This window comes from Bacillus sp. OV166, assembly GCF_900177675.1.
Taxonomy (GTDB): Bacteria; Bacillota; Bacilli; order Bacillales; family Cytobacillaceae; genus Neobacillus.
In genome coordinates this window covers 3,846,380-3,904,050 of the sequence record NZ_FXWM01000001.1, presented here as the reverse complement: position 1 = coordinate 3,904,050, position 57,671 = coordinate 3,846,380, and the positions used below count along the sequence as shown (strand labels likewise).

60 protein-coding genes, 1 tRNA gene and 1 pseudogene (2 of these 62 running past the window's edge) are annotated in these 57,671 nt (G+C 36.1%); 51 read left to right on the top strand and 11 right to left on the bottom strand.

The features are described from left to right. From CCK98_RS18970 to CCK98_RS18935, 9 genes are all read left to right on the top strand, one after another. On the top strand, positions 1-249 hold the 3' portion of the coding sequence (locus CCK98_RS18970) for a DUF4375 domain-containing protein (protein ID WP_179195861.1). The gene continues 183 nt to the left of window position 1, outside the view; only the last 249 of its 432 coding nucleotides appear in the window; the start codon falls outside the window, past its left edge; its stop codon occupies positions 247-249. A gap of 158 nt (positions 250-407) precedes the next feature. Continuing rightward, entirely contained in the window at positions 408-824 is a 417-nt protein-coding gene (locus CCK98_RS18965; protein WP_088088000.1) for a DUF4275 family protein, read from the top strand. A 154-nt stretch (positions 825-978) separates the two neighbouring features. Beyond that, positions 979-1,263 carry a hypothetical protein gene (locus CCK98_RS18960; protein WP_088087999.1) on the top strand — a complete coding sequence of 95 codons (285 nt, stop codon included), beginning with the start codon at positions 979-981 and terminating at the stop codon, positions 1,261-1,263. 163 nt (positions 1,264-1,426) lie between these two features. Further along, complete coding sequence (locus tag CCK98_RS35510) at positions 1,427-1,591, top strand: hypothetical protein (protein ID WP_179195860.1); 165 nt, start codon at positions 1,427-1,429, stop codon at positions 1,589-1,591. 140 nt (positions 1,592-1,731) lie between these two features. Continuing rightward, the gene (locus tag CCK98_RS18955; protein WP_088087998.1) at positions 1,732-2,028 is read left to right on the top strand and encodes a hypothetical protein; all 297 of its coding nucleotides are present in this window, start codon (positions 1,732-1,734) and stop codon (positions 2,026-2,028) included. A 170-nt stretch (positions 2,029-2,198) separates the two neighbouring features. Beyond that, positions 2,199-2,957 (top strand): hypothetical protein, encoded by a 759-nt coding sequence (locus tag CCK98_RS18950; protein ID WP_088087997.1) that lies wholly within the window; start codon positions 2,199-2,201, stop codon positions 2,955-2,957. An 84-nt stretch (positions 2,958-3,041) separates the two neighbouring features. Then, entirely contained in the window at positions 3,042-3,395 is a 354-nt protein-coding gene (locus CCK98_RS18945) for a hypothetical protein (RefSeq protein WP_088087996.1), read from the top strand. 254 nt (positions 3,396-3,649) lie between these two features. Continuing rightward, positions 3,650-4,009, top strand: a complete 360-nt coding sequence (locus tag CCK98_RS18940) for a hypothetical protein (RefSeq protein ID WP_088087995.1) — start codon at positions 3,650-3,652, stop codon at positions 4,007-4,009. Between the two features lie 179 nt (positions 4,010-4,188). Further along, a complete protein-coding gene (locus CCK98_RS18935) occupies positions 4,189-4,662 on the top strand; it encodes an SMI1/KNR4 family protein (protein WP_179195859.1) in 474 nt (157 codons plus the stop codon). Positions 4,663-4,781: 119 nt separating this feature from the next. Here CCK98_RS18935 and CCK98_RS18930 read toward each other — a convergent pair whose 3' ends face one another. Then, positions 4,782-5,198 carry a DUF3888 domain-containing protein gene (locus CCK98_RS18930; protein ID WP_088087993.1) on the bottom strand — a complete coding sequence of 139 codons (417 nt, stop codon included), beginning with the start codon at positions 5,196-5,198 and terminating at the stop codon, positions 4,782-4,784. A gap of 236 nt (positions 5,199-5,434) precedes the next feature. On the opposite strand from CCK98_RS18930, the gene CCK98_RS35505 reads away from it, so the two are divergent. The 7 genes from CCK98_RS35505 to CCK98_RS18895 all read left to right on the top strand — a co-directional run bounded on the left by CCK98_RS35505 (position 5,435) and on the right by CCK98_RS18895 (position 9,443). Beyond that, a complete protein-coding gene (locus CCK98_RS35505) occupies positions 5,435-5,578 on the top strand; it encodes a hypothetical protein (protein ID WP_166263055.1) in 144 nt (47 codons plus the stop codon). Between the two features lie 442 nt (positions 5,579-6,020). Then, the gene (locus tag CCK98_RS18925; RefSeq protein ID WP_088087992.1) at positions 6,021-6,203 is read left to right on the top strand and encodes a hypothetical protein; all 183 of its coding nucleotides are present in this window, start codon (positions 6,021-6,023) and stop codon (positions 6,201-6,203) included. A 37-nt stretch (positions 6,204-6,240) separates the two neighbouring features. After that, positions 6,241-6,447 (top strand): hypothetical protein, encoded by a 207-nt coding sequence (locus CCK98_RS18920; RefSeq protein WP_088087991.1) that lies wholly within the window; start codon positions 6,241-6,243, stop codon positions 6,445-6,447. Positions 6,448-7,011: 564 nt separating this feature from the next. Then, positions 7,012-7,287: a hypothetical protein gene (locus CCK98_RS18910; RefSeq protein ID WP_088087989.1), complete on the top strand. Its 276-nt coding sequence runs from the start codon at positions 7,012-7,014 to the stop codon at positions 7,285-7,287. A gap of 161 nt (positions 7,288-7,448) precedes the next feature. Continuing rightward, positions 7,449-7,688, top strand: coding sequence for a hypothetical protein (locus CCK98_RS18905; RefSeq protein ID WP_088087988.1), 240 nt, complete (start codon positions 7,449-7,451; stop codon positions 7,686-7,688). Positions 7,689-7,940: 252 nt separating this feature from the next. Then, positions 7,941-8,585, top strand: coding sequence for an alpha/beta hydrolase (locus CCK98_RS18900; RefSeq protein WP_088087987.1), 645 nt, complete (start codon positions 7,941-7,943; stop codon positions 8,583-8,585). A 324-nt stretch (positions 8,586-8,909) separates the two neighbouring features. Further along, a complete protein-coding gene (locus tag CCK98_RS18895) occupies positions 8,910-9,443 on the top strand; it encodes a hypothetical protein (RefSeq protein ID WP_088087986.1) in 534 nt (177 codons plus the stop codon). Between the two features lie 425 nt (positions 9,444-9,868). Here CCK98_RS18895 and CCK98_RS18890 read toward each other — a convergent pair whose 3' ends face one another. Beyond that, positions 9,869-10,372 (bottom strand): hypothetical protein, encoded by a 504-nt coding sequence (locus CCK98_RS18890; protein WP_088087985.1) that lies wholly within the window; start codon positions 10,370-10,372, stop codon positions 9,869-9,871. 1,260 nt (positions 10,373-11,632) lie between these two features. Between CCK98_RS18890 and CCK98_RS18885 the strand changes: the two genes are divergently transcribed. Beyond that, positions 11,633-12,688 (top strand): TniQ family protein, encoded by a 1,056-nt coding sequence (locus CCK98_RS18885; RefSeq protein ID WP_179195858.1) that lies wholly within the window; start codon positions 11,633-11,635, stop codon positions 12,686-12,688. Positions 12,689-12,779: 91 nt separating this feature from the next. Here the strand turns inward: CCK98_RS18885 and CCK98_RS18880 are convergent, their stop codons facing one another. Further along, positions 12,780-13,250, bottom strand: coding sequence for a helix-turn-helix domain-containing protein (locus CCK98_RS18880; protein ID WP_088087983.1), 471 nt, complete (start codon positions 13,248-13,250; stop codon positions 12,780-12,782). A gap of 420 nt (positions 13,251-13,670) precedes the next feature. Here CCK98_RS18880 and CCK98_RS37085 point away from each other — a divergent pair, with 420 nt between their 5' ends. From CCK98_RS37085 to CCK98_RS18855, 5 genes are all read left to right on the top strand, one after another. Beyond that, a complete protein-coding gene (locus CCK98_RS37085) occupies positions 13,671-13,856 on the top strand; it encodes a Mu transposase C-terminal domain-containing protein (RefSeq protein WP_373408540.1) in 186 nt (61 codons plus the stop codon). 229 nt (positions 13,857-14,085) lie between these two features. Then, on the top strand, positions 14,086-16,800 hold the full coding sequence (locus CCK98_RS18870) for a TnsA endonuclease N-terminal domain-containing protein (RefSeq protein ID WP_088087981.1): 2,715 nt from the start codon (positions 14,086-14,088) through the stop codon (positions 16,798-16,800). Beyond that, entirely contained in the window at positions 16,793-18,088 is a 1,296-nt protein-coding gene (locus tag CCK98_RS18865; RefSeq protein WP_179195857.1) for an ATP-binding protein, read from the top strand. Before CCK98_RS18870 ends, CCK98_RS18865 begins: the two co-directional genes overlap by 8 nt. A 91-nt stretch (positions 18,089-18,179) precedes the next feature. After that, complete coding sequence (locus CCK98_RS18860; RefSeq protein WP_088087979.1) at positions 18,180-19,544, top strand: TniQ family protein; 1,365 nt, start codon at positions 18,180-18,182, stop codon at positions 19,542-19,544. Positions 19,545-19,854: 310 nt separating this feature from the next. After that, the gene (locus CCK98_RS18855) at positions 19,855-20,304 is read left to right on the top strand and encodes a PfkB family carbohydrate kinase (RefSeq protein WP_088087978.1); all 450 of its coding nucleotides are present in this window, start codon (positions 19,855-19,857) and stop codon (positions 20,302-20,304) included. Positions 20,305-20,655: 351 nt separating this feature from the next. Here CCK98_RS18855 and CCK98_RS35500 read toward each other — a convergent pair. After that, positions 20,656-20,742, bottom strand: a tRNA-OTHER gene (locus CCK98_RS35500). Between the two features lie 162 nt (positions 20,743-20,904). On the opposite strand from CCK98_RS35500, the gene purU reads away from it, so the two are divergent. The 5 genes from purU to CCK98_RS18830 all read left to right on the top strand — a co-directional run bounded on the left by purU (position 20,905) and on the right by CCK98_RS18830 (position 24,904). Then, complete coding sequence (purU, locus tag CCK98_RS18850) at positions 20,905-21,804, top strand: formyltetrahydrofolate deformylase (protein WP_088087977.1); 900 nt, start codon at positions 20,905-20,907, stop codon at positions 21,802-21,804. Positions 21,805-21,964: 160 nt separating this feature from the next. After that, positions 21,965-22,165, top strand: a complete 201-nt coding sequence (locus CCK98_RS18845) for a CDGSH iron-sulfur domain-containing protein (protein WP_088087976.1) — start codon at positions 21,965-21,967, stop codon at positions 22,163-22,165. A gap of 260 nt (positions 22,166-22,425) precedes the next feature. Then, positions 22,426-22,848 carry an SRPBCC family protein gene (locus tag CCK98_RS18840; protein WP_088087975.1) on the top strand — a complete coding sequence of 141 codons (423 nt, stop codon included), beginning with the start codon at positions 22,426-22,428 and terminating at the stop codon, positions 22,846-22,848. 161 nt (positions 22,849-23,009) lie between these two features. Then, on the top strand, positions 23,010-23,192 hold the full coding sequence (locus tag CCK98_RS18835; RefSeq protein ID WP_088087974.1) for a hypothetical protein: 183 nt from the start codon (positions 23,010-23,012) through the stop codon (positions 23,190-23,192). A gap of 143 nt (positions 23,193-23,335) precedes the next feature. Continuing rightward, entirely contained in the window at positions 23,336-24,904 is a 1,569-nt protein-coding gene (locus tag CCK98_RS18830; RefSeq protein WP_088087973.1) for a catalase, read from the top strand. Between the two features lie 104 nt (positions 24,905-25,008). Here the strand turns inward: CCK98_RS18830 and CCK98_RS18825 are convergent, their stop codons facing one another. Further along, positions 25,009-25,683, bottom strand: coding sequence for a diphthine--ammonia ligase (locus CCK98_RS18825; protein ID WP_088087972.1), 675 nt, complete (start codon positions 25,681-25,683; stop codon positions 25,009-25,011). Positions 25,684-25,954: 271 nt separating this feature from the next. On the opposite strand from CCK98_RS18825, the gene CCK98_RS18820 reads away from it, so the two are divergent. The 9 genes from CCK98_RS18820 (at position 25,955) to CCK98_RS18780 (ending at position 34,961) form a co-directional block, all read left to right on the top strand. Next, the gene (locus CCK98_RS18820) at positions 25,955-27,334 is read left to right on the top strand and encodes a sigma-54-dependent Fis family transcriptional regulator (protein ID WP_256942402.1); all 1,380 of its coding nucleotides are present in this window, start codon (positions 25,955-25,957) and stop codon (positions 27,332-27,334) included. Positions 27,335-27,641: 307 nt separating this feature from the next. After that, positions 27,642-28,751 carry an iron-containing alcohol dehydrogenase family protein gene (locus CCK98_RS18815; protein WP_088087970.1) on the top strand — a complete coding sequence of 370 codons (1,110 nt, stop codon included), beginning with the start codon at positions 27,642-27,644 and terminating at the stop codon, positions 28,749-28,751. A gap of 118 nt (positions 28,752-28,869) precedes the next feature. Next, positions 28,870-29,862 carry an ABC transporter substrate-binding protein gene (locus tag CCK98_RS18810; protein WP_088087969.1) on the top strand — a complete coding sequence of 331 codons (993 nt, stop codon included), beginning with the start codon at positions 28,870-28,872 and terminating at the stop codon, positions 29,860-29,862. A gap of 125 nt (positions 29,863-29,987) precedes the next feature. Beyond that, the gene (locus tag CCK98_RS18805; RefSeq protein ID WP_088087968.1) at positions 29,988-30,785 is read left to right on the top strand and encodes an ABC transporter permease; all 798 of its coding nucleotides are present in this window, start codon (positions 29,988-29,990) and stop codon (positions 30,783-30,785) included. Next, positions 30,786-31,643 carry an ABC transporter ATP-binding protein gene (locus CCK98_RS18800; protein WP_088087967.1) on the top strand — a complete coding sequence of 286 codons (858 nt, stop codon included), beginning with the start codon at positions 30,786-30,788 and terminating at the stop codon, positions 31,641-31,643. It abuts the gene before it with no gap. Positions 31,644-31,721: 78 nt separating this feature from the next. Further along, positions 31,722-33,044: an aspartate aminotransferase family protein gene (locus CCK98_RS18795; protein WP_088087966.1), complete on the top strand. Its 1,323-nt coding sequence runs from the start codon at positions 31,722-31,724 to the stop codon at positions 33,042-33,044. A gap of 234 nt (positions 33,045-33,278) precedes the next feature. Further along, a complete protein-coding gene (locus tag CCK98_RS18790) occupies positions 33,279-33,884 on the top strand; it encodes a class I SAM-dependent methyltransferase (protein ID WP_179195856.1) in 606 nt (201 codons plus the stop codon). Then, positions 33,881-34,039, top strand: coding sequence for a hypothetical protein (locus CCK98_RS35495; protein WP_179195855.1), 159 nt, complete (start codon positions 33,881-33,883; stop codon positions 34,037-34,039). The genes CCK98_RS18790 and CCK98_RS35495 overlap by 4 nt, the downstream gene beginning before the upstream one ends. Before the next feature lie 418 nt (positions 34,040-34,457). Beyond that, complete coding sequence (locus CCK98_RS18780) at positions 34,458-34,961, top strand: hypothetical protein (protein WP_088087964.1); 504 nt, start codon at positions 34,458-34,460, stop codon at positions 34,959-34,961. A 73-nt stretch (positions 34,962-35,034) separates the two neighbouring features. Here the strand turns inward: CCK98_RS18780 and CCK98_RS18775 are convergent, their stop codons facing one another. After that, positions 35,035-35,547: a CBO0543 family protein gene (locus CCK98_RS18775; RefSeq protein ID WP_088087963.1), complete on the bottom strand. Its 513-nt coding sequence runs from the start codon at positions 35,545-35,547 to the stop codon at positions 35,035-35,037. Positions 35,548-35,762: 215 nt separating this feature from the next. Here CCK98_RS18775 and CCK98_RS18770 point away from each other — a divergent pair, with 215 nt between their 5' ends. The 6 genes from CCK98_RS18770 to CCK98_RS18745 all read left to right on the top strand — a co-directional run bounded on the left by CCK98_RS18770 (position 35,763) and on the right by CCK98_RS18745 (position 43,282). Then, a complete protein-coding gene (locus CCK98_RS18770; RefSeq protein WP_088087962.1) occupies positions 35,763-36,485 on the top strand; it encodes a DUF2161 domain-containing phosphodiesterase in 723 nt (240 codons plus the stop codon). 139 nt (positions 36,486-36,624) lie between these two features. Next, positions 36,625-36,804 carry a hypothetical protein gene (locus tag CCK98_RS18765; protein WP_088087961.1) on the top strand — a complete coding sequence of 60 codons (180 nt, stop codon included), beginning with the start codon at positions 36,625-36,627 and terminating at the stop codon, positions 36,802-36,804. Positions 36,805-37,080: 276 nt separating this feature from the next. Then, positions 37,081-39,264, top strand: a complete 2,184-nt coding sequence (locus CCK98_RS18760; RefSeq protein ID WP_088090463.1) for a malate synthase G — start codon at positions 37,081-37,083, stop codon at positions 39,262-39,264. A gap of 174 nt (positions 39,265-39,438) precedes the next feature. Then, the gene (locus CCK98_RS18755; protein WP_088087960.1) at positions 39,439-41,379 is read left to right on the top strand and encodes an FUSC family protein; all 1,941 of its coding nucleotides are present in this window, start codon (positions 39,439-39,441) and stop codon (positions 41,377-41,379) included. Between the two features lie 180 nt (positions 41,380-41,559). Beyond that, positions 41,560-42,618, top strand: a complete 1,059-nt coding sequence (locus CCK98_RS18750; protein WP_088087959.1) for a tartrate dehydrogenase — start codon at positions 41,560-41,562, stop codon at positions 42,616-42,618. Positions 42,619-42,721: 103 nt separating this feature from the next. Then, entirely contained in the window at positions 42,722-43,282 is a 561-nt protein-coding gene (locus CCK98_RS18745; protein ID WP_088087958.1) for a hypothetical protein, read from the top strand. Between the two features lie 141 nt (positions 43,283-43,423). Here the strand turns inward: CCK98_RS18745 and CCK98_RS18740 are convergent, their stop codons facing one another. Continuing rightward, positions 43,424-45,019: an acetolactate synthase large subunit gene (locus CCK98_RS18740; protein WP_088087957.1), complete on the bottom strand. Its 1,596-nt coding sequence runs from the start codon at positions 45,017-45,019 to the stop codon at positions 43,424-43,426. A gap of 182 nt (positions 45,020-45,201) precedes the next feature. Between CCK98_RS18740 and CCK98_RS18735 the strand changes: the two genes are divergently transcribed. Both CCK98_RS18735 and CCK98_RS18730 read left to right on the top strand, forming a co-directional pair. Further along, positions 45,202-45,840, top strand: a complete 639-nt coding sequence (locus CCK98_RS18735; RefSeq protein ID WP_088087956.1) for a hypothetical protein — start codon at positions 45,202-45,204, stop codon at positions 45,838-45,840. 248 nt (positions 45,841-46,088) lie between these two features. Beyond that, positions 46,089-46,661: a DUF2062 domain-containing protein gene (locus CCK98_RS18730; RefSeq protein WP_088087955.1), complete on the top strand. Its 573-nt coding sequence runs from the start codon at positions 46,089-46,091 to the stop codon at positions 46,659-46,661. On the opposite strand, the gene CCK98_RS18725 is transcribed toward CCK98_RS18730, so the two are convergent. After that, the gene (locus CCK98_RS18725; RefSeq protein WP_088087954.1) at positions 46,658-47,494 is read right to left on the bottom strand and encodes an SDR family oxidoreductase; all 837 of its coding nucleotides are present in this window, start codon (positions 47,492-47,494) and stop codon (positions 46,658-46,660) included. The two genes, CCK98_RS18730 and CCK98_RS18725, sit on opposite strands and share 4 nt — an antisense overlap. 119 nt (positions 47,495-47,613) lie before the next feature. Next, positions 47,614-47,808 carry an alpha/beta-type small acid-soluble spore protein gene (locus CCK98_RS18720; protein WP_088087953.1) on the bottom strand — a complete coding sequence of 65 codons (195 nt, stop codon included), beginning with the start codon at positions 47,806-47,808 and terminating at the stop codon, positions 47,614-47,616. A 390-nt stretch (positions 47,809-48,198) separates the two neighbouring features. Between CCK98_RS18720 and CCK98_RS18715 the strand changes: the two genes are divergently transcribed. Then, a complete protein-coding gene (locus CCK98_RS18715; protein WP_088087952.1) occupies positions 48,199-49,317 on the top strand; it encodes an FAD-binding oxidoreductase in 1,119 nt (372 codons plus the stop codon). 89 nt (positions 49,318-49,406) lie between these two features. Here CCK98_RS18715 and CCK98_RS18710 read toward each other — a convergent pair whose 3' ends face one another. Beyond that, a complete protein-coding gene (locus CCK98_RS18710; protein WP_088087951.1) occupies positions 49,407-50,099 on the bottom strand; it encodes a LuxR family transcriptional regulator in 693 nt (230 codons plus the stop codon). A 145-nt stretch (positions 50,100-50,244) separates the two neighbouring features. On the opposite strand from CCK98_RS18710, the gene CCK98_RS18705 reads away from it, so the two are divergent. From CCK98_RS18705 to CCK98_RS18680, 6 genes and pseudogenes are all read left to right on the top strand, one after another. Continuing rightward, positions 50,245-51,192: an alpha/beta hydrolase gene (locus CCK98_RS18705; protein WP_256942401.1), complete on the top strand. Its 948-nt coding sequence runs from the start codon at positions 50,245-50,247 to the stop codon at positions 51,190-51,192. A gap of 30 nt (positions 51,193-51,222) precedes the next feature. Then, positions 51,223-52,866 carry an NAD(P)/FAD-dependent oxidoreductase gene (locus CCK98_RS18700; RefSeq protein ID WP_256942400.1) on the top strand — a complete coding sequence of 548 codons (1,644 nt, stop codon included), beginning with the start codon at positions 51,223-51,225 and terminating at the stop codon, positions 52,864-52,866. 262 nt (positions 52,867-53,128) lie between these two features. After that, positions 53,129-54,211 (top strand): inorganic phosphate transporter, encoded by a 1,083-nt coding sequence (locus tag CCK98_RS18695; RefSeq protein ID WP_088087949.1) that lies wholly within the window; start codon positions 53,129-53,131, stop codon positions 54,209-54,211. A gap of 182 nt (positions 54,212-54,393) precedes the next feature. Beyond that, positions 54,394-55,310 (top strand): annotated as a pseudogene (locus CCK98_RS18690) (ketopantoate reductase family protein). A 183-nt stretch (positions 55,311-55,493) separates the two neighbouring features. Then, positions 55,494-56,120, top strand: coding sequence for a spore protease YyaC (gene yyaC / locus CCK98_RS18685; RefSeq protein ID WP_256942399.1), 627 nt, complete (start codon positions 55,494-55,496; stop codon positions 56,118-56,120). A gap of 112 nt (positions 56,121-56,232) precedes the next feature. Then, a complete protein-coding gene (locus tag CCK98_RS18680; RefSeq protein ID WP_088087947.1) occupies positions 56,233-56,910 on the top strand; it encodes a GntR family transcriptional regulator in 678 nt (225 codons plus the stop codon). 52 nt (positions 56,911-56,962) lie between these two features. Here the strand turns inward: CCK98_RS18680 and CCK98_RS18675 are convergent, their stop codons facing one another. Further along, positions 56,963-57,671 carry the 3' portion of an aspartate dehydrogenase gene (locus tag CCK98_RS18675; protein WP_088087946.1) on the bottom strand. It continues 98 nt past the right edge of the window, so the window shows 709 of its 807 coding nt (coding positions 99-807); the start codon falls outside the window, past its right edge — the gene reads right to left on this strand; the stop codon is at positions 56,963-56,965.

The following is a 57,671-nucleotide window of genomic DNA, read 5'->3' as shown; positions in this document are numbered from 1 at the left end:
CTTGATGATACATTGGAAGATTTGAAAAAAATAGATGCAATTGAAGTTGTTCATTTGTTACAAAAATTGAATGAGTTATTTCCAAATGGAAATCCACCAAAAGATATAGATGAACGTAATGAATTAATCGATTCCTGGGATGGACAGTACAATGACTTATTTGAGGAATTAGACAAGAAATTTTATAACGAACAACAAGAGACTCTTGAAATCAAGTTGGATAAGGTAGTAAAAAGATTACTTAATTGAAGTTAACGGGTACAAGCGTTAAAGATTTGGGCTGTTTTGGCAGTCCCTCTTCTTATTGCACTAAAGGACAGGATAGTTTAAGAACGGTATCAAAGGAAATTAAGTGTGCAAAGTGGAATATTATTTATACTTAATATTGTATAGAAAGGTTAATTGGGATGAAAAATAAAGAATTAAAGATAGTGGAAATACCAAAGTGGGGACACTATTTGCGTCAAAAATGGCGTGAAAGTTTTGCAAGCCATCTTTCAAAAGAAGAACAAAAATCGATTTATATGGACGAATTTTTGTGGTATCTATGTAGTGACGAAAAGGTAAAACGCCTTGAAAAGGAAAAGGCAATTGAAGCCTTTGAAAACCAATTAAAGAAAAAATGTACTATTTTTTATCAATTTACTGATGAAGCCTTCTTAGTTCAAAATGCCAAAACCCTCACAGTTAAAGATTTACCATATGAAGAAGACCGTTTTCATTATAGCGACATTTATATTATGGATTGGGATAATAAATGGACCTTTATTATAACTCACGAAACTGACTTAGGACTCGGACCGTATTTTATTCAGAAATCCTAAAAACAATCCTTTTTTTGAGATACTTCACTTAAAGTAACGGGTGCTTTACTTGAATAAAGAGTAAAGCCCTTTTTTATTAAAGTAACGAAGTAGAATAATTGAAGAACATTTTTGTTAGTCTAAAGAAAAAAGAAGATAAATTGAGGTAATAAAAATGTATGAATTTAAAGATGAGTTTGAAAGAAAAGAAAAAAAATATAAGATATACCTATATTTATTTATTATCTCTGTTTTAATAAATACATTCATTGACATTTTTGACTTGGGAATTGAAAAAGTTTCTGGAGTTCGCATAGTTATTAGCCTTTTATTTTATGGTGTTATCCTTTATTTTGGTTTGCGTAGAAAGTTTTGGGCTGAGGTTATGATTAAATTTTTTGTCTGGCTAAATATTATTTTATTGTTCCTCATTATTACTGTTAAAATTTTAGGGTTGTAGTTCAAATTAATTTTTAATGTTCTTTAACTAACGGGTGCATTACTTCAAGAAGGGGTAATGCACTTTCTTTTTGAGCTAACGTGGCAGAATAGTTCGATAAATAGTTATAATTTAAATTGAAAGTTTTTATTTTCTTTGGATATTAAATAGGAGGTTTTCTTCTTTGAAGAAAACAAGCATTTCTTTGGTTACATTTGCCGTAATTATTACAGTATTAAACCAGTTTATTTTTCCAAATTTCTTCGATGTGGAACCTAATAGTTCAGGCACTGGGTTATCAATACTTTTTTTGGCTGCTGCACTATTACATCATCTGAGGGAAAAATAATAATATAGGCTTATTTTCTTGTTTAACTAACGGAGCAGTTTAGTTTAATAAGAATTCAAATAAAAACAGTATTTTATAGTAAAATGAATCTAAGGTTTATGTTCATTTATAGTTTAATAAAATACTAAGAGGCGATGGTGATGTATTTGTTATACACTTATTGGTATGTATTTATTTTAATTGCAGTGGTAATAAGTGGTGTATTTTTAATTATAAAGGGAGACTCAAAGAAGTCATTTTTTTTAATTTGTTCAGGTGTGAATCTAATTATCACTCCATTTTCCTTTTTTATAGGTGCTTTTGCAACAGATGCTCCTGATAGTGATATGTATGACTTTTTGAAAGGTTTTTTATTTGTTCAGGCGATACCACTTGTGCTGCTTATTTTTAGTATTCTGAGAATATTATTGATTTCGAGAAAATCCAATGAACAGTAGTATTAACTTATCGGTTTTCTTATTAAACGGGGGCAAGAGTTTAGGATCGTATCTGTCATTTATGGCAGCTTTTCTTGTTCCACTAACGTGGCAGGTTAGTTCAAGAAGAAATTTTTCATCTAACCGTTGAAATATTACAGAAAGTTATACTTAAATTAAGGAGTGTTAGTATGGGTGCCTGGGGAGTAGCTATATTATCCGATGATATAGCCGAAGATGTAAGCTTTAGATATAAGGATTTATTAGGTGATAATTATTCAAATGAAGAAGCGAGTAGAATTGTAATTGAAGAATATCTGAATGAGTTAGATGATGAAGAAATTACAGCTTTTTGGTTATCATTCGCATTAATACAATGGAAATTAGGAAGACTTCAAGAGGAAGTTAAAAATAAAGCACTTCAAATTATAGATAGTGGTTCTGACCGTGAACGTTGGGAAGAAGACCTTAAATTAAAAAAGAAGCGTGAAACTGTTCTTCTTAAACTAAAAGAGCAATTAAATTCTCCACAACCGCAGGCTAAAAAAGTACAAAAGAGATTTGTATCGGATACTACTTTAAAAGCAGGCGATGCCATTAGTTATCAGTTACTGTCAGGTGACTATATTATCCTTAAGGTGATTGGCATTATCGAAGAATGGACTGGAGATAAATATCCTCTTTTTGAAGTATGTGATTGGAAAGGTAAAGAAATTCCTTCAAAAGAAGAAATTAATGACTTAGAGTTAAAAAAAGAAACTTATACAAACGGAACTCAAAAGTTGAATAAAATTGCAATATTTTCTTCAGGAAAAAGGGATGACCCAACCAAAAGAATCAAATTAATTGCAGATGGCGTAAGGATAATATTGGATATGGAAACGCCATATACTTTAACAGCTTGGAAAAGGTTTGATGAACATATAAAAACCTACTACAACTTTGAATAGTGAAAAGACCTGAAAACTCAAATTCGTTTTTGCCTTAATTGTTCAGTTTGGTGTTTTACTATTACAACTCAAAATGGAGGAAAAGTGTTAGAGTTTAGGGAACCACAATATCCAATGAACTTTTATGACGTTGAAGTTAAGCTTTTTAATAAGCATTTTCATATATTACTTAATGAACACTATCCCTATCTGGCTTGTGCTACAGTTGTAGAATTTGGAAAGATAAAATTTATTGATGTGCCCGAACTCTTTCAACAGTTTATCTCATTTTATAAAGTATTGGATGTCAAGGAACTAAATGAACCTTTAGTTTTAAAACTGGGGTCTAAAAAGGGAATCCTACAAAATGATAATTATTTAAATAGTGCTGAGTTGGAACAATTAGCTTATTGGAAGCCAGAAAGAATTGGTGAAGCCATCTTTAATTATTGGGATTAGTGTCGGGTAAACCAATTTTTCTTGTTTAACTAACGGGTGCGATTGTTCAATAAGGGCAGTCGCTTTCCTTGTTCCACTAACGATGCAGGATAGTTGAAGAATGGTATTTGAGTTATAATTGTATTGGTAGTGGATGGAGGTATCGAAATGAAACTTATTTTATTAGAACCTGAAGTGGCAGGCGAAATTGGAGAGAAAACTATTTTTTCAACTAATACATATACAAATGGAATGAAGGAAATATCTTATCAATTATGAGTTCCAAAGTTGGCTTGGTGATGAATTACTCGAATCAACCCCCTGTTTCATTGTTACAGAAAACCTTGCAAACCTCGATTCAAAGCAGTGAATTGAATGGATACTTGTTTAATAAAGTTGAGGTAACTGTTTCTGATTTGTTTAAAGAACTTTATCCTAACGAAATCCTCCCTAATTTTAAACGGTTAATACCGATAGGCAAAGTTTTTGTTGAGAACCATAAATATTCTGGCTGGTCCCAAGAAGACTTCTGTTTGTCACAAAATTTAGAATTAGTAGTATCTACGAATGCGTTTGAAGTTATAAACAATCACAAGTTAAATTATTGTGATGTATTTGAACTCAACAAAGATTAAGCATTTCCTTATTAAGCTAACTGGGTGCTTTTGTTCAGGATGATGTGATCGCTGCGGCGGTCATTTTTTTCTTGTTGAACTAACGGGGCAGTTTAGTTCAACAAGAATTATTTGATAAGAAGGATTTTATTGGACTCAATCGAACTCTAAATAGATAAATTGAAATGGGAGTATGGAAAATGACAAATAATGAAATAATTACCGAAGCTAAGAGGCTTGTAGAAAGAATTAAGTTAAAATATCCCGATTTTGTTGGCAAAACGGCAACCGAAAGTGATTTAGCAAAATTAGAAAAAGAACTTAAAATAAAATTGCCAGAATGGTATATCGAATTATATACAACCGTCCCTTTAATAGATGCAGAGTTCGGAATCCAAGAAGATGAACCTGATGAGGATTATGATGGGGTTTCATATATTATATGGGGAGGTGTGGATGACATAATTGATGAAAGCACTAAATATGAACCTGGAATATCGGTATTAGAAGATGGATATGTTTTTTCAGCAAGTTGTTCCCACGGAAGCGGTGACCCTATATATATCAAACTAAGTTCAAAGCAGCTAAGCGTATTTCGAATATACCACGATGATTATTCTAAAAATCAATTAGCAGATGACCTTACTTCTTTGTTTAAGAATGCAATAATCTAACCAGTTCGGTACTACCCATCTTCTTCAACTAACGGGTGCGATTCTTCCATAATGAGGATCGCTTTTTCTTTATTCAAATAACGAAGCAGAATAGTTCTAAAGGAGATATAAGTATGCAATTATTCTGGTGGATATTTATATGTAGCTAAGAGAGTATGATTTATCAATTTCACCTCTTGACCATAAGAAATTCTATAAGTCATTCGGTCCTTCCCTATTGAAACCCAGTGTCCACCATCGGTAGGCTCAATTTCAAAGGTAATGTCCAATATAAAGCCACGGAAACCATTTACTCTTTTTGTTTCAATAACTTCAATTTTCCAGGGAGCAATAGAAGGAGAGAAATCACTAAAAATCTTTGGATAATAATAGTTGTGTAAATCTTTTTCAATATAAGAGGAAAGTAGGTTCATAAGCATATCCTGTAACCTAAGCTCTTTAGAGTCTTGCGTTGGTTTATATGATAAGGCAATTGTTGTTTGAAAACAAAAGATAAGAAAAAGAGATATGATAAAAGCGATTGGTATCTTCTTCATTTTAAATACACCTCTGTACGTTTTAATCTAATTAATTGTATTGTTACCTTTTCCTAATAAGGTATGTGCTTATTGAACTAACGGGTGCAAGAGTTAAATATGGGACCGCTTCGGCGATCCTTTTTTTCTTGTTCCGCTAACGGGCAGGTTAGTTTAATTAAGACCAATTAAGTATTACAAAAATATCCAAATTGGATTATTATTAATTTAATATATTAAATGAAGAAGGTGTGGGAATGGATTTACTAGTTGGTTTTTTAATATTTGCTGGTATTTTTGCGTTATATGATGCCTTAAGAAAAGTGAATAATAATATCTTGAACCAAACAGAAGAAATAAAAAAATTACGTGAAGAATTAGCAAATAATAATAAAAATTAATATTTCCTTCTTCAACTAAGGGGGCAATAGTTCCTTAAAGAGCTGGTATTAGTAAACATTATTCCTGGACTGGGCTAATAAGTAAATCAATAGAATAGGTTGAAATATGGTGTTGCACAATATATCTTAAGGGATGAATCTTTAATTGGGATTTATCCCTATTTTTTTTATGGAAAAGACTAAGACACTTTACCACAACAATCCAAAGGGTTTACTGCGACATATTATTTTTGCTGTAAATTACATTAGTCACAGTTAAAAAAACACTGTTGATTTTCTTTGAAAGTTTTTTTATATGGACAAGTTTATGGTTTACTTGGAATATTTTAGGGTATTATAATATTAGAACAAGTGTTCGTTTTGTTATACTTTGAATAAATTCCGATTAACTTGGAGCGAGAAGATATAACATTTTTAAATTTTTTCTTGGGAGGTGTTAAAGGTGGATTCAAAGAAAAAAGATTCAAATACTTACCAGGAGGGCTATCGTATTGGTTTTCAGGAAGGACAGCAGCTGTTTAAAAGCCAACTTATTAACCGAATGATGGAGAAGGATTTGATACTGAGAGAAATAACCTCTATTTATATCAAAGTATCAGAAAAGACCGGTAACGTGAAAACATAGGAAAAGGTGATATTTAATATCCAGAAAGGAAAAAGAGATGAAAAAAGAAGATGATTTAAACATTAATGATTTCGATTTTGATAAGCTCTTCAATAACGCCGAAATGTTTTTTTATAAAGGTAAAGACAGAGATATTATATATCCTCCAAAAACTGGTCCGGAAATCGCTTTTATTAGGGAGTTGAGTGAGAAATGTATGAGTGGAAAGAAAGAAATAAAAAAGGGTTCAAGAGGTTGTAAATAGGCCTGTACAGGCTTTCTAATCAAAGAAATGGCATTGATTAGATTAAATCAAGAGTTGCAGGAAGGAAAAGAATTAGAGGTAACCGTAGATCGCTATGGGTATACTTTTTATCGTGAAAGGAAAAGACGGAGCAAAAAACTAATGAAGAATAAAATAAGGAAGTTGAAGATGAATGTGCCAATACAGATACACTACATATCATATGATAATAAAATCTCAAGAGCTGGAACATTTCCATTAGAAGACATAATCCTGAAAAAGTGGATTATGATTTTTGGTAGTGGATTAAGAAAGAGCATCCATTTGAGGTTGTTTTAGAAAAGGTCATTATTAGCGGAGATCAGGATATCACAGAAATGGTAAAGGAAGTCGAAAAACAAGATTGGAGAAATATTGAGGATAATAGGAATTTGTCATTTTAATCCCTCTTTATTAGAGGGATTATTTTTATTAGTTTATATTATCTTGTTCAACTAACTATGCAGTTTAGTTGAAGAAGAATTGAAACATTATTGGATTGGAAAACGTATAGAAAAGTGAAATTATAAGAAGGAATTGAGGAAAATGGATGCTTTGGTTATTGGATTGTTGTTTCTAATTCCAGGAATAATCTTTTTCATATGGGTCTTGTTAAAATATACGGAAGAGGAGCATTGGAAGGAAGTTAAGAAGTGGAAATGGATAAGAAATGATACCTATGCTTCTTGGGCAGAACAGGATATGATTCTTTTTCACAAAATTGCGAGTAAATCGTACATTATTACAAAAATAATTCTTATATTGTTATCACTTATTCCTGTAATAATCGGTGTATTCGCTTTATGGGTCTATTTTTCGTAGATCTACTTCTTGCTTCTTTTAATTAACGGGCACGATGCTTTAGGCATCAGTTTTTTTGTTCAGCTAACGCGTCAGTTTAGTATAAGAAGATAAAATGTTATAAAAGATGAGAATACTTATATATATTGAGAGTAATAAAATGATTGTGAGGTCTTGCTTAAATGGAAAAAGACTTTATTGAGATAGGTTCAAAAAGAATCCCATTATCTGATATTAAAAGTTATGAAATCACAACTGAACAGCTAAAAAGAACATATACAGAGAAAAAGAAACGCAATTGGTTTGTCCGCATAATTTTACTTTTTACAAACCCTGGATTTGTTAATGAACCAAAGGAAGTTGTAGTAAGCCGTCTAATTCCTTTTGATATACTTATTATTAAAACTGTTCAGGGAGATTAATACGGGTTCTCTAAAAATGAATATGTATTTGATATTCAAGAAAAAGTAAGGGAACTAGACAATTATTTATAATAAAGGGTTAAAGTCTTATTAGGCTAACGGGGGCAAGAGTTGAAGAACGGGGCTGCCGTTGCCGCAGCTTTTTCTTATTGTGCTAACGTGGCAGGTTAGTTGAACAAGAACTTCATTTTGATTTCTCATATTCAGCAATTTAGTATTAGAATAAAAGTAGTATGCTTAGGGGGAATTAGTATGAAGGTAAATCAAAGAACAGCAGTTATTAATGCAAAAGAAGTTCCATACACACATATCGAAAATGAAAACAAAATTGTTTGCTTTATGTTTTCTGGGATGGGTTACACATATGAGAAACCTATACTTTATTATTCAACAATGACAATGCTTCAGAATAACTATGATGTTGTTCACATTCATTACTCTTACGGACAGAATATATTTAAGCTGCCCCTTGAAGAAATAACAACGATTATATCTAATGAGGTAAACCCCATCGTTACCGAGATACTTGCAAATAATCAATATGAAGAAAAGTTATTTTTAGGTAAATCACTTGGTACAATCCCTATTATCAATGAATTTATGAAAAATAATATGTTTATGAATTCCAAAATGATTCTGCTTACACCCTTATTAAAATTTGATTCAATTTTTGAGACGTTATTAACCAGTAATCATTCAGCATTTATTACTATCGGAGAAAAAGACCCTCACTACATCCCTGATAAAATCCAATCAATTGAAAATAAAACAAACATAAAAATCCAAAAAGTGTCTAACGCTAATCACTCATTAGATATGGAACCATTTGATACCTTAATGTCCATCAAAGCTTTGGAAGAGGTAATGAGAAGTTTAGGTGAATTCTTAAAAGAATAACTCTTGTTGAACTAACGGGTACGATTGTTCAATAAGAACAGTCGCTTTTTCACTGATTAGGCAGGACAATGAGGCAAAGGAAATTCTCTTTTCAACAAGGTTATTTAGCAGCATCGTGTCGGTGTTCAAATATCCAAAATAATCTTTGTATAAGTTAGTTTAATTAATAAATTTTCAAGCTATAATTTAAAAAATAGGCGGCACCTCATAAAGGTATCTTTTTTTTATTTGTTAAAACAAATTTAGAGGGTTTTTTATTTTATTAGGAGATATAATCTTAAAGGATAAAAACCTGGAAAATTTAAATAAAAAGGTGATATTAAAATGACACATACGATATTGTTAAAAAACATAGTTTATATGCCAGATCCTGTATGTTATATCCTTAAATCGGATATTTTTCCCATTAAAGTAAGCGATCTTCATTTAGGAGATAGTTTTGAAACTTATGATGATATAACAGATGATGGTTATCCTGTAATTGATTCATCATTAATAGTTGATACCTATATTCATTATCAAAAAGTCAATAAGGGTATCCGAATCGAATTTGGGCGAAGGTTATCATCCTCCTTGATAGAAATAGAGGGAGATGAGGAGTTTGGTTTGTATATTAGAGAATATATGGATTTAGAGGCAAAAATCATTTCTAAAAAGGATGATTTAAAATTAGAGGAATACGAAAATAGTGAATCCACTCTTAGTATTCTATTTTCCTTCGAAATAAGAGAGACTAATAACATTTTAATTAAAGACGTAATCGAACAAGCGGAATCATTAGTATTATCAATAGAGAAGGAAGTATTAGAAGAGTATAATAAATGGTTTGAAAAATCCTTTTCTTCAAATCTACACTAAATGGGAGAAGGTAAGTGGCAAAAAAACTATAATATTTAATTTTTGTTCTTTCACTAACGGGTGCTTTACTTGAATAAGAAAGAGGTGCTAGGACCTATAATGGTCCTTTTTTATTTTCGTTCATACAGAACTTATGTTCGTATATGATGATTATGAGGTGATGACCGAAATTGTAATACGCGACCGCGGTAAAATTAAATGGCAGCCGCTTCATTTATGCAGGGAGCATTTGCAATGACACGCGAGATGTTTAAGGATCAGCAACGGCAAAAAAAAACGTAAATCGACGAGTATGAAATGAAGAAGTTTGACCAAAGCATCGCCTACTTAATTGGGTACAAGATGGTACTTATGTAGAAATGAATAGTTCAAGGGTACCTAAAGAAAAAATGTTAGAAATTGCAAGGTCAATGAATTAACGTTCTTCAACGAACAGGTCCAAGAGTAAAAGACGGGGATCGCTGCGGCGAGTCCTTTTTTGTCGTTTTGCTAACGGCAATCATTAGTTCAATAAGAAAAATTTCATTAATTTTGCATTTGAACAAAAATTTGCAACAAAAAAGAAGGGAAAAATCCCTTCTAGAAACGGATTTATTGTTGAAAAACAAATTGTTCCCTGTACTTTCGTGAATTGTCATTTTTTCGCTTTTCTTTGTCCAAGTGACAATTACCTTTAACTCAGTTGCCTTAGTATATAAAGGAAAGTTTTGATGCTGAAATGATGGATTCAAATTATCGTGTTCATAATCAACAGTGAATAATTCGAATTGTGTTGTTGAATTAGGTTCATCCCTATATGCTTCAACTCTAACCATTTTATTATCTTTGTCACCAATATTTTTTATGTCAAGACTGTAAACATTATATAATTCTGGCTTTGTTGATTTGTTAAGGTTTGGGTCATTGCTGGCAGCTTTACCAACAACCACTTCCTTGAAATAATGTATAGAGAAGAATACACTCAAGAAGAATTGGAAAATTTGAAAATTGACCGTATTAAAAGAAAATCAACGACCGTTTTACGATCATACTCCCGAAAGGATCTCGAACTAAATGAGACAAATCAAACATTGTTTCAATCTATTCAGAAATTAATATAGAAATTATCGGGATGTGATTGTTCTACGTGGAATAAAATGAATTGTCAATCAAGGAAATTATAAACTGAAAAAAAAGAAGGTCAGGCTCTCTCCTACCACTGGGGAATAAGGGCTTTACATACGCTGCCGACGAATTAGCAAACATTCGATACAGTTTAGAACTTGTATATAAAGAAACAGGAAGTGAAGGAGTGAGGGCTCAATTAATTGATTCAGCTTATAGTTATCAGTTTGTTAGTATGAATTCTTGGCAAACAGCAATGTATTACGTTTTTGGCAGAAAGTGAATGGTTTTGCCAAAACATATTAGAAATTTAACAATCAGAATTTAAGACTACAATTAAAGTTTTGTTAACCTATGAAGTAAAACAATGGTTCCAGCTTGATCACATTGTTTATACGATTACAATAAATCTTTTGTTATTTTTATGAATTTTATAGGACAAATAAAAAGTATGGACCAATTTTGGCTCAGTTTAACACGCTTGGGGACCAAGCGAGTTAATTAAATTGTTATTTTTACTTGTTTTTTCTTTCCAATTCAAACTGATTTTTTATTTTATTTTCTACACATTAGGAACTACTTAAATGTGTGCAATTTATGCTTTATTAATTTTACCTTCACTATACTTCAAAATTATTGGGTTGGTGTGCAGAGGCAAACTCGAAAAATTGAAAAAAATCCTCAAAAGCTACAGTACTATCAGAAACAGTTAATCAGACTTTTAATTTCAATTTTTCTGTTGGGAAGAAAAGTGGTTATCAAATTATGTATAGTTTCTGAAAATTCCGTAAACAATATATGTAAATAAAAGTTTCTGACCACTAGCTTGAAAGAGGTATAAAGAAATTAATGACTATAAAAAATAGAAGTGAATTATATAACCCTGCCCCTCTAGGTAAAGGAACACCTTATATTGAATCATTGAGTAGTTATGTTGCAAGACTTTCGAATTATCATTGCATTTATCCAAAAATACTATTAAAAAAAAAATCAGTCCTTTAATAATAAATGATTATCCTGAAATTGTAAAAAGATTCGAAGACAAATTTTACTCTTTTTCATTTGCGATGAATGGGACAGGAAATATGGCAAAAGCCTTCATTGACGTAATCAGTATGTTGACCACTAGAAATGATATAACACATACAACTATGTTCAAATTTAAAGATTTAATTTCAAACCGGCATTTATTTCGTGAAAACAAAGTTTGGTGTACTGAATGCATCAAGGAAATGTCATTAAATGATGAAGTATATGACCCATTAATATGGAATATTAAATTGGTTAAAATTTGTCCAAAACATAATACCCTTTTGTCTGATATTTGTTGGAATTGTAAGAATCAGAATCATATAATTTCTGCACAGACAATTCCCGGATACTGTTCAATTTGTTTTGCCTGGTTAGGTGAGGGGTGTGTTGATGAATATGAAAATGTACTTTATCAAAAACAGTCACAATTTGTAATTGAATTGTTAAAATGGAGTGAACAATACGAAAAAGTTCCCGTTACGACTAAGAACTTTATGGAAAGTCTTAATTATATAATAGAAAAAGTATTTAATGGCCATAAAGCTAAAGCAGCTTTAGAATTGGGGTATAATTGGAAGACCTACAATAATTGGCAAACGGGTAAAAGTATGCCGCCTTTAAATGTATTGGTTAATATTTGTATATTTTTTAATTTAACAATAGAACAATACTTTACCGTGCAGAATGAAGAAATTCCATTAATTTATAGACCGGATATAGATTTATTAATGAGAGATAGCAAAGAGAAAAAAAACATTGATCAAAATAAGCTAAAAGAAGTGTTGGATAACATAATTGATACAGAAAGTATTGTTACACTAAAAAGCATTGGAGAGATGTTTGGATGTTCAGACGCACTATTAAAACATTATTTTCCGTCAGAAAGTAAATTTATAGTAGAACTTTATAAAAAAGAACAGGCAAAAGGCCGTAAAGAAAGATTTAACTCTTTAGAAAAAAAGATAGAGGATACGTTTTTTTATCTACTTAAAGAAGGTCAGTATCCTACTTACAATAAGATGAAGGATATGGTTGGAAGCCACGTTCTCCTTATTCCTACAGTACATCAAAAGTATAAGGATTTAAGAATGGATTATGACAAGATTTAATCTTTTTGTATATAGGTGAAAATTCAATAATTTTAGTAAATTTAACACCCTAGAGCTCCGCATTTAATTTGTAGGTACTTTAAGTAATTTGTTAATTGTTTTTCAAAAAGTCGTATTCGACTCCCTGTTCCTTGATTATTTTATTTCTAGAGTAATTACAATCTATACACAATGTTATTAAGTCATCCAATGTAATTTTATAAAGAGGTACGTTAGGATCAACTAATACAACCTCTATCTCTTTTGACGGAGCTTTTACACCACAAATTTGACAAGTACGGTTGTATTTTATTAGTGCTAGGTATCGTAAATCGGGTTCAATTTTATCATTCAACTTTTTACTACTTGGAATCGGATATCCGGCTAAATGTAGTAGTTCATTCTCGTCACAAAATAGAGCTTTAGCAATTTTTGAAATAGTTTCCTTTGAAGGAATATGTTCTCCTCGTTCAATTTTACCAATTTGGGAAAAACTGATTCCAGATATTTTTTCTAGATCTTTTAAAGTTCTCTTTTGCTCTTTACGACGATATCTGATAAATGTTCCCAGTTTAATATCCATTAGAATCAATTCCTATTTATATTTTTTCTGTTATTTAAAGATTAACTAATAAATATATTATTTTCAATCCTATTTATTGGTTTTATTTACATATGAAACAAAAAAAGTTTGAATATTAAAAAATATTTCACAAAAAGATATATTTTAGGATAAGGTTATTCTTAATAGTGAACAAACGAGCTTGAGAAAATATAAAATTTTTCAATAAAATTGTCTTAATTCGACAAAATTCAGACAACTTTACAATTATACTTATTTAAAATACTCCTTATTTTAGTTAGTGGGAGTAATTATCTTTAAAAGGGGAGAGGGAATAAAAATGTACAAGAAACATCAGGTCTTAATGAATTGGATATTAAAGAATCATTATTTAAATGTTAATTATCCAAGTAACCAAGTACACATAAGGGGACTGCTAGAATTGAGTTAAATAAGGGATTAAAAATAAATGGGTTGTTTTATATGAATAATCTTTTTAATAATCAAAATTATGATGGTAAAGTTGTTCCAATAAGATATGATCCAATTAATATAGATATTGCGTATGCCTATTTAGAAAAAAATTGGATTACACTTCATTCTTCGAATGAAAACGAAAAAGATTAATGTCTTGGAAAGGAAATGACAGTCAATAAACACAAAAATATTCCCAAGAGAGAGAATTTTGAGGTCTTTTATAGTAAAAAATTGTCCAAGAACTACAAAAAGACAAAAAACGAATTTCTTGGTTATTAAATGTGGGCTATAAGGATTTCAAAAGGAAGAGTCGTAATTAGAATTAGTCAAAAAGCTTTCTGTATAGTATTTGAAATTCGAAAATTAGGAGGAAGAAAGAATGACTATAAACGATTATGAATCTTGGTGCGTACAAAAAGAACTCAGTGAAAAAACCATAGAAATAATTTCTAATATAAGAGAAAATGATCCGGAAAGAAGGGTGAGAAGCGGAGGGAAAAATGTTCCCGGATTTTATCCGAGTAGAAAAATGGGTGTAACAATACAATTTGAAAGCCATACTGTAGAATTACCATTTATTTACGAAAAAGAAATGGATGAAAATGTCTTGGAATATTACGACCAACCTCCAAGTTTTTATATTGAATATAAAGGGAAAAATAGAAAGTTTAAGCATAAGTATACTCCAGATTTTTTTGTCATTAAAAATAACTGGATTGGTTGGGAAGAATGTAAAACAGAAGAAGCATTATTAGAACTACAAGAAAAGAACCCTGAAAGATATTACAAAGACGAAAATAATGTCTGGAGATGTCCTCCCGGAGAAAAGTATGCGAAAGAATTTGGTCTATCATTCAGAGTAAGGCCTGCCACTGAAATTAATAGGACCCGTTTTCAAAATATACAATTTTTGGAGGATTATCTAAGTGATAAAAAATATCGCGTTCCAATTAAAACGAAAGAAGCAATAATAACAGAAATAAAAAAGAATCCAAGTATAGCATTGCACGATCTTTTAATGATGGAGTCTGATTTCATTTCTGCTGATAGTGTTTATTATTTAATAATTACAAGAGAAATATTTGTGGACCTTGACAACTATGTAATATCAAATTATAAGAAGTTTCCTTTATATCCAGACGAACTTACTCTAAAGGCGTTTGCAAATATAAAGTCTACAAATGTTGAGAGTTTTGTAGAAATCGAAACGCTTGATTTTAGTAATGGGAGTAGTCTCCGATGGGGAACGAATGTTTATGAAATTATTAACATTGATGAAGAAAATATTTGGTTAATGGGGGATGGAGGTAATGTATCCAAATTAAAAGTCGATTTTTTATATGAGTTAATTGAAAAGGGCGAGATACAAGGGAACAACAAGAGACATATAAGTATAGAAGAGCAAGAGATTCGCGAAATTGTTAAAACTATAAGTCCAGAAGTAATGCAAGAAACATTGGAGAAATTAAAAGTAGTTGAACAGTTTATAAAGAATCCAATATACTCAGATTTTAATATATCTGATAGAACCATAAGGTATTGGAAACAAAAATACAATGAAGGAGAAAAAAAGTATAACTCCGGATTTTTAGGATTAGTACCAAAAAAAACAACTGGGAATCGCCTACCAAAAGTTAGTGAACAGCAAAAAGATGAAATGGAAAAGGCATTCGTAGAACACTACGAAAATGTCAAACAAAAGAACATTTCAGCTGCTTACAAACAATTTAAAATTAATTGTAAAAGGAAAGATATTAAACCTGTCACGTATAAAACCTTTCGTAAATATTTAAAACTTCGTCCACGTCATAATCAAATTTTAGCTAGAAAAGGTAAAAAAGAAGCATATAAGGTGGAAGAATTTTATTGGGTTTTAGATTACAAGAAAACTCCCGTACACGGTGTACGTCCATTTGAAATAGTCCATATTGATCATACTCAACTTGAAATAGAGTTATTGTGCTCTGAAACGGGTGAAAACTTAGGAAGACCGTGGATTACTTTTGTAGTGGATGCTTTCTCTAGAAGAGTTCTAGCATTCTATTTGACTTATGATGATCCAAGCTATAAATCCAATATGATGGTACTTAGGGAATTAGTCAGAAGACACAAGAGGATGCCTTCAACGATAGTAGTAGACGGTGGAAAGGATTTTAATAGTGTGTATTTTGATACACTTTTAGCAGTCACTAAAGTCACTAAGAAAGAAAGACGGAAACCCAGAGTTGGTACAGTGATAGAAAGACTATTTGGAACACTGCATACTACATTTATTCACAATTTGTTAGGAAATACCCAAAGTACAAAAATTGATGTAAGAACAGTTACTCCTTCTGTAAACCCCAAAAATAATGCTGTATGGACTTTGGAGTTGTTAAATCAAGCTATATATGAATTTGTTTACGAAATTTACGATACCACTCATCACCCTACTTTACATACCACACCTAGAAAAAAATTCGTTGAAAATCTTAAATTCTCGGGGAAAAGAAAGCAAACCTTTATAACCGATTTTGAAATGTTTAAAATGCTTACTCTACCATCGACACGAAATGGTTATTCAACAGTACAACCGGGCGGATATGGAATTCAGATTAACACTATAAAATATTGGGATGAATCATTTAGAGATCCAAAGTACATTGGTAAAAAGGTAAAGGTGCGTTTTGAACCCTTTGATATTAGTGTCGCCTATGCCTTTCTGGATAACTATTGGGTAAAATTACGATCAGATTATAAGGATTTTCTTTCTGGAAGAACAGAAAAAGAGCGGAAAATAGCATCTTTGGAGTTAAAACAAAGAAATAAGTTGAACGGAATTAATAAAGATGTAACTACAGAAGATTTAGTGAATTTTTGGGAATCTAACGACGGAAAAGAGGCAACTGAATTACAGCGAAAAAAGGATCAGGCAAGCAAGGCTGTTATTAATTCAATTAATGGTGAGAGCGGTATTAAGGAACAAAATAAAAGTAAGGATCAAAAACAAGTTGAGGTTCAAAGAGAAACCGCTAAACCTAAAACTAATGATAACTTTTTAAATGGTATTCTTAGCAATAACATTGGGGGATTCGGGAGGTTTGAAAATGGCTGAGAGAAATTTTCCAGAAGGGCTACTCAATGCTCCTGTTGATAAGAGGTACAATTATTTCAAAGAATACCCTTTAAGTCATCCGAAGTTCAATCAAGCATTTAGGGATTTAATGACAATGATAAATATTTCGCAACAAGATGACTCAGTTATACTTGTTTATGGGCCAACTAGAGTCGGGAAAACTTTTTTGAGTAAGAGGGTCTTAGAAGCGATAAATAAAAAATATTCCGAGGAAATGAAAATAGATAGATGCTTAATACCTGCGGTAAGAGTGGAAGCTGTTTCTCCTGAATCAGGGAATTTTGATTGGCAGCATTTTTATATTAGTGCATTACAAGAACTATCTGAAGAATTAATCGACCATAAAGTAGATCCATTAAATCAAAGAAATCAAAAGTATATTAATATTCGATCTGTATTAGAGAGTAGAAAGACTGGGGCATTAAATAGGGCATTAGAAAATGCTTTAAGATACCGTAAAACTAAAGTACTTTTGATTGATGAAGCTCATCATATGGCAAAACGTAAACGAGGTATCCAACTTAGTAATCAGATGGATGTATTAAAGTCCCTTGCAAATAAAACAGGAGTACCAATAGTATTATTTGGTACATATGAACTACAGCCATTCAAGGACCAAAGTGATCAACTGATTTCAAGAGGAATGCATAAACATCTTTCTAGATATCGATATGATATAGAGGAAGAAAAAAGAAACTTTGTTCTATGTCTACTAAGTTTCCAAAAACTTCTCCCATTAAAAAAAGAACCAAATCTTATTGAGCATTATGAATATTTCTATACTAGGACTCTTGGATGTATTGGTCAGTTGAAAAATTTTTTTAACCGTACCTTTAGATCTAAATTGGAAGAAAACCCCAACATAGAGACATTAGTAATTGAGGATTTTTATCGTTTTGCTTTTACTACGGATCAAATAAATAAGCTTATTGAACAAATAAAAATAGGTGAAAATAGAGAAAAACAAGAAATTTCCGAAGATGTAATACTTAGAAGACTTATGATTATTGAAGATAATTATATTGATGAAGATGGTAGTGAAGACCAAGCGATTATTATCGATGAAACTAAAAGTAATGTAGGAACTGAACATATTAATAAAGATCAAATAGAAAGTAAACCTACTAAAGAGAAAGAATTACCTGACTCAAAAAATGGTAAAGCATCTAGAGGGTCTCAATCAAAAAAAAGTAAGCCGTTTGAGCAAAAACCTAAAAGAAATTCTACAGATGTACCTGAAGAATTTAAAGTGAAAAATGAACTATAAGTGTGAGGGACAGTTCTTTTTGCAGGATAATAAGTAATTGTAGTTAGAAAGCAGAATTAGAAAGTAACTAATCTTTATGAGGTGAGGAATTATGATAAATATAAAAGATGCTAAAATAAATCTAAACAATAAAATTCCACCTAGAACAAAACTATTTAATTTAGAGCCAATTGGTATTGGAACTCCAATGGTTGAATCACTTGAAAGTTATTTAGCTAGATTAGCATTACATCACTGTATTACCACAGGAGATTTAGTAAAATATATTATATGCAATGAAATGAATATAGAAAGTAATGTTTTATTTGAAAACACTTCTTTTATTAAAAAATTTGGGGAAAAAACGGATAATCTAATTAGTGCCTTAGAGAATTTAACCTCTAGAAAGGACCTGAAGTTACTGACTCTCAGTAAATGGGAAAGTGCATTTGTTAACCACAATGGTACTTTTCACGAATTTTCGAGATGGTGCCCTAATTGCTATGAGGAATTAAAGCTCAATAATAACGAAATTTATGAACCACTTATTTGGTCATTAAAATGTATAAAGATTTGCCCCAAACACAAGATGCCATTAAGTTCTATTTGTCCTCATTGTGAAAAGGCTCCGTATAGTTTCTCTGGTAAATCTATACCAGGATACTGTTCTAGATGTAATATGTGGTTAGGTTTTGAAAGTAAGTCCCCACAATTGGATAGCACAGAATTAGAATGGTATCTATTCATTGTTGATGAAATAGGTGATCTATTAAGTAATAAAAGTCTAATAGAAAAATCTGTTAGTTATGAAATAATAAGTAAATCCATAGCTAAAATAATTGGTATCACAACTTACGGAAACGCTAAAGATTTCGGTGAAATGATTAATAGAAGTCGAAGAAACGTTGGCCATTGGAGGTCAGGCAAAGCACAACCAGAAATGGAGTCCCTGCTCGCCATTTGTAGAGTTGCCAAAATAAAGTTAATGGATTTGTTACAAAATAGGCTAGACTTTAATTTAATTAATTATGTTTGGGAATCAACTGAAGATATATTAAAAGTTCCAAAAGATCCTTATAGATCAATTTCTAAAAAATTTGATTTCAATCTTTTAGAGAAAAAGTTAGAAGAAATATACCTAACTGAATATCCTCCTCCGCCTGTCAAGGAGCTTCAAAGAAGGTTTAATTACAATAATATTTATCGTAAGTTTCCATTATTAAGTAAAAGGATTACACAAAAATATCGGGATTATCAAAAAACTCAAAAAGAAATTAACTTAAATTTGAGATGTGAAGAAGTTAAAAGGATTATGAAAGAATTATATGATAGGCTTGAATACCCTTCGGTAAGTAAGGTTCGTGAGTTGATGAAGAATCCAGTTAGTTTTAGAGATCCTATTATAAGAGCTACCTACAAAGAAACGTTAGTAGAACTAAAAATAGATGAAAAAGAACCCTTTATTAATAATCATTGATTAAATAAATAGTTCATTAATTCCTGCAAACCATCCGATGTTTGCAGGAATTTTTGTATCAGGATTTAATTATTATTCTGCTTTAAATAATGTAATAATTTGTATTAATTGGATTAGGAAGCATAATAATGCCTAGATTATGATTGGGTATGATATTATTGCCCAAATTACATTAAAACCATTAATATTGAATAGAACATCTAATAAAAATAATTAATTAATCCTTTAAAAAAACAATGAAAACACAGTTATATCAAGGGTTGGCAATGATAACGGTTCTTATTCGGCAATTTTATCGTAATAACCACAGATTGCTTTTGACGTTAATCTTCGTCTAAAGCGCTGGGTAAATGAGGAGCATTGTCGTCAAACTGTTTCTTCTTTCCTTAAATATGCACATATAGTGAAGCTGGCGGAAGATGAATTGAACTTTTTAACGGAAACAAATTCAATAGAGGCTGGATTAGAAAAAATATCTAAATGGAAGATTCCCTATCTGTTTATAACGATGGGGAGCAAAGGTGCCTGTGCTGTAGTAAACGGGAGCAAAGTTTTCGTTCCTGCTCCAGCGGTAAATGCCATTGATACAACCGGTGCAGGTGATGCATTTATGTCAGCGCTATTATATTGTTTTCACGAAAAAGGTATGCCGGTTAAACTATCTCAAATAAAAGAGTACCTTCAATTTGCAAATAGAATAGGAGCAGCAGCGACAACAGAAATCGGCTCCTTATCTGCTAACTTTAACAAAAAAATCTGAAGTGTACGATACCGTTGAAGGCAATAAAACGCCACTAGTTGCTTAGTCCGATATTGATATGGACTCAAGTGTTTTATTATTGGATGTTATTAAATGTTATTGTGATTTTTTTAAAGAGACAAAATGGTAATAATTGATTACTCGGCTATAAAAATCTGATAAAAAGCGGTGAAAATGAATCCAATGAGGCCTATTGGATACAAAAATTTAATAAAAACTCCAAAAATGATTCCAAGAGCACTTATTGTCAACTTCTAATCTGAAAAAATACCATTGAGGAGAGGAACTAGCCTAGTGAGGGAATTATTAATATGAAAAAATTAAATCAGGAATTTGAGAGGTAGTATATATAGGACTTGGTGGGATTTAAACCCACAAAACACATTGCAACCTTTGTGTAAGGGCTGCAAGTTGCTCTATTCATTGAGCTACAAGTCCTAGCTATAATATGTACCAAAAATAAGTTATTATTCCTTAGTTATAACAAAATTTTTTTGTAAACCATTCTAATGTTGCACAGTTAGCAATTTTCAAAATAATGATTAACTATTAGGTCCATCTAATGTATAATATTTTCAACAATGTTAGAGAGGAATTACCATGAACTCATATATAAAAGATCAAATTGAAGTGTTTCAAGAAAAAAATCAGAATCGTGGATGCCTATTAGTTAGCTGCCCAGATCAACCTGGCATAGTTGCGGCGATATCAAAGTTTTTGTTTTCCTATAATGCAAATATTATTGAATCCAGTCAGTATTCCACCAATCCTGAGGGAGGCACCTTTTTTATTCGGATTGAATTTGAATGTCCAGGTTTAAAGGATAAAGCAAAGGACATGGAGACTCAGTTTGCTGAAATTGTTAAGGAGTTTTCGATGGAATGGAGCTTTACGCATGTTTATCATGTGAAAAAAGCGGCAATCTTTGTATCAAAAGAACTTCATTGTTTGATCGAGCTTTTGTGGGAATGGCAAAGTGGAGACCTAATGGCTGACATCGCCCTTGTCATCAGTAATCATGAAACAGCAAGAGAGGTTGTCGAAGGACTAAACATCCCGTTTTATTACGTTCCAGCCAATAAAGATATTCGTGGACAAGCCGAAGCAACGCAACTAAAGCTACTAAAAGAGTATGAAATTGATTTTGTGGTATTGGCCCGATATATGCAAATCTTGTCACCGAAATTTGTCGAAGAAAATCCCAATAAAATTATTAATATTCACCACTCCTTTTTACCAGCCTTTGTGGGTGCAAGACCCTATGAACGAGCTTTTGACCGCGGCGTCAAATTAATCGGAGCTACCTCCCATTATGTGACCAATGATCTGGATGAGGGACCTATTATCGAACAGGATATCAGTCGGGTCGATCATCATGACAATGTGGACAGCCTTAAGAAAATTGGCCGTAGAATTGAAAGAAACGTATTGGCTCGAGCGGTAAAATGGCATATTGAAGACCGTATTATCGTTCATCAAAATAAAACCATTGTTTTCTAGTGAATCCCTTTAATAGGGATTTTTTTTCTGTCCAATCATTAGATTGGGCTATTTAAGTGAGATTTTTAAAAAATGTATTTAACCATTTTTTCCAATCAAAAACTTGGACTATTGGAAAGCATCGTGAATATATATTTATAAAACTAGGGGGGTGTGGAATATGGAAAATCAAATTAAAATTAACGATAATGGTCCATTGCAGGTAAGTGGTGACTTCCAGATTCTCGATGCAGATGGAAAGGAATATCCAAAGAAGGCGAAAGTGTATCTGTGCCGTTGTGGTCTTTCCAACAAAAAGCCGTTATGTGACGGGTCACATAAGAAAGGCGGATTTGAAAGCAGTCCTAGGGCCTCTGAATAAAGTAGGATGTAAATGGTGTCAGGCACCACTCGTTCTCTTTTCAATAATGTACGGGCAGTCAGGATGGGCAAACCGATCCTGGCTGTTTTATTTTATTGATTTTTTCTTTATCCGCGGCTGAATATTGCAGACAAGGTAAAAAGTTGATAAGATATTACCAGATGTTGGTCACCAAGAAGTAAAGAATGCCAGCAAAGTAATTCAGCTTAAATTACTATCTACATATTAAACTAAGTGTATTATGAAAGGCGGTAATTAAAATGACAACAGGTAATAATGAGAAAATAACAGTAAAAGCAACAGTTCATGCACCAGTAGAGAAAGTGTGGGAATATTGGACAGAGCCAAAACATATAACGAAATGGAACAATGCCTCAGAAGACTGGCACACGCCAATTGCTGAAAATGATTTAACGGTTGGTGGGAAATTCCTTACAAGAATGGAAGCAAAAGATGGCAGTTTTGGCTTTGACTTTGGTGGGATTTATGATGAAGTGAAATTAAATGAGGTTATTTCTTATACCATGGGGGATGGTAGAAAAGTTAATATTACTTTTAAAGGTCAAGGAAATGAAACCCAGGTAATCGAAACTTTTGATGCAGAAACCACCAATCCAATTGAGATGCAACAAGCGGGATGGCAGTCAATTTTAGATAACTTTAAAAAATATTCGGAGCAATAAACAAATTGAAAAGATGATTTTTTAAGTGAATCCCTTTACTAGGGGTTTTTTTTTAGGAAAATTAAGTGATTTTTTTCAAAATTATCTTTCGTCCCTCTAAAGTTTCTATTTATTAGATAGTTAAAAACAAAGGGGGAGTTTTTTGGAATTCTGTTTCGATTATGACAATGTTGGCTCTAGCTATTCTATTTTTAATGACGGTGAAAGTAGCGATGATCGGTTCGATCGTTACAATCGTTTTTGCGATTGTAATGGGTTTCATCGTAGCTAAACTTCTTTTACGTGGAGTATCGACTACGATTTCTTCGACTAAAACAACAAAGAATAGGGACACCATTTTATAGATTAGTGGATGAAGCTTATAGCATCGAATTAGGGAGAAAAGCAGTTAAAGACTGGTTTTCTCCTTTTTTTGGTTCTGGAAATTTCTGCATATCCCGTTTGCATCTGGAAATACTTACTAAGGTGATAAAAGGAGGATGGTAATATGGAAAATCAAGTCAATCGCGAGAATGAAGGTTCTAAAGAAATACTGACAAATCGACAGGGACACCCCATAACAGATAACCAAAATGTTCGGACCGTTGGAAACCGCGGACCTATGACGTTAGAGAATTATGACTTCTTAGAAAAAATTAGCCATTTTGACCGCGAAAAAATTCCAGAACGTGTTGTTCATGCGCGGGGGGCTGGTGCTCACGGATATTTTGAGTCTTATGGAACCATTAATGGAGAACCCATTTCGAAGTATACCAGGGCAAAGGTGTTTACGAACACTGATAAACAAACACCTGTATTTGTCCGTTTTTCGTCAGTCGTACACGGCGGTCATTCACCAGAAACGTTACGTGACCCAAGAGGGTTCGCGATTAAGTTTTATACAGAGGATGGAAACTGGGATTTAGTAGGAAACAATTTAAAGATATTCTTTATTAGAGACCCATTAAAATTCCCTGATATGGTGCACTCGTTTAAGCCTAGTCCGGTCACAAACCTGTCGGATCCGGAGAGGATGTTTGATTTCTTATGTCAAACCCCAGAATCTATGCATATGGTGACATTCGTATTCTCACCATGGGGGATTCCTGCCAACTACCGGCAAATGCAAGGATCAGGTGTTCATGCTTATAAATGGGTGAATGAAGAAGGTAAGGGTGTTCTCGTAAAATATCATTGGGAGCCAAAACAGGGGATAAAAAATCTTTCTCAACAAGAGGCAGATGAAATTCAAAGTATGAATTATAGTCATGCCACTCAAGACTTATATGAAGCCATTGAAAAAGGAGAAAATCCAGAATGGGAACTTTATGTTCAAATCATGGAAGATGGTGAGCATCCCGAATTGGATTTCGATCCACTCGACCCAACGAAGCTATGGTATAAAGAAGATTTCCCATGGCATAAGGTTGGGAGAATGGTATTAAATAAAAATCCGGAAAATTACTTTGCTGAAGTGGAACAAGTTGCATTTGGAACAGGTGTCCTCGTGGATGGCCTGGATTTCTCAGATGATAAATTATTACAGGGTCGAACATATTCATACTCTGATACCCAGCGGTACCGGGTGGGAACTAATTACTTGCAGCTGCCAATAAATCGCCCAAAAACTCATGTTGCGACAAACCAAGATGGCGGTCAAATGGATTATAGACAGGATTTCGGTAAGTTAAAAAATCCGCATGTAAATTATGAACCATCCCTTATTGGTGGATTAAAAGAAGTAAACAACCCTGGGAAAGAACATCAGCCGTATGTAGAAGGAAACCTAGTGAGGGAAAGAATCTCGCGCGAAAATAATTTTGGTCAAGCAGGTGAAACCTATCGGCGATTCAATGATTGGGAGAAGAATGAATTAATTTCCAACCTCTCGGGAGCACTTGCTGCTTGTCGAAAAGAAATTCAAGACCGAATGGTGGATATGTTGACACAATGCGATCCCGATTACGGAAAGAGAATTGCAGAAGGAATAAAAATGGCTGGAAAAACTGCAGATTCAAAAATGCAAAAAGCAGTGAAACAAGCAGAGGAAATGGGACAACTTTCGGACCCATATTAAAAAATAAAAATGGGCGGAATGAGAAAATGAAGGCGGGGGTAGTCACCACCGCCTGTAATTTTCAATAATCACAACTCCAGAACTAATTCATTGTCTTAATAAGATTACTCAATAAGTCGATAACTCTTAAATTCAAGTTTCTTTGTGGTTTCCAGCTGGATTAATTCTCCATGTTCCAATTGAATCCTCTTTGAAAATAGTGGTCCATCATATACAAAGGTATGATATTCACCGGATTCTCCCATTGGACAAATAGTAGTCTGTTGAACATCGTGTAGGAACGATTCATCTATGATTCTACCAAGCCACGTGTCATCTAATACATCTTCCCGTACACGGATCACGATTGCTTCATAGCCAGAATGGACAAACTTATCCAATGATTGTAAAGAAGCTTCCTTTTTCATCCATAGTGGATACAGGGCATCGACATCTGCAGCTATAGCGACTTTTTCTCCCCATTCCCTGTGTTCATCTAAATATAGATCTCCGTAGGCTATTCCCGTTACATTAAATTGATTTTTCAAGGAAAGCACTTCTTCAACAAATTGACTTGTATAGGTTTCGTATGTACATTCGATAAAATGAACAGGAAGGTCTAAAGCCTCGCCTTGTAGTTTAATCATTTCCGTCCGCTCTCCATGGCCGAATGTTCGCCCAAGTTCTTTTGGAACAGTTGTAACCAAGCAAACAACCTCAAATCCCTGCGAAATTAGAATATCCAAGGCCATGCAACAATCCTTTCCGCCACTCCAAGATAAAGCGATTTGTTTTTTCAAAATTCCCCATCTCCCCATTAATCACATTTTCATTGTTTGTAATAATGATATTTTATCATAAAGATAAACATACTGTTTTCGGTAATGAACATCCATGGTAAAAGATTGTGTGATACTTGTTTGCTTTATACAATTTTAAATAATTTATTCAAAAAAGTATAAAAATTATCAATCATCTGATATAACTGAATTATTAAGAAGTTTTACTCGTTTATTATTCATAAATGAATAAATTTTTAATTGATTGGAATTCGAGAAGGGAGGGTTATTTGTGAATGATGAAATAAAAGTTTGGAATGAAAATGAAGCCATTCTTCATTCATTGCAAGACGATATTTTAGTGACCGATACAGATGGCATTATTTTGAAGGTTAGTGAAGCAACCGAAGGTATTTATAATATGAAGACAAATGAAATGATCGGTCGATCCGTTTATGAACTTGAAAAAGAAGGGGTTTTTACACCGATTTTGACGCCGTTGGTCATTAAAGAAAAAAAGAAAATTACCCTTGTCCAAACAACTAATAATGGCGATAAGTTACTGGTTACGGGGATTCCTGTATTCGATGCTAACAAAACGCTCGTCCGAATTGTCAGTTATTCACATGATGTAACAGAGTTACTTAACATGAAAAAATACTTAATTGACATCGAAGACGAAATGGAACGAGTAAAAAGTGAGCTTGAATTGCTGAGAAATCTTCAGTTTGATTCTGATGGGATGATAGCAACCAGTATAGAAATGAAGAAAGTCCTCCAACTCGCATTACAAGTAGCTGAAATCGATGTCAATGTGTTACTGCTGGGGGAAACAGGAGTGGGAAAATCACATATTGCTAAATTTATTCACAAGAAGAGTTCTAGGAAGAACGGACCTTTTATCGAGGTGAACTGTGGGGCCATACCCGAATCCCTTTTTGAGGCAGAGTTTTTTGGTTATGAATCAGGTGCATTTACAGGTGCAAATTCAAAAGGGAAGGTAGGGTTAGCGGAACTTGCTGAAGGTGGGACATTATTTTTAGATGAAATTGGTGAGTTGTCATTAGCAGATCAAGTGAAAATCCTCAAATTTATTCAGGAAAAGCAATTTTATCGTGTCGGTGGAACGAGGCTTCGAACCGTTGATTTCCGTATCCTAGCCGCGACAAATAAAAACTTAGAGAATGCAGTAGAAGAAAAAACATTTAGACATGACCTCTATTTTCGCTTAAATGTGGTACCCATCACCATACCGCCATTAAGGAAGCGGTCAACTGATATTATTCCGTTGATTGAGTACTTTTTAGCGTTTTTTTCAAAAAAGTACAGCCGGGAGCGCAGCCTTGATGAGGGTGTTATCCATCTGTTGTTAACACAAGAGTGGAAGGGAAATGTGCGGGAATTAATCAATTTAATTGAAAGACTGGTAGTCACCTCACCTAAACAGCTGATTGAAATAGAAAACTTACCTAATCAATTTCGAAAGCCTTCTCCTGATGTGACGTCAGTTGAAGAAACCAATCGCTCCTTGAATGAAATTCTTGAAAGCGTTGAAAAGCAAGTGTTATTAAAAGCTAGAAAACAATACAAAACAACGATTAACATGGCTAAAGCATTAGGAATCAGTCAACCATCTGTATTTAGAAAACTCAGAAAATACGAAATAGAATAAAGAGTGGCACGAAACTTGCACTATTTTTTAGTATTGAGTGGACCAACCAAGGGAGATTTCTTAGCAAGGCTATTCCTTATAAGGAGGGCGATACGAAGGGGAAGCAGTTCTTTATTGCTTATATTTATACAGAAATAATAACCGTAAATATTCTCAAATAACATTGTAAGTGTATTTTTATTTCAATTTGTGTATATTCAATTGATAATAGAATATTAGGAAAATATATTGACATAAAATAGACAAATATTTATATTTAAAGAATATTATTCATTTTTAAATAACTTTAGTGGAGAAGAGGTGGATTATGAAAGTAACAGTAGGACCAGCTCAATATATTAGAAATAAGGGTTTATTAGAAGCAGCGGGAACTTACATAAAAAACTTCGGAAACTCTGCCGCCCTTATTGGAGGCCATACAAGTAAAGAAATTGTAGAAGTTTCATTACGCAAGAGTTTGTCAGAGCATGGGGTTTTATTGAAGAATTCCCTGTGGTATGGGGGAGAATCTTCCGAATCGAATATCGATAGATTAGTAGCCGATTTAAGAGATGAAAAGATCGATGTCCTCATCGTGGCAGGTGGTGGTAAAGCAATTGATACGGTGAAAGCCGTTGCTTACCAGCTTAACAAACCTTTAGTTGCCATCCCAACAATCGCAGCAACCTGTGCCGCTGCCACACCGATTACCATTCTTTACAGCGATGAAGGTGAATTTATCGGGATTGAACGGAAATCAAAAGCTCCTGATTTAGTCTTGGTAGATTCGGAAATTATCATGGAGGCGCCCGTTCGTTTTTTAATAGCCGGTATTGGTGATACATTGGCTAAATATTTCGAAACGAAATCCTCTGTGAAAAAAGCAACACCAACAGCCTTAAATCAGACGGCCATTGCGATAGCAGGTCAGGTGTACCAAACGTTGCTTCAAATAGGGAAAGAGTCTGTCAATGCTGTAAGAACACAGACAGTGACAAAAGAATTCGAAAATGTGATAGATACCGTTATTTTAGTCAGTGGCAGTGTAAGTGGGTACGGCGGGGATGATTGCCGGACAGCTGGAGCGCATGCCATCTATTCCGGATTAACAATTTTCCCTGAAGTGCACCACACCTATCATGGTGAAATTGTTGCCTTTGGTATTCTTGCGCAGTTGTGTATGGAGAATACCAGCGATGAAGAACTGAAAACGTTAATAAATTATTACCAGGAAGTAGGACTTCCATTTACTTTACAGCAAATGGGGATAACAAATTTATCAGATAGTCAGTGGAGAAGGCTTGGTGACATTACCGTTACTATTGAAGATATGGCGAATATGCCATTTGAAGTCACACCAGAAATGGTGATTGAAGCTGTCCGCCGAGCAGATGAAATAGGAAATGGGATGTTAACTACTGGTGTTTCTGCACAGTAATTGTTCTTTATTCGTAGGCAGTCCATTAAAAAGAGCAACAGGTTGAAAAAACTTGATTCTATGAAGCTAGCTACACGAAAGAGAGATAATTTTTTAATCAAGCAAGGGGGAATTTAGGATGAAAAAATGGTTATTAGTTGTTTGCTCGTTGATGTTGTTATTCGCGTTAGCGGCATGTGGAAAAAAGGACGCGGCAAGTACTGCAGAAAATGGGAAGTCGTCTGAACCTTTGAGAGTGACATTGCCGACATGGACAGGATATGGCCCATTATTTTTAGCAAAGGAAAAGGGCTTTTTCAAAAAGAATGGTATTGATGTGGATCTTTCCATTGTTGAAGGATTAGGTGAACGTAAACAAGCGTTAGCAAGCGGGAAAATTGACGGGATGGCAACAGCATTAGATGTACAAGTTTCATTAGCAGCCTCTGAAATCCCAGTTCAAGTTGTTTGGTTATTGGATGATTCATACGGTGGAGATGGCATCCTTGTAAAAAAAGGAATTAATAGTGTGAAAGATTTAAAAGGGAAACAAGTAGCATTTGAAGTTGGTTCTACAAGCCATATGCTAGCACTACAAGCCTTAAAACAAGGCGGGTTAACTGAAAAAGATGTGCAAGTTGTCCAAATGTCTGCAGGTGATGCTGGTGCTGCTTTTGCAGCTGGCAAAGTGGATGCTGCCGTAACATGGGAGCCTTGGTTATCAAAAGGAGCACAAGCTAACGGTAAGGTATTGTTAACAACCAAAGATCTATCAGGAATTATTGTTGATACTGTCAGCTTTAAAGAAGATGTCATCAAAAATCGTCCGAAAGATGTGGAAGCTTTTGTAAAAGCTATGGGCGAAGCAATGACTTACTGGAAAGAACATGAAAAAGAAGCCAACGAAATTATGGCGAAAGGTTTAAAAATTGATCTAAAAGAATTTGAAGGAACGGTAACTGGTTTGAAATTCTTTTCAAAAGAGGATAACGTAAAACTATTTGGTACAGAAAGCGCAAAAGGCTCCATTTATCAATCAACAGAAAATGCGATTTCGTTTTACAAGGATCAAAAACTACTTAAAACAGAGCCAAAAGTAGAAGATGTTATCAATCCAACTTTCCAAAAGTAAGAAATTTACTTGCTAAATTATTTTTGGATTCACTTTGGTCAGCCTGACTCATGAGTTGTTCTTTTATCCCTCATCAGTTAGGCTTTTTTTCAAAATAAAACGCATAAGAAAATAGGTGAGAAAAAATGATAGCAAAATTGTTTACTCCTAATAAGGAAATTCCAAAAATGTTTTATACCTCGGCTGGATTCTTAACATTTATTATTTTTCTATTGATTTGGTCTGTACTTAGTTACGGGCAGTTTGTTAATCCTTTATTCCTACCAACTCCATCTGCTGTATTAGCCACAGCCGTTGATATGTTTATAAATGGTGAGATTCTTTCTGATATTGGAATCAGTTTTACAAGGGTTCTTTTTGGGTTTCTAGCTGCTGCCATTATTGGCATACCTCTAGGGATCTTAATGGGATCGCTGCGGATTATGGAGGGAGCTTTTGAACCGATCATCGGCTTCATTCGCTATATGCCAGCATCCGCCTTCATTCCCTTACTTATTCTTTGGATTGGACTTGGAGAGACCGAAAAAATGAGTGTCATTTTCTTAGGAACGTTTTTCCAGCTGACACTAATGATTATGGACGTAACCAAAAATGTTCAAAATGATTTAGTCGATGTTTCCTACACATTAGGGGCAAAGAAGGTACAGGTGTTCACAAAGGTAATTCTGCCTGCTTCATTACCGGGTATTGTTGATACACTTCGGATCACATTCGGATGGGCTTGGACATATTTAGTGGTCGCAGAAATTGTCGGTGCCTCTAGTGGTTTAGGATATATGATCATGCAGGCATCACGTTTTCTTCAGCCAGATAAAATCATCGTAGGAATCTTGATTATTGGTTTACTAGGGCTGATTACAGATATTCTTTTTAAAGCCCTATACAAGGCTTCGTTTTCTTGGATGAGAAAGGATGGTTTTTAGATGGTCACACCTAGTTTAAAAGTTAAAGAGGTCGAAAAAATAGCGGAACCAAAACGTAGAGAATCGATTGTTTCGATAACAGGAACACCAAAGTTAGAAATCAAAGAGGTAGGAAAAGTCTTTAAAACTAAAAGCGGGGAAACAACCGCATTAGAAAAAACCTCCTTTTCGATTGAGGAAGGGGAATTTGTCACCATTTTAGGACCTTCAGGTTGTGGCAAATCCACCGTGTTACGGATTGTCGCAGGTTTAGAAGATGCAACGTCAGGAAAAGTTCTTCTTGATGGGCAGGAAATCAATGGACCTGGACCTGATCGAGGTATGGTGTTTCAATCATACACTTTATTTCCATGGTTATCTGTCAAAGAGAATATTACCTTTGGACTAAAGCTAAAGGGTGTTTCTCAAAAAGAAAGAGACGATATTGCAAGACACTACTTGCAATTAATCGGTTTAGAAGGATTTGAATCGCATTTCCCGATTCAATTATCAGGTGGGATGAAACAACGTGTTGCGATTGCACGGGCGCTGGCAAACGATCCGAAAATATTATTAATGGATGAGCCGTTTGGAGCATTGGATGCCCAAACTAGAAACATTATGCAAGAAGTGCTCTTGAAAGCATGGGAAGAGTCCAAAAAGACGATTCTATTTATTACGCATGATGTCGATGAATCGATCTTTTTAGCAGATTCCGTTTATGTGATGACTGCAAGACCAGGTCGTTTAAAGAAAAAGATCCCTATAACACTAGAGAGACCTAGAGATTTTAGTGTAAAAGCTACACTCGAGTTTGCCGAATACAAAGAAGACTTATTGTCGCTGATTCGAGATGAAAGTTTAAAATCGATTAAATAACTCACGTCACTAAACTGATAATAATAGAAGAAACCCGTAATTTCGAGAGAAAAGGATTACGAATATGGAGGTCAAAGTATGGAGAACAAATGGGGTCACCTCGTGAAAAATATGCCAAATCGACTTGCACCTAGTATGGCGAAGGACCATCCAAATCTACCAGTTGTGAAAGAGGAAGGCTGCTATTACTTTGGAGTGGATGGAAAGAAATATCTTGATTTTACATCCGGGATAGCTGTTACAAATGTTGGGCATCGTCATCCAAAGGTGGTGCAAGCTATTAAAGATGCAGCAGATGGATTGATGCATGGTCCTTCTGGCGTGATTATGTATGAGTCGATTTTACGTTTAGCCGATGAACTGGCCAATATTTTACCTGGAGACCTTGATTGCTTTTTCTTTGCCAATAGTGGAACGGAAGCAATCGAAGGCGCTCTTAAACTAGCAAAATATGTGACGAAACGACCTTATGTCATTTCCTTTACAGGTTGTTTCCATGGCCGTTCGTTAGGGGCATTAAGTGTTACTACATCGAAAAGCAAGTACCGGAAATTTATCCAACCGTCTGGACTTACCTATCAAATTCCCTATGCGAATGTAAAAGAATGCCCAGAAGGTCTAGACCCTGAAGCATATGTTATCGAAAAATTAGAAAAAGATTTCGCCTCTTTATTTAGTCATCAAGTAACACCGGAAGAAGTAGCTTGTGTGATTTTAGAGCCTGTTCTTGGTGAAGGTGGATATATTGTTCCACCGAAGGGCTGGTTGAAAAAGGTTCGCGAAATTTGTGATCGACATAATATTTTGCTTATTTTTGATGAAGTTCAAACTGGATTTGGCCGCACGGGTCAATGGTTCGCCGCACAAACATTTGACGTTACCCCGGATATTATGGCAATTGCCAAAGGAATTGCCAACGGTCTTCCGCTTAGCGCCACCGTTTCTTCCAGTGAATTAATGAAACAATGGCCACTCGGTAGTCACGGGACAACGTTTGGGGGTAATCCAATTGCTTGTTCCGTTGGACTGGCTACATTAGAAGTAATGAAAGAGGAAAACCTTCTCGAAAATACTAGGAATATGGGGAGCTATGCCGTTCAGCAGTTAGAAAAAATCAAGGAACGACACCCTGTTATTGGGAGCATCCGTGCTGTGGGCTTAATGATTGGTATTGAAATCATTGACCCTGTTACAGGTGGACCGAATGGTGAAGGATTGTTAAAAATTCTTGACCTTGCGCTTGAAAAAGGTGTTTTATTCTATCTGTGCGGAAATCATGGAGAAGTCATTCGCATGATCCCACCGTTAATTGTCACTAAGGAACAAATTGATGAAGGGCTGCAAATGCTTGATGAAGCATTATTGGAGTATGAAGCGACATTGATGCAGCCAGTAAAATAATAATCAGCAAACAGAATGAAAAGCGTTGAGATTTTTTCTCATCGCTTTTTATTTTGTCTCGTAGGCAAAATAGTTTATTATAAATATATTATGTAAACTAATATATTTTTAAGAAGAGAAAATTGTACAAGGATATTAGCTGAATAATGATATACTGTTATTTATTTAGTAGCAATCTTACCGGGCATTGGGTGTCTTATTCCTTTGTGGGTTACTTGTTTGGAGTTGAAAGTTTTGAGTCGTTTATTTGCAAATTGGTATGATTTTTTTATGAATCCATTGGAGAAAAAGAAGTTTAAGAGGATTCGGAAAGAGCTTCTTTCTAAGGCAACAGGAAGTGTCCTAGAATTAGGATCTGGTACAGGAATTAATTTTCCTTTATATGAATCCTCAGAAAAAGTGACTGCGATTGAACCGAGTCTACAAATGATTGAGCGGTCTTTATCGAAACATAAGCAATCACTAGTCCCAATAGAAATTGTTCAGGCAAGTGCAGAAAAGCTGCCTTTTGCTGCGGATACTTTTGATACTATAGTGGCAACACTTGTATTTTGTACGATACCAAATCCGGAAAAAGCCATTTTAGAGTTGAAACGAGTATGTAAGCCTGAAGGGAAAATTCTTGTATTTGAGCATGTTAAGATGCAAAATCGTTTTTTAGCTTCACTCCAGGACTGGCTAACTCCAACTTGGAAAAAAATCTGTGATGGATGCTGTTTAAATAGGAATACCTTAGACTTACTAAAGGCTCATGATATCTCAATAATAAAGGTGCAAAAATATTATCGTGATTTATTTGTTTTTGCTGAAGCCAAAAATAATGAGATGGAAAAAGAGTGAATTTTTATCATCTCGTCAAAGACCCTGAGATGTACAAGCCTTACATGGAGAGCTTTGCCAGCGTCGTTCAACATGAAATCACCAACATGGACGTCTTCAAAAGCTATACAACCATCGAAATTGATGACAATGGGAATGTGGAAATCAAGGATTAAATTTTTGGGGTTGACCCAGGAGCGAAAATTCAATAAAAGATAAGAAAAAGGGAATGGCTGACTCAACAATGTTGTTTTTAGACAACCTTAGAGCTAGCCTTCCGATATGGAGACTCTTGAAAAAACTATGCTTTCTTAACCAACCTCTTGCTTCCTCATGACTATTGAATTTAGGCATTTGGTTAGGATCAATTGTAAGATCTTGATTCATTTCCTCGTTCACCCCTTTCCAATATATTGCCTCTTCTAATATTCCCCATTGGCATAAAAATTATTGTGTATTAAATGTTTAAATAAAAATTCAACTGTCACTTCATTTATATGGTAAATTTAAAGAGTGAGAATCAATATTACCGCTATAAATTAGGCATAGTTTCTATTAACTAATAGATGAAACAAATGTATGGAGGAAAGATTTATGGTAGTTGTAAAATCAGTCACAATCGATGGAGAGAGTATCTTTGTATTTAGAAACGCGGTCTACATCTTTGAATCGAGTTCGGGTATTACCTTAGAATTAAATCTGATTGTCAGTGAAGTTGTTGTTAAAAAATACAAAAACGTGGAAAACCTAATAGTTGAGATAGAATTTGAAGATGGTAGAATCATAAATTCCATTATGCATGTAAAAATTCTGAGTGGCGGCTTGCCACAACTTAATTTATTCTGCGAGCTCGATGATATCCAAGAATATCAAGATTTTGATCGGGTAAACGAAAATGATTCTTGGTTTCCGAATATAGAAGATGGCATTACTATAGAAGAAATAAGAAAAGTGGAAATGCCAAATGAGGATGTTGGTTTAAAACTTAATTTGCCAATTGACCAGGTCGAGTGGTTAAAAAAACAAAAAAAGAAAAGCTTAAATGAAATTTTTCAAGAATTGATCTATGAATTTTGGGAAAAACAAGAATCGAAATGATTTTGATGTATGTAGTCGGTACACTTCCGTCTGATAGAGGACAGACGGAAGTGTGCTGAAAGCCGTTATAAAATTACTTCATTTTGACAAGGGAAACATCAAAAACTAAACATAGAAAAATAGCAAAGATTGCTGAAAAGATAAGGGCGAGGATAGGTCTTTTAAAATGGATCCGAATGATTAAGAACATAACAATTACGAATAATAGGGACCATAATAAATTCCAATGATGGTGGTAGGTAATAGATCCGCCATTCACCGCTACATATTCCAAAATAATATAGGCGCATGTAAAAAAGGCAATGTAAAGAGATTGAGAGAGGACGCCTTTTCTAAAAGGATATTTAGAAAGGTAAACCCATGTCGAGAGGGGCATTCCAATTAAAGTTAATAACAAAATCGGAATCATAGCAAACTGTACCCCATTTGGTTCCATTTGCCAAAGTTGATATTTATAACAAAGGAGTTCATATAATGCCTCTCCGAGGGAAGCAAAAAGCATCGTAGGATAATAGGCCTTCCAATTTCGATCAGCGAACTTGGAGGCAACAATTATCCAAATAACCGAATAGATGATGGCAATCATGAGGTACACTCCTAGAAGTTAATAAATACTATATTTCCCAAAAATAGATATACCATCCGGTGAGTAATAATAAAATTTTTAAATTCAGTTATAAATTCTACAAATCATATAAAGAATTAAGTTCTTTCATCGGTGAAACATCCTTTTCCAAAAAGAAAAAATGGGTTACATTTGTAAGTATGATTCTAAAGGTTGGCATTGGGTGGTGATACCGTTTGACGGAAACAAAAAAGCTGCAAGAGATAGATTTATATAAACCCATTCAGACTTATTTTTTACGTGAAGGGTATGAGGTTTACGGGGAAGTGAAGGACTGCGATATTGTTGCAGTGAAAGATGAAGAGTTAGTTGTCATTGAATTAAAACTCACCTTAAGTGTGGATTTACTAATACAGGCGTCCAAACGGCAGCGGATTACGGATAAGGTTTATGTGGCGATACCGAAACCGAAGCATCGTTTAAATTCTAAACGGTGGACAGAAAAATGCCATTTAATTCGCAGGCTGGAGCTGGGATTGATTGTTGTTTCGAGCCCAGGAAAACGGGGAAGGGCAGAAATTATTTTCGAGCCCACTTCATTTATTCGCCGCAAAAACAAACGCAAGCGAGATTCTATTATGAAGGAAATTAACGGCCGTAGTGCGGACTATAATGTGGGCGGCAGTAATCGAACCAAGATTATGACAGCTTATAAAGAAAATTGCATCCAAATTGCGTGTTACCTAGAAAATTTGGGTCCATTATCCCCGAGAAAGTTAAATCAATTGGGATCTGGAAAAAATACTTCCTCGGTCCTTACTAAAAACTATTATGGTTGGTTTGAAAGGATCAAACGAGGTATCTATGTAATTACTGAGAAGGGGAAAGAAGAAATCAAGGAATATCCAGAGTTAGTAAATTATTATATTACTAGTTTAGGCGACGAGAAAGTTACCTAAGCTATTAAAGGCTGTCCGAATTTCACGGGATAGCCTTTTTTTAATTGAATAATCACTTTTCCTCACCAAGTTTTAATTTCTCTGCAATTTGTAAAGACTGTTAAGCATAGGGCGATAAAGATAGGAAGGAGACATATTTATGAATAAACCTTTTGAATACCAGGAAATCTTCTATAACGAAGTCATCTATTTTTTAGAAACGAAATGGAAGCGTCGATTAAGTGATCATGAGAGGCATGTACTGATTGAAGGATATCGATTTGGCAGAATGGTTGAGGCTGAAAATGAAATCAAAATCCTTTCGGCTAAGTTAATATAAATTTTTAAAGTGAAATAGAATTCTGGCAGCATCTGACGGTAATTTCTGCTGCCATCATTCTTATTTTTAACGGATGTTGAAGGAAAAGATAATCTTGCATACTGCAAGGTTTTCTCATTTCAATTATTGTATAATAAAGGAAGCGCTTCATTATTTTTTGCGGAGAGGAGAAAATGGGGAAAGGTTTAATAAGATTCTTATTTTTTCATTTTGAAGAGAATCACAGATTAATAGGTGGATGTAAAAGTTTAAGCTACATAAGGAGGAAATTGAATGATGTCAAACTATGTAATAATAGGTAATCTTCAAGTAGCGGATGTACTTTATCGGTTTATTAACGAGGACGCTATACCTGGAACTGGCTTGGACCGCGAAAAGTTCTGGGCTGATTTCGAGACACTCTTTGCTGATTTGACACCGAAAAATAATCAGCTATTAGCTCGAAGGGATGACATTCAACATCAAATCAATGCCTGGCACCGAATAAATAAATCCTTCCACTTTGAAAATTATAAATCATTTTTAAAGGAAATTGGCTATTTAGAGTCTGAGGCAGCAGACTTTCAAATTACTACTGAAAATGTCGATGAGGAAGTAGCCTTAAAAGCAGGACCGCAGCTTGTCGTTCCTGTTGATAATGCCCGCTATGCCTTAAACGCAGCTAACGCCCGGTGGGGAAGCCTTTACGATGCATTATACGGAACGGATGCAATAAGTGAGGTCGGCGGAGCCCAGCGAAATGCTGGCTATAATCCAGTTCGAGGCGAAAAAGTAATTGCTTTTGCAAGGGAGTTTCTTGATCAAGCCATACCACTGAACCAATTTTCCCATAAGGAAGCTGTTAAATATTCGATTGTGAATGGGAGATTAGCAGTTTTACTCCGCAACGGCTCAACCAAAGGGCTTTCAGATGAAAGCAAACTATTCGGGTATCAGGGAAATCCAGAAGAACCTTCCTCCATTTTGTTTAAAAATAATGGTCTCTATTTTGAAATCCAAGTCGACCGCAGCCATTCAATTGGCAAAACAGACCTGGCAGGTGTTAAAGATATTTTCATAGAGTCGGCATTAACCACGATTATGGACTGTGAAGATTCAGTTGCAGCCGTTGATGCAGAGGATAAGGTGCTTGTTTATTCAAATTGGCTCGGATTGATGAAGGGGGACTTGACGGCTGCTTTAACTAAGAATGGAAAGACGATCACGCGATCTCTCCAGCCAGATCGACAATATATATCCCCATCAGGTGAAGAATTCGCCTTAAAAGGGCGATCGCTTATGTTTGTCCGTATTGTCGGCCATTTAATGAAGAGTCATGCCATTCTTGATAAGGATGGTAACGAGGTACCAGAAGGGTTAATGGATACGGTCCTTACCAGTTTAATTGCCAAGCATTCTCTTTTAGCGAATGGAAAATATCAAAACTCGTCTAAGGGATCGATCTATATCGTAAAGCCGAAAATGCATGGACCCGAAGAAGCGGCGTTTGCCAACGAAACGTTTAATCGTGTGGAAGACATGCTTGCTCTTGAACGGAATACGCTAAAGATTGGTGTGATGGACGAAGAGCGCCGGACGTCTTTGAATCTGAAGAATTGTATTCGTGAAGTAAAAGATCGAATTGTCTTTATTAATACTGGTTTCTTGGACCGGACCGGGGATGAGATCCATACTTCAATGGATATAGGAGCAGTTATCCGCAAAAACGAAATGAAGTTTTCAACTTGGCTGCAAAGCTATGAAAAATCCAATGTTTTTATCGGACTCGCCACTGGACTAAAAGGCCGGGCGCAGATTGGTAAAGGAATGTGGGCGATGCCGGACCTGATGGCTGAAATGATCAAGCAAAAAATCGGCCACCTGCAAGCGGGCGGGACGACTGCATGGGTTCCTTCACCAACCGCTGCAACCCTGCATGCCCTTCATTATCATCAGTTAGATGTTTCAAAGGTGCAGGATGAGTTAGCAAAGGATATTCAGGATTTAAGAGATCAGATTTTAACGATTCCTGCTGCCGAAAATACCAACTGGTCCGCTGAGGAAATTCAGCAGGAGCTTGATAACAATGCTCAGGGCATTCTTGGCTATGTCGTTCGTTGGGTAGAAATGGGCGTTGGCTGTTCGAAAGTACCAGATATTAATCATGTGGGATTGATGGAGGACCGTGCCACGCTAAGGATTTCTAGCCAACATATCGCTAACTGGCTGCACCATGGTATTTGTACGAAGGAACAGGTTCTAAAAACGTTAAAGCGGATGGCGAAAGTAGTGGACCGTCAAAATGAAGGTGACCCGGCCTATCGCCCGATGGCTGTAGATTATGATCAATCTGTTGCATTTCAAGCAGCGTGCGACTTAGTATTTAAAGGCTATGATCAGCCAAACGGCTACACTGAGCCGATTTTGCATCGTCGCCGTATTGAAGCTAAAGCTAAATGGAGAGTCGAGCACCACAATTAATAATGCCAAAATCACAAGCAACTACATGGTTACAGATGTAGTTGCTTTTTTTGATGAATGAAACTGTCACCATAAGGAAAAATACCTTAGATACATTACCTTTCAATGAGTGAATTGGAATGAGTAATATAGAACAGAAGGAAACTTTACTAATGTTGGAAAGAAGCGATCAGGATGGAAGAAAGCCACAAAGCAGGAGCCTCTAAATCTAAATACCTAACTATTATAAAGCAATCGATGGCAGTGAATAAGAAGCCATTTCCCTGGATAAAGGCATTTTGTGCAGGTGTTGCTGCAGCACTCCCTGTTATTATTGGATTATTATTTGGTAATTTAGAATATGGATTGTTAGCCGGGATGGGAGGCTTTACCTATCTCTATGTATTTAATATCCCCTATGCTCAGCGGGCAAAAAAGCTAGTTTTTGTCAATCTTGGCATGTGTTTGGTCTCAGTATTAGGGACACTATCTGCTCCATATCCGCTTGCTATCGCCATTTTAATGGGAATCATTGGAGCGGCTGCTATTTTTATTTTTGGTGCATTACGAATAACGGGACCCTCTGCCATCTTTTTTGTGTTGGTTTTTTCGATGACTACAGGGATGCCAATCCAACCAGAGCTTGCCCCGTTACGCGCCGCTCTTGTCTTTCTTGGTGGAACCCTATCGTGGATGATTGCCATGTTTGGCTGGTTCTTCAATCCACATGGCCCAGAAACAGGGGTAGTCCAAAGAGTTTATTTGGAATTGGCTGCGTTTCTCGATTCCGTTGGTACAAATAATTTTTCTGTTTCGAGACACCAAGTTATGTCCGTTTTGAAAGAAGCAGAAGAAACATTGGCAGCAGGGTATATCCCTTGGAGAACAACGGATCTCTTTAATCGTTTATACGTATTAAACGATCATGCCAATCAAATATTTTTGTATGTCCTTGAAAATTTTTCAGATAGTCATTCCAACTTCCCACCAGAATTGGGTCAAACTATCCGGGAAATGGCTCATTCACTAGACCATAAGAAAAAGGGAGAAAGTTTTTCAAAAAAAATTCTTCAGCCCTCAGTGATGGATGAAAAGGTGGCTCAATTATTTACAATCGTTTATGATGCGGATGCAATCATGAATGAACCAACATCTAAAATAAATCAAACGATTCGAATTTCCAAACCTTCCTTTAAGACTATTTTTTTGGGTGCCTTTGATAAACACTCGATTGTTTTCATCACGGCGATTCGATTCGGCGTTATTACGACCATTGCTGCGATTATTGCCTTTCAGTTTGCATTTGTACGGTCCTATTGGGTCCCTTTATCCTGTGTAGCTGTTTTGTCAGGCTCTACCATTGTTGCGACCTATCATCGTGCCATTCAAAGAGGATTGGGTACCATCATTGGTATTTTAATTGCTAGTTTCATTCTTGCTATGCACCCAGATGGTTACATTATTGCTTTTTTCGTTTTACTATTGACGTTTATTACGGAACTTTTTATTGTAAAGAATTATGGATTGGCAGCCCTATTTTTTACACCGAATGCATTATTAATGGCAGAAAGCACGAGTCAGCGAAGTTTTAGCTTTTCCTATTTTGCCTCGGCCAGATTAATCGATGTGTTGATCGGAATTAGTATTGGTCTCATCGGTGCATGGTTAGTAGGGAGGCGGTCAGCCTCTAGTCGACTGCCTCATTTAATCACCAAAACCATCCGAAGTCAGGGTCAATTTTTGATCATCCTCTTTTCAGATCAAGGAGAAGGTTTTATTGCTTCGGAGAGTAGAGAATTAAGAAAAATGCGTACGAATATTATTAATTTAATTACGCTTTATACTACAGCTGCAGGCGAGATTCCGGTTAATCAAAAAGCAGTGGAATACTACTGGCCGGTAATTTTTTCGATCGAGCATTTAGGATATTTACTAGAAAATTGTTCAAAAACCGAAAAACGTCCAATTCTATCAGATGAACCACTTTCCCAATTGCTTTATATATGTGAAACGATGGCCAATGCCACCGCTCGAAAACGTTCGCCTTCTTTAAAAACTGTACCTTTCATCGAAGCATTTCCTAGCATTCAAAGTGAAATTATCAGCCTGCAAAAGTCGCTTCAAATGGAAGGTTGAGTTTCTGTAAAAGTAAAAGAAGGGCCAAGAGCGATGTGTGCAATAGGTGACTATAACAAAAATTTATTACATATTTCTGTGTATTTTTATATTTTAAAAAAGTGTTATTATATTCATGTAATGTAAAAATATTCATACGATCTGTCGACTGAATCGATATTAATTAAAGGTGGAGGAAAGATGAAGAATTTAAAAATTGCATCTATACCTGGGGATGGAATTGGAAATGAAGTTGTACCTGCGGCAATTAAAGTGTTGGATACATTAGCAAATATCCATGGCGGCATTAAGTTTGAATTCACCCATTTTCCGTACGGGTGTGAATATTATTTGAAAAATGGAGCAATGATGGCCGCAGATGGACTTGAAAGATTAAAAGAGTTTGATGCTATTTTTCTTGGGGCCGTGGGTAACGCAAAACTCGTTCCAGATCATGTTTCACTTTGGGGACTTCTCATTAAAATAAGACGAGAATTCGAACAGGTCATTAATATTAGACCTGCGAAAGTACTTAAAGGTGTGAAATCACCGTTAATTAACCCTAAGGACTTTGATTTAATGGTTGTAAGGGAAAATAGTGAAGGAGAATACAGTTCAGTTGGCGGAAGAATCTATCAAGGAGAAGATGAAATCACCATTCAAAATAGTATTTTTTCGAGAAAAGCAACGGAACGTGTGATGCGTTTTGCTTTTGAACTAGCATTAAAACGTAAAAAGCATGTAACGAGCGCGACGAAGTCTAATGGAATTGTCTATTCGATGCCTTTCTGGGATGAGGTTTTTAAAGACGTATCAAAGGATTATCCAAATGTTGATACAGATTCGCAGCACATTGATGCCTTGGCTGCCTTTTTTGTTACCCATCCCGATAAATTCGATGTGATAGTGGCAAGTAATCTTTTTGGCGATATATTAACCGATTTAGGGGCGGCAATTATGGGAAGTATCGGGGTTGCGCCAGCCGCCAACATTAATGTAAATGGAAAATATCCTTCGATGTTTGAACCGGTTCATGGGTCTGCACCTGATATTATTGGGAAAGGCATCGCAAATCCGCTTGGTCAAATTTGGACGGCCAAAATGATGTTAGATCATTTTGGAGAAGAGGAACTTGGGAATTTATTACTAGATGCTATTGAAAAAGTCACCAATGAGGGCATCTTAACACCGGACCTTGGAGGAAGTCATTCAACAGAAGAAGTAACAGAAGAGATTATTAGGAAGTTAATAATAAACTAATATATTATCGTTTCAATTTCTTATTTAAATTACGCATCGGTTCCATCACCAATAAATAATAATATATTGTATGAAAAGAAACGCAAAGACCGAGGTGGAACCGATGTATTTGTTCAAATCAATTTCGGATGATATTCATTCAGCGCAATTAGTCTTCAAACAAAATTCTAAAACAAAACGCCTTGTTCTAGCTGCACTATTTGCTAGCTTTGCAGCTGTTCTCCAGGCAGCAGGTGGTTTTTTACCTGGAATAGGCTATTTCATCAGCCCTTTTGCGACCGCACCTATTCTATTCTGTTCGATCCTCTCCCTTCCACTTGGTGCCATGTCTTATTTCCTTACCAATCTATTGCTATTAATCCTTCAACCTAGTGAATTAATTATCTTCCCATTTACAACTGGTTTGTTAGGGCTGGGGACCGGAATCGCTTTCTATTTTCTCAAGAAAAGAATAAGCATCGTTGCTTTTGGGGCTACTTTTTTAACAATTGGAATAATCAACCTTTTATATGTTTTCAAATTTCCAGTCCTGGGTCCAACTGTTTCTAGTTCTTTTTCCATCCTAACAACAGGCAGTATTTTTTTATTTTCTTTTTTTTATAACTGGATTTGGGTTGTTATTGGGTTAACATTTTTAAAAAGGTTTAAGAAGTTTTTAACATAGTAACCCTCCAAATCACACTTGTGTTCGGAGCAGCCCTATATTTATTCCCGATTTTTTCTGGTCGTTCCATCGTATCCACCCTGGAATAAGCCTTTCTATCTACTTATTCAGATAGGAGTAGTTCATATTCCAGGCTAGGGGTCAATTTTGCAAGGCAACGTCGATTACAACGATTTCCTCTAGGGGCTGCAGCTTCTCTTTGAGGATGTTTTCAAATTCACCAAGGGTGCTGGCTCTTATTCCTTTAATACCGAAGCTAGCGGCTAAATTAACATAATCCGGGTTCTGGAAGGTGACTCCGTAGTTTTCTCCAAACATTTTGTTCATTTGCTGAACCTCAAGTTTTAACATTGAGTCATTTAAAATAATAATGAGGAAAGAGAGTCCTAGACGTTTGGCCGTCTCTAATTCTGCAAAATTCATGAGCGCGCCGCCATCACCAGTAATACAAATAACGTCGTCATCGGGACAAGCCAGTTTTGCTCCGATGGCACCAGGTATGGCAATTCCCATTGAAGCTAGACCGTTTGAGATGATTAACTGGTTTGGCATTTTGGGCTGATAGGTACGGGCGATTGAAACCTTATGGGAACCGACATCAGAAATCACAATTGTGTTCTCTGAAGTAAGACTTTCAATACAATGGAGAACATTCTCAATTGTATAGGGCAGTGTGCTGGGGTCTGGCTGATCTTGGTCGATTTGATAAGCAGTCTTTATTTGTTCTTTAAGTTCCCCAGAAGGTACCCAGGATTTAGTTGGGAGCTCTGATTGATTAAGCATTTGGAGTGTCGTCTTAATGTTCCCGACCAATTCACCCTCGATAGGGTAATATTCATTTATTTCGGCAGGTAAAGTATCGATATGTAGAACCGGAAGTTTCTTTTGATTCCAGTCTTTCGGCAGTTTTTCAACAAAGTCGAAGCCGATAACAATCAGTAAATCTGCTTCCTCCATGCGTGGTAAAACTTCATCGTTTTCATTAAATCCAAACGTAAAGAAATTCAGCGGGTGTTCCTTCGGAAGCACACCTTTTGCCATAAAACTGTGGGTAACAGGAGATTGAATGGTATCGATAAGGGTTAGCAACTCAGGGTATGCCTCCTGCCTGATTACTCCGTTTCCAATGATAATAAAGGGTCTTAGGTGTTTTTTTATAAGCTGGGTTGCTGCTAAGAGTTCCTCATTAACTGGGACACTTTCAGGCAAAGATGTTACTGGAAAAGGCTTCCCAGGAATCATTTGAGTGGAAAAGTTCTCCGGTAACGTAATAGCGACCGAACCCGGTTTCTCCATTTTTGCCACTCTGAATGCTTTTCGAATAATCGCGGGGACAGTCTGGGACACCTTGATTTGAGTGCTCCACTTTGTTGTCGGCTCAAACAATTTAGCTATATCTATATATTGATGTGATTCATTATGGTGACGTTCCACACCAGCTTGTCCAATTAATGCCACAACGGGTGAATGATCGAGTTGAGCGCTGGCAATACCAGTCAATAAATTTGTTGCTCCTGGACCCAGCGTCGATAAACAAACGCCGACTTTTTTTGATAGTCTACCATAAACATCGGCCATAAAAGCGGCCCCTTGCTCATGCCTGACATTCACATACTGAATTTGTGTTGATTTTGATAATGAATCAGCAAGATCAAGTGTCTCCGTGCCGACGATCCCAAACACATATTCCACACCTTCGTTTTCTAAACAATGAACAAGTGCATCTGTTACTTTCATCTGATCCTCCAAAAAACCTTGATTTTTATCCTATGTTTTCTATGGTTACCGCTGATAGGATTTTTTAACCTCCCGCTAAAAATAGATGATTGGAAAATTGCCTAAAGAAAGAAGCAGCAGACGTTAGGTGATGGTAGTGTTACAATGAGAAGAAAATAATGGAAGTAAATAGGTGATAAATAATGAATGAAAAACAACATTATGTTTGGTATGCAAGTTATGGTTCCAATATTAATGCCGACCGATTCTTATGTTATATAAAAGGTGGTCAACCTGAGGGATCCGCCCAAATTGAGATAGGATGTAAAGATCCTTCCCTTCCATTAGACGAGTCAACCTTCACCATAGACCTGCCCCTTTACTTCGCCAAAGAAGCGGCTAGATGGGAATCTCAAGGAGTAGCCTTTATTGGATTGAACCAAGACAAAGGAAACCATACCTATAGTAAGAAATATCTAATTACGGGCGAACAGTTTCTAGATGTCGTCAAACAAGAAAATAATGGACTAAATTTTGAGATTGATTTACATGAGGTTAAACAGAAGGGTTCAAAAGTATTCCACCGCTATTCCTGGTATGGAAATATACTGTATTTGGGAGATGAAAATGGCTTTCCCATTTACACCTTTACAGCCCCATGGGATATTAATGAAGTCGAGTGGAAGAAGCCTTCCACTGCCTATTTAAAAACCATTATTAAGGGATTATCAAAAAATTATTCAAATGAAGAAATCGTTGCTTATTTTCAAAGCAAACCTGGCATTAAAGATCAATTCGCTGATCATGAATTGGCACTTCTGTTAAAAGGCCGTGAAGGGTGATTTTTTCTTACCTTTTCACGGCTTATTTTTATCAAGTAAGGAATAATAAGAACATTCATTTAAATGTCCTAACGATTAGGAGAGGAAAATTTATCCTTGGTAAATTGTGACCTCGCTTACAGTTCACAATTTAGACCTTAATTATTCTATTTTTAGTGTTATGATAATGGTAATGGTACTAACGAATTGAAACCTCGAATTACTTGGAAGCAGTGGATGAAAATCTGTAAAAAAAAGGAAGTGTTCCTATGAACTTAAAACATAAAAAGCATAATATTTTTCAACGAATTGGACGAGCTTTTAAGTTGAATTTTATCAAACTGTTACGTTCTCCCGGAGGAGCGAAAAAAGTTTCCTTGGGATTTGCGATTGGTTTTGGTTTGGAAATGGTCGTTCTATCGTCTGCATCCCTTATTTATATTGTGTTTTTACCGATGGTTCGGATAGCTAAAGGTTCATTGCCTGCAGCAATCATCGGAAATGTCATTGGAAAACTATCCTTTCTTCCTGTTCTTCTTTTACCTTTTGCCAAGAAAATTGGTAAACTAATCTATCCATTTAACGGGCAAATCGGGCATAAAACACCATTTTCGTTTGAACAATTATTGCAAGGGGATTTCCGTGGCGTAGTCAGTCTTCTTCATGGCGGAGTCCATGTGTTAATTGGAATGACTATTTTTGGGATCATCCTTGGTGTCATCTCGTATTTCTTTGTTCATTATTTTTACGAAAAAGAAAAATCGAAAAGACTTACGAGAATTCGTGATAAACAAGCATCTCGAAAAAATCCTCTTGTTATCATCGATGCTGCTAATAACTAAGGTTTTAGCTTCTTTAAGATGATTGATTCTACAAGCTTCCACGGCAGGAAATTTTTAATGGCAAGCATATTTCTTACACCAGCCCCGATTGGATACCGGAGGTCGGGTGATTTCGATTGCGAAGCAATTTGTGCAGCCAGTTTGGCTACATCGATTGGATTGCCATGGCCGGCTTTTCCACCTTCAATTTCATTTAGTAAGCTCTCAATATAGGATGAGTAGGGTGATTCAGCATTGACCTCCATCCCATTAACACTTGCCCAAATATTGGTTGAAAAAGATCCAGGCTCAATTAGAGATACATCAATCCCAAATGGTTTCAGCTCCAGTCGTAAACTTTCGCTATAGCCCTCAAGCGCGTGCTTGGATGCGACATATGCAGACAATCCGGGGAATCCAAATTTTCCGCTGATACTGCTCATATTAATAATCCTGCCCTGTTTCTTTGCCCGCATCAATGGAAGGACTGCCTGGGTTACGGCGATCAATCCGAAAAAGTTGGTTTCAAATTGAAGCCGATAATCCTCGATGGAGAGCTCTTCACTAAAACCTCCAAGTGCATAACCCGCATTGTTGACTAACACATCTATAGAGGGATAATCCTCTAGTTTGCCTCGAAATAGAAGAATGGATTCCGTGGAGGTAACATCAAGTGGGAGGACATGAATGAAATTTTCTACCTGGTTTTCTTTTGCAAGTCCGAGTAAAGGCTGTGCTTTGTTTACATCTCTCATCGTTGCAATCACCGTAAATCCTTTTAATGCCAGTTCAATCACGGTTAATAATCCGAAGCCGCTAGAAGATCCAGTAACGATGGCTGTTTTTTGTGTCATGATGTTCTCCTTTCCTACCTTTTCTTCTATTTAAACTTAAAATAGCGAAGTTTGTATAGCTTAAATGAAAAAAGGCTGTCCCAAAATAATTGGGACAGCCTTTTTTTGGAAATTATCTGTTATTGATTTTGATGATTTTGAAGGGTTTGTTCAGCATAAGCGACAAGACGTTTCGTCATTTCGCCTCCGACTGAACCATTTGCTCGTGCGGTCGTATCAGCACCAAGTTGAACTCCAAACTCGTTGGCAATTTCTTCTTTCATTTGATCTAAAGCATTGTCTGCTCCAGGAACCAATAGTTTGTTTCTAGCCATGATACATCACTCCCGACGAAGTTTTTTGAGCAATGAAAAATTGCTCGTATATAATTTAACCGATTTTGTTCCATTTCATTATAAGTTGGTCCTTTTGAATCAATGAAAGATAAAATTTATTAATGCCATTAGCAGTAAATTCTTCCGCCTTTTGCTAAAATACGTTATTATGGGGAACATTACACTTATGCTTGTAAACATTATTTAATAAAGCGAGTGATGTAGGATATGATAGAATTCCCCAAAAATCTTTATTGTGAAAAGTGCGGTAAAGAAACAGAGCACATGGTACGCGAGGATGCTCTAGAAATTGAATACATTTGTACAGAATGTATGAATGAACAAGAAATCATTAAGTCCTTTTTTTAAAAAGTGCGGAAAAGGTGTAATATGCAGAAGATCGTGGTTATTGGAGCAGGAATTCTCGGGGCCTCAACAGCGTATCACCTTGCCCAATTAGGGGCAGAGGTGACATTAGTGGATCGTATGGATCCCGGGCAGGCAACTGATGCCGCAGCGGGGATTGTTTGTCCATGGCTTTCACAGCGGCGAAACAAAGCATGGTATCAGTTAGCAAAAGGAGGAGCTCGTTACTATCCAGAATTAATTGCTCAATTGGAAGCAGATGGCGAGAAAGAAACGGGCTATCAACGGGTAGGGGCAATTAGTCTTCATACAGAAATGAGTAAACTCGAACAAATGGCTGAGCGAGCACTGAAACGAAGGGACGATGCACCCGAAATTGGGGAGATTACCATTCTTTCACCTGCTGAAACAAAGCGGCTTTTCCCGCCGTTATCTGAGGAGTATGGATCTGTTCATGTTAGTGGAGGAGCACGGGTAAATGGAAGAGCATTACGTGAGTCATTAATCCGTGCCTCGATCAAGCATGGAGTTACTTTCCGTAACGGGAATGCCTCCCTAGCAATGCAGGGAAACAAAGTGGTTGGCATTATACTTGATGATTCAACATTTTTAGCAGATCAGGTCATTGTTACGGCAGGGGCATGGTCTAAAGAGCTTTTACAGCCATTAGGAGTTCATTTTTTAGTCAAACCACAAAAGGCACAAATCATCCACCTTGAGTTGCCTGAAACAGATACGAGCCGATGGCCGGTTGTTATTCCACCCCAAAACCATTACATTCTTACCTTTGAAAATGGCCAAGTCGTCGTCGGCTCGACTCATGAAAATGATGCCGGATTTGACAATCGTGTAACGGCAGGAGGAATCCATGAAATATTAAGCAAAGCCCTAGAAGTAGCACCTGGATTAGCTGCTGGTACGTATCTTGAAACAAGAGTCGGTTTTCGGCCGTTCACCCCTGGCTTTTTGCCTGTGATTGGGGCTTTACCTGATTGTGAAGGAATCTATTTAGCCAATGGATTAGGTGCTTCAGGATTAACGAGTGGACCGTATCTCGGCGTGGAACTAGCAAAACTTGTTTTAGGAAAACAAACAGAGATTGACCTGAGTTGCTATGAATTAGCCCTGGCACTTGATGTGTAATAAAAAGAGCACCCACTTGGGTGCTGATACTCCAGTTTATCTAATCTAAGGTAAGTTACTTTGGGAAATAAAGCGCTTTCAAAAAACTACTAAAGTATTCCTCTCCGGAAAAGCTCTCCAATCGCATGGGAACGATTCTGAACGCCAAGCTTTTTAATTGTTGTTTTCACATATTGTTTTACCGTTAATTCGCTGATTTCCATCGAATCGGCCATTTCCTTTGTGCTTTCTCCCCAGGCAATTCTCCTCATAACTTCTAGTTCCCGCTTACTTAATACTTGCGGGTCTTCCACACTATCGAATTTTTCTAGAAACTTTCCAACTTCTTTGCCATAAAGGGTTAATAAAGAAAGAAGTTTTTCATCTATCACAGATTCTTTCGCGAACTCCGTTGTGCAAATATATCCAATAATGACAGACCTGAAACATATAGGTACAACAACGATCGAATTTACACTCGAAGAAGTTATGTATTTACTACTTGTTTGCTTTAGATACTCAATACCTGAACAATACTTTGCTTTCTTTTCATTTATGCTTGAGTAAATGATCGGCACGGATCGAATATCGTCACGAATATCCCCAATATGTACCATACCATCAGATGTTAATAAGATGATTCCTTCACCAAGGAAACCTAACGGAGAAAATCTAAATAAATAGGCATTCATGACAGGATAAAGGTCCATGTATACTTCGAGAATTTTATATAATCTTTCTTCATGGCAGGTGGCTTCCTCTAAATCGTGAATTCGATGCTGTAAGGTAGACTGAGATGTCATATTATCATCTCCTTTATAGGGATATAGCACGTCTAAAATTGGGAATATTCAAATTATACAAAAAAATATATCCTTAAGATACACTTTTAGGAAAATCTTTTCTTTAAAAGTTGAAAAATTCCCAATTAGGAAAGGAAGATGTTTTTTGGCCAATTTAGACCCGCAAGCAAAAGCTTATTTAGAATTGTTCAGCCAGATGCCATTAATCCAGTCATTAGATGCACAGACAGTAAGAGAAATGTTTGCATTAGCCCCTCCCGTAGAGGTAGAGCTGGCCCAGCTTGCGAAGATAGAGGACAGAATGATTCCTGTCGCCGATGATGCCGAGATTAAGGTGAGAATTTATACTCCGGAAGGTCAAGGACCATTTCCTCTATTTGTCTATTACCATGGCGGTGGCTGGGTAATTGGGGATCTTGAGACAGCAGACCCAAGTTGCCGAATGATTGCTAATCGAACTGGGAGAGTAGTCGTTTCAGTCGATTATAGGCTTGCACCTGAATATAAGTTTCCAATACCTGTAGAGGATTCCTATGCGGCATTAAAATGGATTAGTGAAAATGCTGTGGCAATAAATGGAAACGCTTCCAATTTAGTTGTTGGCGGTGACAGTGCAGGTGGAAATCTTTCAGCCGTCGTATCGTTAATCGCCAAAGAACAAAATGGTCCAGACATCGCTGCCCAGGTTCTTATTTATCCTGTAACGGCCCTCGGGTACGACACCAAGTCATATCAAGAGTTCCAAACTGGATTTGGTCTTGATAGAGACTTAATGATTTGGTTTGGAAATTATTATATTAACAATAATGAGGATACAAAAAATAAATATATTGCCCCATTATTGGCAGAGGATTTAAGCAATCTCCCACCAGCTTACGTTATTACCGCAGAAAATGATGTCCTAAGGGATGAAGGTTTAGCCTATGCTGAGCGTTTAAAAGAAGCAGGGGTCAAGGTTGAAACGATTATTGAATCAGGTTTAGTACATGGTTATTTTACCAATATGGCGGTATTTCCAGAGCGAATTAAAGGATCAATTTCTAGTTTTACCAAGTTTTTAAGTGAAATTGACCAAAAAGTCGGCAGGGTTTAACGATAATATTAGATGCGGGAGGTAGGAATTTTGAAATCTACTAAACAGTCAAATCAAGTTGCCAACTACGACGCTGTTGTTATTGGGGCAGGGTTTTCGGGATTGTATACGCTTCATCGCTTACGTGAAGCTGGTTTCTCTACCCGTGTTTTCGAGGCGGGTGATGGTGTTGGCGGTACATGGTATTGGAACCGGTATCCCGGAGCACGCTGTGACTCGGAAAGCATCTATTATAACTACACTTTTTCAGAAGAACTCTATAGGGAATGGACCTGGACCTCTCGATATCCTGAGCAGCCGGAAATACTAAGTTACCTAAATTTTGTAGCAACCAAGTTTGATCTCCGTCGTGACATCCAGTTTCAGACTCGTATTTTGGCTGCCCATTATAATGAAGAGAATAATAGATGGATGATCCATTTGAACGATGGAACTAGTGTATCAGCGAAATACTTCATCACAGGAGTAGGCTGCCTTTCTGCTGCCAATGTACCAAACTTTAACGGGATCAATAATTTCAAGGGCGAGTGGTATCACACTGGACATTGGCCGCACGAAAAGGTAGATTTCAAGGGTATGCGAGTCGGCATTATTGGCACTGGTTCAACTGGCGTCCAAGCCATCCCAGTCATCGCTCAAGAGGCCGAACACCTTACCGTTTTCCAACGAACTCCACAGTATTGTGCCCCAGCGAGAAATCATCCGTACGACCCGGAGTATATCCGGCAGGCTAAAGAAAATTTCAGCGAGATAAAACGACAAATGCGTGAATCCCAGGGGGGCCAGCCAGTGGAACCACCTACTAAGTCAGCGCTGGAGGTTACACCTGAAGAGCGAGAGCGTGTATACGAGGAGGCATGGGAGAAGGGTGGATTAGGCATTTTTACTGCCTATTATGACCTGCTTATTAATGATGCAGCCAACGAAACGGCTGCCGAATTTATCCGCTCCAAGATCCGTAAGATTGTAGGTGACCCTGAGGTGGCCGAAAAGCTTTTACCAAGTTATTTTTATGGTACCAAACGGCCAATCATTGACACGAATTATTACGAAACGTATAACCGTGAAAACGTCACCTTGGTAGACGTGAAGAAAGCACCGATTGAGGAAATTACTCTAAAAGGGATCCGGACCACGGAAGCGGAATATGAACTGGACGCGATTGTTTTTGCCACAGGATACGACGGAATGACTGGGCCTTTATTGAAGATAGATATTCGGGGTAAAAACGGGGTGTCACTGAAAGAGAAATGGGCTGGGGGAGCACAGACGAGGACCTACCTAGGGATTGCAAATGTTGGTTTTCCGAACATGTTTATGATTACTGGTCCTGAAAGTCCTTCTGTGCTGAATAATATGCCTGTCTCCATTGAACAGCATGTGGAATGGATTGCGGATTGTATTGAGCATATGAATAAGAATGGTGTGGAAACGATTGAGGCGACTGTTGAGGCGGAAGAAGCTTGGAGTACCCATTGCAGAGAAGTAGCCGAATCCACGCTTTATACTAAAACTGACTCATGGTACACAGGGGCAAATATCCCAGGCAAGCCACGTGGCTTCCTCATTTATGTAGGCGGAGTCGGCGCCTATCGCCAAAAGTGTACCGAAATCGCTGCTAAGTGGTACGAGGGATTTTCATTAAAGAGTTCAACTAAGACAGCATTACATTAGTGGATGTATGAATCCAAATTACTACAAAAAAAAGAGTCTTCGGACTCTTTTTTTATTTTCAAAAAATGGGTTTTAAAAATAGTAAAAAGTTATTTTTTGAAAATTTAAAGACATCTGAAATTATTGATTGATTAATGTGGTTTGGGAATGTATAATAAACAAAATAATAAATTATTCCTACCTGAATAGTATGAATTGGGAGTATAAAATTAGTTGCGTGTTTACCAGTTTAATAGATTGAGTACATAAGGAGAGATTATACATGGTTTGGACGTCTATTGCTTTTATTATTGCTTTTTTCTTTGCGATGAATATTGGAGCAAGTGGGACGGCAGCATCGATGGGATCGGCCTATGGTGCAGATGCCATAAAGAGTAAGCGCTTGGCCATGATTTTGGTTGCATTAGCAGCTTTTCTAGGTGCTGTACTTGGTGGTGGAGAGGTTGTGAAAACGATTGGCGAGGGAATTATTCCTTCCAATCTCCTAACGATTAAATTAGTCGTCCTTATCCTTGCAGGAGCTACGTTGACATTGTTTATTGCAAATATGTTAGGAATCCCTTTATCGACAAGTGAGGTTACCGTTGGATCGATTGTAGGTGCTGGGATCGCTTTTAAAAGTTTATACATAAATAATCTTTTGGTGATTGTTTTCTTCTGGGTGTTAGTTCCAATCGTCTCATTTCTCATTACCTTTGGACTTGGAAAGTTGATATCCGCTGCTGAAAAGCGTTGGGTCGGTTTAACTAGGAATGGAAGATGGAAAAAATGGCTGGCGGTATTACTTGTCATAGGGGGCTGTTTAGAGGCCTTTTCAGCTGGGATGAATAATGTAGCAAATGCCGTTGGACCGCTGGTAGGGGCTGGGATGATTTCCACGAGTAAAGGAATCTTGATCGGTGGTTTATTCGTTTCAATCGGAGCGATTTTACTTGGGAGCAAGGTGCTTGAAACGAATGGGAAGAAAATCACCAGACTTTCCTTGCTAGAAGGGAGTGCGGTTTCCTTTACAGGAGGAACCCTCGTTATTGTCGCATCACTGTTTGGTTTGCCAATTCCTCTCACCCAAGTAACCACCTGTGGAATATTAGGTGTGGGTGCCTCACAAAAGGGGTTTGGTATTTGGCAAAAATCAGTCATTCAAAGGATTCTAAAAGTCTGGCTAATCTCACCTTTAGCTTCGCTTGTTATTTCTTATATCCTGATTAATCTCTTAGTTAAGATTAATATTTATAATATTATTATCATTGTAAGTACATTGATCGCAACCGTGGGTGTGATCAGCCTTTCAGCGACTATTCGCAAGGAAAACAGTACCATCCATGATGATGGGGGCGGAATATAAATAATAGAATGTGCTCGTTAAAAACTCTGTTGGAATCTATTTCAACAGAGTTTTTATATTTCATTAATAAAATACAAGTAGTAAAATAGATTTGTGAAAGCCTGTTTACATACTATTTAGTTGCGAAATCAAAATACAAAATTCGCATAAAGCACTTTTTCAATATGGAAGGAATGAAATGTGTGATAGAGATAAAAAAGGTATCGATCATTGGTTTAGGTGCATTAGGAATACTTTTTGGACATCATTTATCAAAGAAAATGCCAAAAGCAGATTTACGAATTATTGCCGACCGGGACCGAATAACCAAATATAAAAATGAACACGTCTATTGTAACGGAGAACGCTGCGATTTCACTTATCTGACACCTGATGAAAGATGCGAGCCAGCTGATTTGCTCATTTTCACAGTGAAATATAATGGTTTAAAGGATGCGATTCAAGCAGTAAAGAATCATATGGGTGACCAGACGATCATTTTATCGGCTTTAAATGGGATTTCCAGTGAGGCTGTCATAGGCCAGGCATATGGGCATGAGAAAATTTTATATTGTGTTGCCCAAGGAATGGATGCCGTTAAAGAGGGGAATCAACTCAGATACGACCATATGGGAATGCTTTGCTTTGGTGAACAAGAACCAGGATTCATTTCCGAAAATGTTAACAGTGTCGCGGCTTTTTTTGAAAAAATGGCAGTTCCCTATGAGGTCGATACCAATATGGTTAAGAGACAATGGGGAAAGTTTATGTTAAATGTCGGAGTCAATCAAACCGTAGCTGTCTTTCAGAGCAACTATGGTGAGATTCAACGAGAAGGAGAAGCAAGAGAGATGATGATTGCTGCGATGAGAGAGGTAATCACGCTATCTGAAAGAGCAGGCATCCACTTAACCGAAGCAGATTTAGACTATTGGTTACGTGTATTACAACCTTAAGTCCAGACGGAAAACCATCCATGGCTCAAGATGTCGAAGCCAGACGTCCAAGTGAGGTGGAGCTGTTCTCCGGAACCGTCCTAAAATTGGCAGATAAATATGGGATCTCAACTCCAATAAATAAAGAACTTTATCATCGAATTAACTTAATTGAAAGTATATAAAGTGCCTGACTCCCACTGCTTTAAAGTTGTACAATAGCGAGGGTCAGGTACTGTTTTGTTACAAAATTGTGAACTCTAGAGTTCTTTTATGAGATTTTTATTAGCAGGATTATGGCAGGTTTTACTTTAGGTATCATAAAATAAAAGCAAACGTGTATAAAATACAACTTGAGAAGAGGGTTGATGTTTATGTGGCCTTTTGACGGCAAGAAAAAGACGACTGAGAAGGCAGAAAGGTCATGCTATGTTTCCGTTAAAGAGACTACAGAGGGAACCGAGCTAATTGATATTGTCACTAAACTCAAAGAAGTCCTTAGTAGTACCTCGAGGGAAGTCATAATTTTGTGTGTGGGTTCAGACCGTTCCACAGGAGACTCACTAGGACCGATTGTCGGGACGATGTTAACAGAAGCAGACATTCCTTTTCCGGTATATGGAACCTTAGAAAAACCAGTTCATGCCTTAAATATAAAGAAAATTCTCAAGGACATTTATCAAAAACATAATCAACCATTTATCTTGGGTATTGATGCTTGTTTGGGGGATGAACGACAAATTGGGTTTATTTTTTTAAAAAAAGGTTCTTTAGTACCAGGCATGGCGGTTAATAAATCTTTACCTAGTGTAGGTGAATACCATATGAAAGCTGTGGTTAATTACCTGGATTCATTAGCACCTGCGCAATCCTTAAATAATACGAGATTATTCACTGTCGTGAAGTTGGCCGAAGTTATGGCAAAGATTATTACGCAAGCAGTCTTAGGGGAACCCTCAACTCTCAAAAGACTTATTGAAACTATCCAAAGATGAAAAATTTAAAATTATTTCCCACTCCCATGGTAAATTCAACCATAGTATTTGATGTTTACAATTAGAGTAAGTTATAATTGGTACAATGTATACCTAGAAAGAGGGAGAAACCGTGGGGAATAATTGGGCAGAGGAAGATCTATTGTCTTTACGCGAAAGGGTCTTTATTCACATTAAAGATCTCATTTTAGAAGGTGAATTTAAAACGGGTGATCGTTTGGTGGAACGGGAACTGGCAGAGCGGTTGAATATCAGCCGAACACCTATCCGTGAAGCGTTGTTTAGATTAGAATCGCAGGGGTTTGTAAAAACCGTTCCAAGAAAAGGTGTTATAGTTGCAGATATTTCAGATAAGGAAATTATTGAAGTATTTACGATTCTTTCCTCACTTGAGGTTTTGGCAGCAAAATTAGCTGCTCAAAAATTAGACGATGAAACCAAAAGTAAGTTTGTCGAGTACTGTAAAAAAGTAGAAGTCTGCTTAAAGGATAAGAATGATAATGATTTCTCTAATTTACATGGTGAATTGAATCATCTATTATACAGTTCAGCAAAAAATTCAAAATTATATGAAATACTAAGTGGGTTGTCAGATTATATTCGGGCATTTGCCAAGACAGGTTATAAAAATCCAGGCCGACCGGTGCAGTCGATGGAAGAACATTTACGAATTATGGAAGCCATTATCAATCAGGAAATAGAAATGGCTGAGTATTTGACGAAGATTCATATTGAAAATTCTCGAAAAGCGTATATTGAGGCTGTTAATCAAGTAAAAAAGAGTAAATAAATAAAAAAACTCCATCCACTGGTGGAGTTTTTCTATTTCTGTCTGCAAGTAATTAAAGTCCGATTACGACTGGGGTGGTTAGATTCTGTAAAACTTTTGCGACACTCATCGCCACAATAGGACTAGATTTAGGATTTTGCTTAAAAGGCTTGTTTTGAATCGTTATTTCCATTTGACCAAAAAAGCCCTTCGCAGTGATTGTGTGGGTATTCATTTGAATCGTTGGGTCCACATAAACTTGAACCTTCGTTTCTTCGAATCCAATCCCGGCAAGACTTAGTGCTGCGGATACATTCACGTTTTCAGGGAATAATTTTGCAGCGTTTCTGGCATTGCCATTAAAAATACAAAAAGGATCTTTAATTGTTTCTAAATCTACTTTCTCCTCCGCAATCGTCCCATACCAACTTTTTGTTGGCTTCCTTGTTATAAGGGTGATTTCATCAATTTCTCCCAATACACCAGCAGCGATTCGGTCCAATCCAGCGATTGCTGCAGAGGGTATTATCATTTGTTTATTGTATTTAGTTGCGGCCGCCTGTAAGGACTCATAAAAGTCTATATTTGCTAAAGCACCGACAGAAAGGATGACTAAATTACTTCCTGAGGAAAGGGCTTTTTCACCGTATAGTTGGAGGGCATGATGACCGGCTGCTTCAATAATGATATCTAAATCTTGGTTAAAAAAAACATCTTCATTAGTAGTTACCGTACATTGACTAGGTGGGTTGCCTAAAGGACCAAGTGGGGTTCTAACCAAA

Excerpts from the sequence above, each read along its gene's own strand:
- CCK98_RS18695 (WP_088087949.1), top strand. The coding sequence starts at position 53,129 with ATGGTTTGGACGTCTATTGCTTTTATTATTGCTTTTTTCTTTGCGATG.
- CCK98_RS18715 (WP_088087952.1), top strand. The coding sequence starts at position 48,199 with ATGCAGAAGATCGTGGTTATTGGAGCAGGAATTCTCGGGGCCTCAACA.
- CCK98_RS18755 (WP_088087960.1), top strand. The coding sequence starts at position 39,439 with ATGGAAGAAAGCCACAAAGCAGGAGCCTCTAAATCTAAATACCTAACT.
- CCK98_RS18940 (WP_088087995.1), top strand. The coding sequence starts at position 3,650 with ATGAGTTCCAAAGTTGGCTTGGTGATGAATTACTCGAATCAACCCCCT.
- CCK98_RS18870 (WP_088087981.1), top strand. The coding sequence starts at position 14,086 with ATGACTATAAACGATTATGAATCTTGGTGCGTACAAAAAGAACTCAGT.
- CCK98_RS18930 (WP_088087993.1), bottom strand. The coding sequence starts at position 5,198 with ATGAAGAAGATACCAATCGCTTTTATCATATCTCTTTTTCTTATCTTT.
- CCK98_RS18720 (WP_088087953.1), bottom strand. The coding sequence starts at position 47,808 with ATGGCTAGAAACAAACTATTGGTTCCTGGAGCAGACAATGCTTTAGAT.
- CCK98_RS18880 (WP_088087983.1), bottom strand. The coding sequence starts at position 13,250 with ATGGATATTAAACTGGGAACATTTATCAGATATCGTCGTAAAGAGCAA.
- CCK98_RS18745 (WP_088087958.1), top strand. The coding sequence starts at position 42,722 with ATGTATTTGTTCAAATCAATTTCGGATGATATTCATTCAGCGCAATTA.
- CCK98_RS18965 (WP_088088000.1), top strand. The coding sequence starts at position 408 with ATGAAAAATAAAGAATTAAAGATAGTGGAAATACCAAAGTGGGGACAC.
- CCK98_RS18810 (WP_088087969.1), top strand. The coding sequence starts at position 28,870 with ATGAAAAAATGGTTATTAGTTGTTTGCTCGTTGATGTTGTTATTCGCG.
- CCK98_RS18860 (WP_088087979.1), top strand. The coding sequence starts at position 18,180 with ATGATAAATATAAAAGATGCTAAAATAAATCTAAACAATAAAATTCCA.
- CCK98_RS18835 (WP_088087974.1), top strand. The coding sequence starts at position 23,010 with ATGACAATGTTGGCTCTAGCTATTCTATTTTTAATGACGGTGAAAGTA.
- CCK98_RS18765 (WP_088087961.1), top strand. The coding sequence starts at position 36,625 with ATGAATAAACCTTTTGAATACCAGGAAATCTTCTATAACGAAGTCATC.
- CCK98_RS18830 (WP_088087973.1), top strand. The coding sequence starts at position 23,336 with ATGGAAAATCAAGTCAATCGCGAGAATGAAGGTTCTAAAGAAATACTG.
- CCK98_RS18935 (WP_179195859.1), top strand. The coding sequence starts at position 4,189 with ATGACAAATAATGAAATAATTACCGAAGCTAAGAGGCTTGTAGAAAGA.
- CCK98_RS18900 (WP_088087987.1), top strand. The coding sequence starts at position 7,941 with ATGAAGGTAAATCAAAGAACAGCAGTTATTAATGCAAAAGAAGTTCCA.
- CCK98_RS18815 (WP_088087970.1), top strand. The coding sequence starts at position 27,642 with ATGAAAGTAACAGTAGGACCAGCTCAATATATTAGAAATAAGGGTTTA.
- CCK98_RS18910 (WP_088087989.1), top strand. The coding sequence starts at position 7,012 with ATGGATGCTTTGGTTATTGGATTGTTGTTTCTAATTCCAGGAATAATC.
- CCK98_RS18895 (WP_088087986.1), top strand. The coding sequence starts at position 8,910 with ATGACACATACGATATTGTTAAAAAACATAGTTTATATGCCAGATCCT.
- CCK98_RS18955 (WP_088087998.1), top strand. The coding sequence starts at position 1,732 with ATGTATTTGTTATACACTTATTGGTATGTATTTATTTTAATTGCAGTG.
- CCK98_RS18920 (WP_088087991.1), top strand. The coding sequence starts at position 6,241 with ATGAAAAAAGAAGATGATTTAAACATTAATGATTTCGATTTTGATAAG.
- CCK98_RS18760 (WP_088090463.1), top strand. The coding sequence starts at position 37,081 with ATGTCAAACTATGTAATAATAGGTAATCTTCAAGTAGCGGATGTACTT.
- CCK98_RS18950 (WP_088087997.1), top strand. The coding sequence starts at position 2,199 with ATGGGTGCCTGGGGAGTAGCTATATTATCCGATGATATAGCCGAAGAT.
- CCK98_RS18730 (WP_088087955.1), top strand. The coding sequence starts at position 46,089 with ATGAACTTAAAACATAAAAAGCATAATATTTTTCAACGAATTGGACGA.
- CCK98_RS18795 (WP_088087966.1), top strand. The coding sequence starts at position 31,722 with ATGGAGAACAAATGGGGTCACCTCGTGAAAAATATGCCAAATCGACTT.
- CCK98_RS18800 (WP_088087967.1), top strand. The coding sequence starts at position 30,786 with ATGGTCACACCTAGTTTAAAAGTTAAAGAGGTCGAAAAAATAGCGGAA.
- CCK98_RS18735 (WP_088087956.1), top strand. The coding sequence starts at position 45,202 with ATGAATGAAAAACAACATTATGTTTGGTATGCAAGTTATGGTTCCAAT.
- CCK98_RS35505 (WP_166263055.1), top strand. The coding sequence starts at position 5,435 with ATGGATTTACTAGTTGGTTTTTTAATATTTGCTGGTATTTTTGCGTTA.
- CCK98_RS18805 (WP_088087968.1), top strand. The coding sequence starts at position 29,988 with ATGATAGCAAAATTGTTTACTCCTAATAAGGAAATTCCAAAAATGTTT.
- yyaC (WP_256942399.1), top strand. The coding sequence starts at position 55,494 with ATGTTTATGTGGCCTTTTGACGGCAAGAAAAAGACGACTGAGAAGGCA.
- CCK98_RS18845 (WP_088087976.1), top strand. The coding sequence starts at position 21,965 with ATGGAAAATCAAATTAAAATTAACGATAATGGTCCATTGCAGGTAAGT.
- CCK98_RS18885 (WP_179195858.1), top strand. The coding sequence starts at position 11,633 with ATGGCAAAAGCCTTCATTGACGTAATCAGTATGTTGACCACTAGAAAT.
- CCK98_RS18725 (WP_088087954.1), bottom strand. The coding sequence starts at position 47,494 with ATGACACAAAAAACAGCCATCGTTACTGGATCTTCTAGCGGCTTCGGA.
- CCK98_RS18840 (WP_088087975.1), top strand. The coding sequence starts at position 22,426 with ATGACAACAGGTAATAATGAGAAAATAACAGTAAAAGCAACAGTTCAT.
- CCK98_RS18750 (WP_088087959.1), top strand. The coding sequence starts at position 41,560 with ATGAAGAATTTAAAAATTGCATCTATACCTGGGGATGGAATTGGAAAT.
- CCK98_RS18865 (WP_179195857.1), top strand. The coding sequence starts at position 16,793 with ATGGCTGAGAGAAATTTTCCAGAAGGGCTACTCAATGCTCCTGTTGAT.
- purU (WP_088087977.1), top strand. The coding sequence starts at position 20,905 with ATGAACTCATATATAAAAGATCAAATTGAAGTGTTTCAAGAAAAAAAT.
- CCK98_RS18775 (WP_088087963.1), bottom strand. The coding sequence starts at position 35,547 with ATGATTGCCATCATCTATTCGGTTATTTGGATAATTGTTGCCTCCAAG.
- CCK98_RS18905 (WP_088087988.1), top strand. The coding sequence starts at position 7,449 with ATGGAAAAAGACTTTATTGAGATAGGTTCAAAAAGAATCCCATTATCT.
- CCK98_RS18960 (WP_088087999.1), top strand. The coding sequence starts at position 979 with ATGTATGAATTTAAAGATGAGTTTGAAAGAAAAGAAAAAAAATATAAG.
- CCK98_RS18740 (WP_088087957.1), bottom strand. The coding sequence starts at position 45,019 with ATGAAAGTAACAGATGCACTTGTTCATTGTTTAGAAAACGAAGGTGTG.
- CCK98_RS18710 (WP_088087951.1), bottom strand. The coding sequence starts at position 50,099 with ATGACATCTCAGTCTACCTTACAGCATCGAATTCACGATTTAGAGGAA.
- CCK98_RS18780 (WP_088087964.1), top strand. The coding sequence starts at position 34,458 with ATGGTAGTTGTAAAATCAGTCACAATCGATGGAGAGAGTATCTTTGTA.